The 55,496-nt window shown below is 60.2% G+C and carries 52 protein-coding genes and 3 pseudogenes; 19 read left to right on the top strand and 36 right to left on the bottom strand.

The window, feature by feature from the left end; translation table 11 throughout:
- A partial coding sequence (locus MOV76_RS17570; RefSeq protein ID WP_247264979.1) for an NAD(P)/FAD-dependent oxidoreductase occupies window positions 1-1,045 on the top strand: 1,045 nt, incomplete at its 5' end.
- 221 nt (window positions 1,046-1,266) lie between these two features.
- Window positions 1,267-2,298, top strand: a complete 1,032-nt coding sequence (locus MOV76_RS17565; protein WP_028732548.1) for an aldo/keto reductase — start codon at window positions 1,267-1,269, stop codon at window positions 2,296-2,298.
- A gap of 97 nt (window positions 2,299-2,395) precedes the next feature.
- On the opposite strand, the gene MOV76_RS17560 is transcribed toward MOV76_RS17565, so the two are convergent.
- Entirely contained in the window at window positions 2,396-3,043 is a 648-nt protein-coding gene (locus MOV76_RS17560) for a LysE family translocator (protein WP_018246127.1), read from the bottom strand.
- Between the two features lie 116 nt (window positions 3,044-3,159).
- Complete coding sequence (locus MOV76_RS17555; protein WP_247264978.1) at window positions 3,160-3,987, bottom strand: AraC family transcriptional regulator; 828 nt, start codon at window positions 3,985-3,987, stop codon at window positions 3,160-3,162.
- Window positions 3,988-4,143: 156 nt separating this feature from the next.
- Here MOV76_RS17555 and MOV76_RS17550 point away from each other — a divergent pair, with 156 nt between their 5' ends.
- Window positions 4,144-4,620: a carboxymuconolactone decarboxylase family protein gene (locus tag MOV76_RS17550; protein ID WP_247264977.1), complete on the top strand. Its 477-nt coding sequence runs from the start codon at window positions 4,144-4,146 to the stop codon at window positions 4,618-4,620.
- A gap of 72 nt (window positions 4,621-4,692) precedes the next feature.
- Here the strand turns inward: MOV76_RS17550 and MOV76_RS17545 are convergent, their stop codons facing one another.
- Window positions 4,693-6,477 carry an APC family permease gene (locus MOV76_RS17545; protein ID WP_130719252.1) on the bottom strand — a complete coding sequence of 595 codons (1,785 nt, stop codon included), beginning with the start codon at window positions 6,475-6,477 and terminating at the stop codon, window positions 4,693-4,695.
- 249 nt (window positions 6,478-6,726) lie between these two features.
- Between MOV76_RS17545 and MOV76_RS17540 the strand changes: the two genes are divergently transcribed.
- From MOV76_RS17540 to MOV76_RS17525, 4 genes are all read left to right on the top strand, one after another.
- Window positions 6,727-9,096 carry a DUF1989 domain-containing protein gene (locus tag MOV76_RS17540; protein ID WP_247264976.1) on the top strand — a complete coding sequence of 790 codons (2,370 nt, stop codon included), beginning with the start codon at window positions 6,727-6,729 and terminating at the stop codon, window positions 9,094-9,096.
- Window positions 9,097-9,398: 302 nt separating this feature from the next.
- Window positions 9,399-9,608, top strand: coding sequence for a cold-shock protein (locus tag MOV76_RS17535; protein WP_003548109.1), 210 nt, complete (start codon window positions 9,399-9,401; stop codon window positions 9,606-9,608).
- Between the two features lie 227 nt (window positions 9,609-9,835).
- Window positions 9,836-10,060: a hypothetical protein gene (locus tag MOV76_RS17530; protein ID WP_026188733.1), complete on the top strand. Its 225-nt coding sequence runs from the start codon at window positions 9,836-9,838 to the stop codon at window positions 10,058-10,060.
- 248 nt (window positions 10,061-10,308) lie between these two features.
- A complete protein-coding gene (locus MOV76_RS17525; protein WP_028732545.1) occupies window positions 10,309-10,689 on the top strand; it encodes a DUF6481 family protein in 381 nt (126 codons plus the stop codon).
- A gap of 43 nt (window positions 10,690-10,732) precedes the next feature.
- Here MOV76_RS17525 and minE read toward each other — a convergent pair whose 3' ends face one another.
- The 16 genes from minE to MOV76_RS17440 form a co-directional block, all read right to left on the bottom strand.
- A complete protein-coding gene (gene minE, locus MOV76_RS17520; protein ID WP_003574994.1) occupies window positions 10,733-10,993 on the bottom strand; it encodes a cell division topological specificity factor MinE in 261 nt (86 codons plus the stop codon).
- Window positions 10,990-11,805, bottom strand: a complete 816-nt coding sequence (minD, locus tag MOV76_RS17515; RefSeq protein WP_028732544.1) for a septum site-determining protein MinD — start codon at window positions 11,803-11,805, stop codon at window positions 10,990-10,992. Before minD ends, minE begins: the two co-directional genes overlap by 4 nt.
- Before the next feature lie 86 nt (window positions 11,806-11,891).
- Complete coding sequence (minC, locus tag MOV76_RS17510; protein ID WP_018246134.1) at window positions 11,892-12,611, bottom strand: septum site-determining protein MinC; 720 nt, start codon at window positions 12,609-12,611, stop codon at window positions 11,892-11,894.
- Between the two features lie 209 nt (window positions 12,612-12,820).
- A complete protein-coding gene (locus MOV76_RS40110) occupies window positions 12,821-13,423 on the bottom strand; it encodes a PAS domain-containing protein (protein WP_018448673.1) in 603 nt (200 codons plus the stop codon).
- A gap of 120 nt (window positions 13,424-13,543) precedes the next feature.
- On the bottom strand, window positions 13,544-14,881 hold the full coding sequence (locus tag MOV76_RS17495) for an NAD(P)-binding domain-containing protein (protein WP_247264975.1): 1,338 nt from the start codon (window positions 14,879-14,881) through the stop codon (window positions 13,544-13,546).
- Window positions 14,882-14,932: 51 nt separating this feature from the next.
- On the bottom strand, window positions 14,933-15,973 hold the full coding sequence (locus MOV76_RS17490; RefSeq protein WP_018448675.1) for a DUF3445 domain-containing protein: 1,041 nt from the start codon (window positions 15,971-15,973) through the stop codon (window positions 14,933-14,935).
- Window positions 15,974-16,004: 31 nt separating this feature from the next.
- Complete coding sequence (locus MOV76_RS17485) at window positions 16,005-16,970, bottom strand: PDR/VanB family oxidoreductase (protein ID WP_247264974.1); 966 nt, start codon at window positions 16,968-16,970, stop codon at window positions 16,005-16,007.
- Window positions 16,967-17,572: a dimethylamine monooxygenase subunit DmmA family protein gene (locus tag MOV76_RS17480; RefSeq protein WP_247264973.1), complete on the bottom strand. Its 606-nt coding sequence runs from the start codon at window positions 17,570-17,572 to the stop codon at window positions 16,967-16,969. Before MOV76_RS17480 ends, MOV76_RS17485 begins: the two co-directional genes overlap by 4 nt.
- Window positions 17,573-17,583: 11 nt before the next feature.
- Window positions 17,584-18,717 (bottom strand): aminomethyltransferase family protein, encoded by a 1,134-nt coding sequence (locus MOV76_RS17475; protein ID WP_247264972.1) that lies wholly within the window; start codon window positions 18,715-18,717, stop codon window positions 17,584-17,586.
- 169 nt (window positions 18,718-18,886) lie between these two features.
- Window positions 18,887-19,771, bottom strand: a complete 885-nt coding sequence (gene purU, locus MOV76_RS17470; RefSeq protein ID WP_018246141.1) for a formyltetrahydrofolate deformylase — start codon at window positions 19,769-19,771, stop codon at window positions 18,887-18,889.
- Window positions 19,772-19,866: 95 nt separating this feature from the next.
- Window positions 19,867-21,174 carry a type III glutamate--ammonia ligase gene (gene glnT / locus MOV76_RS17465; RefSeq protein ID WP_018246142.1) on the bottom strand — a complete coding sequence of 436 codons (1,308 nt, stop codon included), beginning with the start codon at window positions 21,172-21,174 and terminating at the stop codon, window positions 19,867-19,869.
- An 80-nt stretch (window positions 21,175-21,254) separates the two neighbouring features.
- Window positions 21,255-22,583 (bottom strand): FMN-binding glutamate synthase family protein, encoded by a 1,329-nt coding sequence (locus MOV76_RS17460; RefSeq protein ID WP_003548137.1) that lies wholly within the window; start codon window positions 22,581-22,583, stop codon window positions 21,255-21,257.
- 14 nt (window positions 22,584-22,597) lie between these two features.
- Window positions 22,598-23,284: a GXGXG domain-containing protein gene (locus tag MOV76_RS17455; protein WP_247264971.1), complete on the bottom strand. Its 687-nt coding sequence runs from the start codon at window positions 23,282-23,284 to the stop codon at window positions 22,598-22,600.
- A 38-nt stretch (window positions 23,285-23,322) separates the two neighbouring features.
- On the bottom strand, window positions 23,323-24,231 hold the full coding sequence (locus tag MOV76_RS17450; protein ID WP_247264970.1) for a glutamine amidotransferase family protein: 909 nt from the start codon (window positions 24,229-24,231) through the stop codon (window positions 23,323-23,325).
- Window positions 24,232-24,319: 88 nt separating this feature from the next.
- On the bottom strand, window positions 24,320-25,003 hold the full coding sequence (locus MOV76_RS17445; protein WP_018246144.1) for a helix-turn-helix domain-containing protein: 684 nt from the start codon (window positions 25,001-25,003) through the stop codon (window positions 24,320-24,322).
- 78 nt (window positions 25,004-25,081) lie between these two features.
- On the bottom strand, window positions 25,082-26,041 hold the full coding sequence (locus MOV76_RS17440) for a GlxA family transcriptional regulator (protein WP_028732535.1): 960 nt from the start codon (window positions 26,039-26,041) through the stop codon (window positions 25,082-25,084).
- Window positions 26,042-26,128: 87 nt separating this feature from the next.
- Here MOV76_RS17440 and MOV76_RS17435 point away from each other — a divergent pair, with 87 nt between their 5' ends.
- The 4 genes from MOV76_RS17435 to MOV76_RS17420 are packed head-to-tail and all read left to right on the top strand — an operon-like array spanning window position 26,129 to window position 31,165.
- Complete coding sequence (locus MOV76_RS17435) at window positions 26,129-27,379, top strand: sarcosine oxidase subunit beta family protein (RefSeq protein ID WP_247264969.1); 1,251 nt, start codon at window positions 26,129-26,131, stop codon at window positions 27,377-27,379.
- A 12-nt stretch (window positions 27,380-27,391) separates the two neighbouring features.
- Complete coding sequence (locus tag MOV76_RS17430; protein WP_247264968.1) at window positions 27,392-27,673, top strand: sarcosine oxidase subunit delta; 282 nt, start codon at window positions 27,392-27,394, stop codon at window positions 27,671-27,673.
- Window positions 27,670-30,627: a sarcosine oxidase subunit alpha family protein gene (locus MOV76_RS17425; RefSeq protein ID WP_247264967.1), complete on the top strand. Its 2,958-nt coding sequence runs from the start codon at window positions 27,670-27,672 to the stop codon at window positions 30,625-30,627. The genes MOV76_RS17430 and MOV76_RS17425 overlap by 4 nt, the downstream gene beginning before the upstream one ends.
- Window positions 30,620-31,165 carry a sarcosine oxidase subunit gamma gene (locus tag MOV76_RS17420; protein WP_018246149.1) on the top strand — a complete coding sequence of 182 codons (546 nt, stop codon included), beginning with the start codon at window positions 30,620-30,622 and terminating at the stop codon, window positions 31,163-31,165. The genes MOV76_RS17425 and MOV76_RS17420 overlap by 8 nt, the downstream gene beginning before the upstream one ends.
- 22 nt (window positions 31,166-31,187) lie before the next feature.
- Here MOV76_RS17420 and MOV76_RS17415 read toward each other — a convergent pair.
- A pseudogene (locus tag MOV76_RS17415) lies at window positions 31,188-31,430 on the bottom strand (CpaF family protein); the annotation flags it as partial.
- Here MOV76_RS17415 and MOV76_RS17410 point away from each other — a divergent pair.
- Window positions 31,414-32,139 (top strand): FHA domain-containing protein, encoded by a 726-nt coding sequence (locus tag MOV76_RS17410; RefSeq protein ID WP_309506199.1) that lies wholly within the window; start codon window positions 31,414-31,416, stop codon window positions 32,137-32,139. The pseudogene MOV76_RS17415 and the gene MOV76_RS17410 sit on opposite strands and share 17 nt — an antisense overlap.
- Before the next feature lie 110 nt (window positions 32,140-32,249).
- Here MOV76_RS17410 and MOV76_RS17405 read toward each other — a convergent pair whose 3' ends face one another.
- From MOV76_RS17405 to MOV76_RS17395, 3 genes are all read right to left on the bottom strand, one after another.
- Window positions 32,250-33,341 carry an acyltransferase gene (locus MOV76_RS17405; protein WP_247264966.1) on the bottom strand — a complete coding sequence of 364 codons (1,092 nt, stop codon included), beginning with the start codon at window positions 33,339-33,341 and terminating at the stop codon, window positions 32,250-32,252.
- A 154-nt stretch (window positions 33,342-33,495) separates the two neighbouring features.
- On the bottom strand, window positions 33,496-35,010 hold the full coding sequence (locus tag MOV76_RS17400) for a lipopolysaccharide biosynthesis protein (protein WP_247264965.1): 1,515 nt from the start codon (window positions 35,008-35,010) through the stop codon (window positions 33,496-33,498).
- A 19-nt stretch (window positions 35,011-35,029) separates the two neighbouring features.
- Entirely contained in the window at window positions 35,030-36,115 is a 1,086-nt protein-coding gene (locus MOV76_RS17395; RefSeq protein WP_247264964.1) for a polysaccharide pyruvyl transferase family protein, read from the bottom strand.
- A gap of 512 nt (window positions 36,116-36,627) precedes the next feature.
- On the opposite strand from MOV76_RS17395, the gene MOV76_RS17390 reads away from it, so the two are divergent.
- Complete coding sequence (locus MOV76_RS17390) at window positions 36,628-37,212, top strand: hypothetical protein (protein WP_247264963.1); 585 nt, start codon at window positions 36,628-36,630, stop codon at window positions 37,210-37,212.
- Window positions 37,213-37,344: 132 nt separating this feature from the next.
- Here MOV76_RS17390 and MOV76_RS17385 read toward each other — a convergent pair whose 3' ends face one another.
- Window positions 37,345-39,279, bottom strand: a complete 1,935-nt coding sequence (locus MOV76_RS17385) for an adenylate/guanylate cyclase domain-containing protein (protein WP_247264962.1) — start codon at window positions 39,277-39,279, stop codon at window positions 37,345-37,347.
- Between the two features lie 223 nt (window positions 39,280-39,502).
- Here MOV76_RS17385 and MOV76_RS17380 point away from each other — a divergent pair, with 223 nt between their 5' ends.
- The 3 genes from MOV76_RS17380 (at window position 39,503) to MOV76_RS17370 (ending at window position 42,710) form a co-directional block, all read left to right on the top strand.
- Window positions 39,503-40,273 (top strand): SDR family NAD(P)-dependent oxidoreductase, encoded by a 771-nt coding sequence (locus tag MOV76_RS17380; RefSeq protein ID WP_247264980.1) that lies wholly within the window; start codon window positions 39,503-39,505, stop codon window positions 40,271-40,273.
- Window positions 40,274-40,445: 172 nt separating this feature from the next.
- Window positions 40,446-41,504: an alpha/beta fold hydrolase gene (locus MOV76_RS17375; RefSeq protein ID WP_047618112.1), complete on the top strand. Its 1,059-nt coding sequence runs from the start codon at window positions 40,446-40,448 to the stop codon at window positions 41,502-41,504.
- 156 nt (window positions 41,505-41,660) lie between these two features.
- Complete coding sequence (locus MOV76_RS17370; protein WP_247264961.1) at window positions 41,661-42,710, top strand: class I SAM-dependent methyltransferase; 1,050 nt, start codon at window positions 41,661-41,663, stop codon at window positions 42,708-42,710.
- A gap of 346 nt (window positions 42,711-43,056) precedes the next feature.
- Here MOV76_RS17370 and MOV76_RS17365 read toward each other — a convergent pair whose 3' ends face one another.
- From MOV76_RS17365 to MOV76_RS17355, 3 genes are all read right to left on the bottom strand, one after another.
- A complete protein-coding gene (locus MOV76_RS17365; RefSeq protein ID WP_247264960.1) occupies window positions 43,057-43,911 on the bottom strand; it encodes a dienelactone hydrolase family protein in 855 nt (284 codons plus the stop codon).
- 430 nt (window positions 43,912-44,341) lie between these two features.
- Complete coding sequence (locus MOV76_RS17360; protein WP_247264959.1) at window positions 44,342-44,896, bottom strand: hypothetical protein; 555 nt, start codon at window positions 44,894-44,896, stop codon at window positions 44,342-44,344.
- A 232-nt stretch (window positions 44,897-45,128) separates the two neighbouring features.
- Complete coding sequence (locus MOV76_RS17355) at window positions 45,129-46,013, bottom strand: LysR family transcriptional regulator (RefSeq protein ID WP_247264958.1); 885 nt, start codon at window positions 46,011-46,013, stop codon at window positions 45,129-45,131.
- Window positions 46,014-46,138: 125 nt separating this feature from the next.
- Between MOV76_RS17355 and MOV76_RS17350 the strand changes: the two genes are divergently transcribed.
- Window positions 46,139-46,324 carry a 4-oxalocrotonate tautomerase gene (locus tag MOV76_RS17350; protein WP_112908767.1) on the top strand — a complete coding sequence of 62 codons (186 nt, stop codon included), beginning with the start codon at window positions 46,139-46,141 and terminating at the stop codon, window positions 46,322-46,324.
- A gap of 271 nt (window positions 46,325-46,595) precedes the next feature.
- Here the strand turns inward: MOV76_RS17350 and MOV76_RS17345 are convergent, their stop codons facing one another.
- From MOV76_RS17345 to MOV76_RS17335, 3 genes are all read right to left on the bottom strand, one after another.
- The gene (locus MOV76_RS17345; RefSeq protein ID WP_112908768.1) at window positions 46,596-47,564 is read right to left on the bottom strand and encodes a DMT family transporter; all 969 of its coding nucleotides are present in this window, start codon (window positions 47,562-47,564) and stop codon (window positions 46,596-46,598) included.
- Between the two features lie 526 nt (window positions 47,565-48,090).
- A complete protein-coding gene (locus MOV76_RS17340; RefSeq protein ID WP_112908769.1) occupies window positions 48,091-49,296 on the bottom strand; it encodes an MFS transporter in 1,206 nt (401 codons plus the stop codon).
- Window positions 49,297-49,353: 57 nt separating this feature from the next.
- Entirely contained in the window at window positions 49,354-49,851 is a 498-nt protein-coding gene (locus tag MOV76_RS17335) for a GNAT family N-acetyltransferase (protein ID WP_247264957.1), read from the bottom strand.
- A 187-nt stretch (window positions 49,852-50,038) separates the two neighbouring features.
- On the opposite strand from MOV76_RS17335, the gene MOV76_RS17330 reads away from it, so the two are divergent.
- Window positions 50,039-50,668 carry a GNAT family N-acetyltransferase gene (locus MOV76_RS17330; RefSeq protein WP_050565092.1) on the top strand — a complete coding sequence of 210 codons (630 nt, stop codon included), beginning with the start codon at window positions 50,039-50,041 and terminating at the stop codon, window positions 50,666-50,668.
- A gap of 33 nt (window positions 50,669-50,701) precedes the next feature.
- Here the strand turns inward: MOV76_RS17330 and MOV76_RS17325 are convergent.
- The 3 genes and pseudogenes from MOV76_RS17325 to MOV76_RS17315 form a co-directional block, all read right to left on the bottom strand.
- Window positions 50,702-50,803 (bottom strand): annotated as a pseudogene (locus MOV76_RS17325) (helix-turn-helix domain-containing protein); the annotation flags it as partial.
- A gap of 174 nt (window positions 50,804-50,977) precedes the next feature.
- Entirely contained in the window at window positions 50,978-51,712 is a 735-nt protein-coding gene (locus tag MOV76_RS17320) for a phosphotransferase enzyme family protein (protein ID WP_247264956.1), read from the bottom strand.
- A gap of 122 nt (window positions 51,713-51,834) precedes the next feature.
- Window positions 51,835-52,146 carry a DUF982 domain-containing protein gene (locus tag MOV76_RS17315; protein WP_028732734.1) on the bottom strand — a complete coding sequence of 104 codons (312 nt, stop codon included), beginning with the start codon at window positions 52,144-52,146 and terminating at the stop codon, window positions 51,835-51,837.
- A 325-nt stretch (window positions 52,147-52,471) separates the two neighbouring features.
- On the opposite strand from MOV76_RS17315, the gene MOV76_RS17310 reads away from it, so the two are divergent.
- Entirely contained in the window at window positions 52,472-52,951 is a 480-nt protein-coding gene (locus MOV76_RS17310) for a GNAT family N-acetyltransferase (RefSeq protein ID WP_018246177.1), read from the top strand.
- A 252-nt stretch (window positions 52,952-53,203) separates the two neighbouring features.
- Here the strand turns inward: MOV76_RS17310 and MOV76_RS17305 are convergent, their stop codons facing one another.
- From MOV76_RS17305 to MOV76_RS17295, 3 genes and pseudogenes are all read right to left on the bottom strand, one after another.
- Window positions 53,204-53,797 carry a hypothetical protein gene (locus MOV76_RS17305; protein WP_247264955.1) on the bottom strand — a complete coding sequence of 198 codons (594 nt, stop codon included), beginning with the start codon at window positions 53,795-53,797 and terminating at the stop codon, window positions 53,204-53,206.
- A 223-nt stretch (window positions 53,798-54,020) separates the two neighbouring features.
- Complete coding sequence (locus MOV76_RS17300; RefSeq protein ID WP_247264954.1) at window positions 54,021-55,298, bottom strand: L-fuconate dehydratase; 1,278 nt, start codon at window positions 55,296-55,298, stop codon at window positions 54,021-54,023.
- Window positions 55,299-55,394: 96 nt separating this feature from the next.
- Window positions 55,395-55,496: pseudogene (locus MOV76_RS17295) on the bottom strand (NAD(P)-dependent oxidoreductase); the annotation flags it as partial.

The raw sequence follows: 55,496 nt of genomic DNA, 5'->3' as shown, positions 1-55,496 counted from the left end.
CAATGCCTGGACTGCGATCGCCGGCGAGGTCGGACTGACGGTCGACCGTACGCCGGCACCCTGGAACGATGGCGGACGGCGGCTTCAGCGTGATGACGCGGAGGCCCGTGCCGCAAGGCAGGCGATCGGCGCCTATTTCGAGCGGCTCGAGAGCCATGAGCGGAATGACGCAGCCATGGCCGAAATGCTCGAGCCCGGCAACCCCTGGAACGGCCAGATCCGGGCGATCGGCACCTATATCACCGGTGCCGAACTGGAGCGGTCGTCGGTCGTCGATTACAACAGATACGATCCCGGCCCCGGCCCTGACTGGCGGGTACGCGAGGGCTATGGAACGCTGGTCTCGCTTTACGGCAAGCCGGTTCGGGCAAAGCTCGGCGCCGCGGTGACGCGCATCGACCATCGTCATGCCGGCCGCATCGGCATCGCGACGAACCAGGGTGTGCTGAGTGCCCGCGCGGTGCTGGTGACCGTTTCGACGAATGTGCTTGCCGCCGGCAAGATCGCCTTCGACCCGCCTTTGCCGGAGAAGATCGAGGCCGCAGCCCGTTTGCCCCTAGGGCTCGCTGACAAGCTCTTCCTGAGGCTCGCAAATCAGCAGGCGCTGCCGGCGGATACGCATATGCTCGGCTCCACCGGTCGCGGCGCAACCGGCACCTATCAGCTCCGGCCGTTCGACGCTCCCGTCGTCGAGGCCTATTTCGCCGGTGACCTCGCGCATGATCTGGAGCGGCAAGGCAAAGAGGCTGCCTTCTCTTTCGCTGCGGATGAATTGGCGGCACATTTTGGCGCGGATATCCGCAAGGAATTGTCGGTGGCGGCAATGTCGGCCTGGGCCGCAACGCCCCATATCGGTGGCTCCTATTCCTATGCCGAACCCGGCGCCTCCGATCTGCGCGGCCGTCTCGCCGCGCCGCATGACGGGCGGATCTTCTTTGCCGGCGAAGCCTGTTCGAAGTCGCGTTATTCGACGGCGCACGGCGCCTACGAGACCGGCGTCGCCGCAGCCGATCTGATCGCCGGCTCGTTTTCGCAAAATCCGTGATCCTCGCCGGCCGCGACGGCAGGAATATATTTTTCTCACTTGTCGCGCGGGCGGGATTGGTTATGCTCCCCCCGGCCCCTGTGCTCCCAGCCTGGGGCGCTATACGTCATCCGGCGGCAAGCGGCCGCCTCAAGCACAATATTGTCATTGATTGCAGGAGCCCCGGCTTCTACCCCGACCGTTTGCGTGTCGGCTGCGGGTTTCCGCATGAGGAGGAAGAAATGGACTATCGCAAGCTCGGTCCCAGCGGGACCGTCGTCACCGCCTATTGCCTCGGCACCATGACCTTCGGCGCGGAGGCCGATGAGGCCGCCTCGCACAAGCTGCTCGACGATTATTTCGCCTGGGGCGGCAATTTCATCGATACCGCCGATGTCTACAGCGCCGGCAAATCGGAAGAGATCATCGGACGCTGGCTGAAGGCGCGCCCAACCGAGGCCCGCCAGGCGATCGTCGCCACCAAGGGGCGCTTTCCGATGGGCAACGGACCCAACGATATCGGCTTGTCGCGCCGGCATCTCGGCCAGGCGCTCGACGATTCGCTCCGCCGCCTCGGCCTCGAGCAGATCGACCTCTACCAGATGCATGCCTGGGACGCGCTGACGCCGATCGAGGAAACGCTGCGTTTTCTCGACGATGCGGTTTCGTCCGGCAAGATCGGCTATTACGGCTTCTCCAATTATGTCGGCTGGCACATCGCCAAGGCCTCGGAGATCGCCAAGGCGCGGGGTTATACCCGTCCGGTGACGCTGCAGCCGCAATATAACCTGCTGGTGCGCGACATCGAGCTCGAGATTGTCGCGGCCTGCCAAGATGCCGGCATGGGTCTGCTGCCATGGTCACCGCTCGGTGGCGGCTGGTTGACCGGCAAATACAAGCGCGATGAGATGCCGACGGGCGCCACCCGCCTCGGTGAAAACCCCAATCGCGGCGGTGAATCCTATGCGCCGCGCAATGCGCTGGAACGAACCTGGGCGATCATCGGCGTCGTCGAGGAGATCGCCAAGGCGCACGGCGTCAGCATGGCGCAGGTAGCGCTCGCCTGGACGGCGGCGCAGCCGGCGATCACCTCGGTCATCCTCGGCGCCCGCACGCCGGAACAGCTCGCCGACAATCTCGGCGCCATGAAACTCAAGCTCTCCGACGACGACATGGCGAGGCTCAATGAGGTGAGCGCGCCTCAGCCACTCGACTACCCCTACGGCAAGGGCGGCATCAACCAGCGCCACCGCAAGATCGAGGGCGGCCGCTGAGCCTTCCTTCAGCTCTGATTGAACGAACCCTGTCCGCTTCTCGCCGAAGCGGACAGGGTGTCCCAGGTTAAGGATGATCGACCGGCGCCGGCTCGCGTCAAGACTGACTGCTGCCTCGGTTTCCTGCAAAAGCGGCCGTCAACCCGAGGCCGATCAGCAGGGCCCCGCTGACATAGCGTTCGGCTGTGAGATAGCGGCGATTGCGCCTCAACCAGTCGCCCGCAGTGCCGGCCGCGAATGCGTAGCTGCCGTCAGTTATGATGCCGAGACAGGTGTAGATCAGACCCAGGAACGCGATCTGCATCGCTGCGTGACCCCGGTCCACCTCGACGAACTGGGGCAGGAAGGCAAGAAAGAAGAGCGCGGTCTTGGGATTGAAGAGATTGACGACGAACCCGTCGCGGAGAAGGCGCGCGTGCCCGAACGCCTTCAAGCCGGTCTCGGTGCCGGGTATCTCGCTTCGGCCGAAAATCTTCTTGAGCCCAAGCCATATCAGATAGGCAGCGCCTGCATACTTGACCGCGCTGAACGCCAGAGCCGATGAAGCCAGGACTGCCGATAAGCCCAACGCCGCGACGATAACATGTACCAGCGTCGCGGCATGAATGCCGAGAATCGAAACAAAGCCGGCGAGGCGGCCCTGCTCGACCGAGCGGGCAAAGATGTAGAGAACCGCCGGCCCGGGAATCAGAAGCAGGGCCAAGGAAGCGCCGATAAACAACCAGATATTGCCGAGGGTTGGCATGATAATCGCCCCGCTCCTGTTTTCCCCATCGCCTTGCGGGCGCATCGCTGGAGCCAGCCGTCGTCACCCGCAAGAGTGTACAGTATTCACATAAGCAAACCCTGCTGTCTTGAACGCTATAAACCTTTCGCATAATCGGCGGGCGTCACGCCCGTCGTCTGTTTGAACAGGCGGGAGAGATGGCTCTGATCGGCGAAGCCGACCATCTCGGCTACTTCGGCCGGCGGCGTGCCCAACCGAAGCAACTGCCGCGCCCGGCTCAGTCGCAATTGCCTCTGATAGGCATGCGGCGGCAGCCCGACAGACGAGCGGAAGGATCGGACGAGATACACGGGATTGAGCCTGACCAGCCGGGCAAGATCGGCAAGGGCAATACGCCTGTCGTAGTTGGCGTCCAGAAATTCGCGAATGGTCGTGACGTGCCGCGGCTCGCTGCCTGCTTCCATCCTTGCGTGCGGCTGCCCGGAGTAAGTGGCCAGCGCCGCGAGCCCGCTCGTCAGCAGCGTCTCGGCCTCAAAAGCGTCATCGTCAGTTTCGAGATATCGATGCGCATTGCCAAGGCTTTGGAAAAGCTCGAGGTCGCCAAGGCATAACAACCGCTCGAACAGCGGCAGGCGCGTCGCCCCCGGGTCGAGCACCGCGTACTGCAAAAACGCAGGCGATACGAACAGGCAGCGGTAGTTCAACGCCTGTTCGTCGGCCGGCAGGCACATGTGAACAACGCCGGGCGCAAGGACATTGATGTTGCCTGGTTTCAGGGCTACCTGAGGCTGACCATATTGGAACGCCATTGTGCCGCGTTCGTGGAGATGGATTGCGTAAGCGTCGTGGAAGTGCTTCGGAAAGTGAAGCTGCGTTCCCGACGCGCGCAGCAATTCAACTCCGGCTAACGCGTCGTTGCGCCAGATTCGAATGCGTCCCGCATCCTGCTTCATCCGCACCATTCGATAGTCTTTCTACAGACCGTTCCCGCCTTCAAGCAATTTCCATGACAATCTTGCCTGCGCCGCTGGAGTCATAGATCGAAAAATTTCCGCATGCTGTCACATCGGGAGATTTCGGCCCGTCATGATATCGGCAACAACAGAAGGAAGCCAATCATGACGACGAAAATAGATCTCTTTGCCGCTGCCCCTTCGCTGATGAAGTTTTTGCAGCGTACATCGATCGAACTCGACGCCGCCGCCAGTTTCGACCGGACCCTTTCCGAACTGGTCAAGCTCCGCGCATCGCAGATCAACGGCTGCGCCAATTGCCTCAATCTCCATGCGACCGAAGCGCGCGAGAATGGCGAAACCGAACAACGCATCTACCTGCTGCCGGCCTGGCGGGAGGCGCCCTGCTATACCGACCGCGAACGCGCTGCGCTCGGCTGGACCGAGGCCCTGACACGCCTTTGTGAAGGACGGGAACATGCGAGCGCCTATAAGTCCTTAAAGGCCCAGTTCACAGAAGAGGAGCAGGTTAAGCTCACCGTGATGATCAACATCATCAATGGCTGGAATCGCATCGCTGTCGGCTTCGGCCTCTATGTCGACGCGGCCGCCGTCAAGGCCGCAAGAGCTTCCGCCGCCTGACGTGCCAACACAACGAAAAAAGCCGCCATGTTTCCATGGCGGCTTTTCGGCCTTTCTGCTTGGGAGGCGATTTTAGGCCGGAAGCTGGAAGATAACGTTAGCGATCAGGACGATCGCCAGGCCGCCGGCGAGTGCGACATAAGGCAGGATGCCGGCTTTCTTGACGCCGAGATCCTGGCCGACGAGGCCGAGATCCTCCATCGCGCCGGCTGGGAATTTACCGCCGTCGCGCACATAGTGGCGATAGGCGAAGACCGGCAGGATCAGGGCGGCGAAGATGAAGCCGACCCAGAGCGCATTGGAATAACCCCAGACCTTGGCACCAGCGCCGAGAAACAGCGCGTTGACGAAGGCCAGCACGGTGTTGAGGCCGATCAGCCAGGTCGGCGCCTTCCAGGGGCGCTCGATATGGCCGGAATCCATCCGGTGGATCCAGCCGGAATTGAGGTTCAGGAAGTTGAAGATGATGTAGCCGACATTCGAGACGGCGAGCACGAAGAAATAGCCGCCGACATCCGAGGCGATCGCCAGCAGGAAGAGATTGAAGGCGAAATCGGTCCACATCGCCCGCGTCGGCGCGCCGTGTTCGTTGACGTGGTCGAGGTATTTTGGCAGCCAGCCGTCCTTCGAGCCCTGGTAGAGCGTGCGCGAGGAGCCGGCCATCGCCGTCATGATGGCAAGGAAGAGTGCCATGATCATCAGTACGACGAGCAACTGGGTAACGACGCGGCCGGCGCCGATGAGGCCGCCGAGCGCTTCGGCAACACCCGTGCCATCGACGATGCCGGGGGCCAGCATGCCTGCATGGCCGAGAACGCCCTGGAAGGCGAAGGGCACCAGGAAGAAAAACAGGCAGCAGGCAAGGCCGGAATAGAAGATCGCCTTGAAGGTGTCGGTCTTCGGGTTCTTGAGTTCGCGGGTGTAGCAGACCGCCGTCTCGAAGCCGTAGGTTGACCAGGCGGCGATATAGAGGCCGCCGAGGAAGAGCGTCCAGCCGCCGTTGCTCCAGGTGCCGTCGACAGCGGCATAGGCGGCTGTCGGCGGCACGAGACCGGTGACGTTGGTGGCAAGGATCTGGCCGCTGACGATCGGATAGAGGCCGATGATGAGCAGCGGCACCAGCACGATGATTGCCAGCCACTTCTGCACGCTTGCTGTTTCCGAAATACCGCGATGCTGGATCGCGAAGATGATCAGCATCAGGATGCCGCCGATGAAGAAGGTGGCGTTGATATTGGCGGTGGCAAGGAAGGGAATGCTGAAGCTGAAGAGCGACCAGCTGCGGATCGCCGGCGTCAGGGCAGCGACGCCGTCGGTGCCGAGCAATGCCTTGACGGCGTCATCCGGGGTGGTGCCGGCATGGGCTGCGATATATTCGGCGACGCGGGGGCTATCGGCCGTGACGGAAGCGGCATGCGCGGAGATCCAGTCGAGGACCATCTGCGAATCCGCCGCCGGAATCGGGTAGAATGCGTTGAGGATGTAACCGGCGGCGATGGCGCAGCCGAGCGACAGCACCGGCGACCAGGCAAACCAGTTGCACCAGACCGACAGCGGCGCGATGAATTTCGAATATCGCAGCCAGGCGGTGGCGCCATAGACCGAAGCGCCGCCGGACTTGTTGGCGAACATGCCGGCGATTTCGGCATAGGTGAAGGATTGCAGGAAACCCATCACCATCGAGATGATCCAGACGACGAAGGCGAGCTTGCCCGTCGTGCCCGCAATGCCGCCGATGGAGAAAAGAACGAGCGGCGGCACGCCCGCAGCCACCCAGAATGCGCCCTTCCAGTCGAGCGCGCGTACAAGCTTACCTTCGGTGCCGGATGCAATCCCGGCCTCCACAATGTCTGTCATCGGTGAAATTCCCCATTCTATTTGTTCCGGACGTATCTTTGTACGTCTCCCTGAACGTGTCTCCCTGACAGTCTCAAGCCCGCCCGGATGATTTTGGCGATCCGCGTTCCCGACGGATTCCCCGAGTCTCAACTCTTTATGCATAGTGAAGATATTTTCTTTTTAGTCAACTCGACTTTACTTTCCTGGGGCATTTTGTAACCTGTATGGGTGGTGCCCGAGGGCATGCTGGATCCCCAAGAGGGCGCGATGCGAGAACTTCATCCTGCTATGACGGGCCTGCGACCGGCGGCTCCGAGCCTCGTGCACTATCCCGGCATTCCCACCCTGCCGGAGGGAACCGAGCGCTACAGGGCAAAGGGCGGCGGATCGGTCGTTATGCGCGTCGAGCCGGGCGACCGCGTCAGCGTTATCGACAGCGAGGGCGGACAGGTCTGCGAGATCTCTTTCCTCGATGAAAAAGGGCGCTTCCTGGCCGCCGGTCTCGGAGCGGCATTCAGCAATTCGGCCGAAGGTTTGAAGGCCATACTTCAGGCAGAGGATGAGAGTGCTGCCCGCACGCGTGCAGCACTTCAGCGTCGCGGCGCCGATCTGGCAGTGGCCGGCGCGCTCAGCATCTTCGGGGCCGGATCGACGCCGGGCAGCCGGGCGGAATTCACGATTTCGCTGAAGGGCCTGCTGATCGTTGCAGCACCCGCTGGCGCCATGTCACCGGAGGCGCAGGATACGGCGACGCCGATCGAGGTCAGGATCAAGCGCAGCCTGTTGATCCGCGATTATGCCTCCGCCCTGCCGGAACCGGCCGCCGATCCCGTCGAGGATATCCGCATCCGGGCGGCGACCGCCGCGGCCTATTTCGTGCGGGCCGGCGAATTCATCCAGATCATCGATGTCTATGGACGCCAGTGCACGGATTTCCAGGCTTTTGCCGCCCGCAAGGTCGATAAGGGTCTCGATCTCGCGCTCGATTCCACCGTCACCCGCACGCTGCTCGGCCGCAGCTATCCGATGCCAGGCCTCCCCTCCAAGGCCTTCGACCGCGACTTCGAGCCGCTGGTCGAGATCGTTCAGGATACGGTCGGGCGTCACGACGCTTTCGCGACCGCCTGCAATTCGCGCTATTACGACGACATGGGTTATCCCGGCCACGTCAACTGCACGGATAATTTCAACGCGGTGCTGGCGCCCTACGGCATTGCCGGCCGCAAGGGCTGGGAAGCGCTGAACTATTTCTACAACACCAGCATCGACCACAACAACCAGCTCTATCTTGACGAGCCCTGGTCGCGCCCCGGCGATTACGTGCTGATGCGGGCGCTGACCGACCTCGTCTGCGTCTCCTCGTCCTGCCCTGACGATATCGACGCGGCGAACGGCTGGGATCCGACGGATATCCACGTCCGCACCTTTTCCGGAAAAGAGAAATTCTCACGAGCGGTAGCTTATCGCATGACCCCAGATGCCGACGCCGAACTGACGCGCGAAACCGCCTTCCATCCCCACCTCTCCACGCTGACGCGGGACTACACCGAATATCGCGGCTACTGGCTGCCGAACCGCTTTTCCAGTGAGGGGCCGGTCGAGGAATATTGGGCCTGCCGCGAGCGCGCCGCCGTCATCGACCTTTCGCCCTTGCGGAAATTCGAGGTGACGGGGCCGGATGCCGAGGAGCTGCTGCAATATTGCCTGACGCGCGACGTGCGCAAGCTGTCGACCGGCCAGGTCGTCTATTCCGCCATGTGCTACGAAAACGGCGGCATGATCGATGACGGCACGCTGTTCCGGCTCGGCGACAAGAACTTCCGCTGGATCGGCGGCGATGATTTCAGCGGCATCTGGCTGCGTCAGCAGGCCGAGAAGAAGGGCTTCAAGGCCTGGGTCCGCTCATCGACCGATCAGATGCACAATATCGCCCTGCAGGGTCCGAAAAGCCGCGATATCCTGAAGGAGATCATCTGGACGGCGCCGCGCCAACCGACGATCGGCGAGCTCGAGTGGTTCCGCTTCACCGTCGGCCGCATCGGCGGCTTCGAGGGTGTTCCTATCGTCGTCTCGCGCACGGGTTATACCGGCGAGCTCGGCTACGAGATCTTCTGTCATCCGAAGGATGCGCTGACAGTGTTCGACGCCGTCTGGGAGGCAGGGCAGCCGCACGGGTTGAAGCCGATGGGGCTGGAGGCGCTCGACATGGTCCGCATCGAGGCGGGCCTGATCTTCGCCCATCACGAATTCACCGACCAGACGGACCCATTCGAGGCCGGGATCGGCTTCACGGTGCCGCTGAAATCCAAGCAGGACGATTTCATCGGCCGCGAGGCGCTGATCCGGCGCAAGGAGCATCCGCGCCATCTGCTCGTCGGCCTCGACATCAAGGCCAACGAGGCCGTCGGCCATGGCGATTGTGTCCATATCGGCCGGGCGCAGGTGGGCGTTATCACCAGCGCCACGCGCTCGCCGATCCTCGGCAAGACGATCGCGCTCGCCCGCATCGACGTGATGCATGCAAGCCCCGGCACCGAGGTCGAGATCGGCAAGCTCGACGGCCACCAGAAGCGCCTGCCGGCGACGATCGTGCCGCTTTCGCATTACGACCCGCAGAAGACGCGACCGCGCTCGTAACGCCTGCTTTTGGGGTCGAGGACGGTGATCGGTTTCTCGCACTGTTGACGAAGCCGCACGTTTTAGCGGCGGCACGCAATGCGATGGAGATGCAACCTTATATTGAGTACATGGCCCTGAAAAACTAAAAGTTGACAAATTTGGGTTGAATGACTATATCTCGGTAGTCGATATTGCTTGTTTGACTTTTGTTATCGCACGCTGGCAACGTGCCCTGGACGAACTTCCCTCTTCAAAATCGAGACCATCATCCGTCGTGCTTCCGCACGTGCGGTCGTTCAATTGCTATGAAAGGGTTTGTTATGACCACTGGCACAGTTAAATGGTTCAATTCCACCAAGGGCTTCGGCTTCATCCAGCCTGATGACGGCGGCGCTGACGCCTTCGTCCACATCTCTGCCGTCGAACGCGCTGGAATGCGTGAAATCGTCGAAGGCCAGAAGATCGGCTACGAGCTTGAGCGCGATAACAAGTCGGGCAAAATGTCCGCTTGCAATCTCCAAGCTGCCTGAACTGACGTCAGCTTTCCTTTGACCGCGGATGTACCGGCACTGTCGAAAGCATGATACTATTGAGGTCAGGCACGTTGCCTGGCCTTTTTGCTGAGTCGGCCAGCGGGCTGCTGCGTAATTCCTTAAACGCGGAATCGATTTCAGGAATTATGCAGTAATTCAAAGTGTTACAGCGTCCTTTGCGCGTCTGAAAAACGCGCGGCGCTGTAATAAAATCCGGGATGAAGATGACAGAGACACACAGCAAATCACGCAAGCAGGCGGAGATTGCCTTCGGAAACGTGCAATCGCAGTTCTTGGAGCGAAGCCGCGCGGTCGAAGAGATCGACTCGACAGTGCGAGCCCGCGAGGAAAAAACCTTGCGGTTACGCGAGGCCCGTGAGGCCAAGGAATTGCAGGATCGCTTGGCAGCGACGACTGCCCCTGCCGCGAAGCGGAAAAAGAAAATCTGACCCTGCTGCATAATTCCTTAAATCGGCTTCGATTTCAGGATAAAACATGCGGCAGTTCAAAATATTGCAGCGTCCTTAGCGCGTCTGAAGACGCGCGGCGCCCTAGAACAGGATGATTTTAGGCCGGATCGGCCTAAACTCTGAATCCTGTTCTAAATTAAAGAGTTGGAGCATGATGTCGTCCGAAAACCGCGCACACTTTTCGGCATCATGCTCTAGGGTCGAAGTCAAACAGTCAGGAAACAGATTTGAAAAACGCCAGAAACAACGAGCTTTCCGATCGCCGCAGCGCAGCTGCCGAAGCCAAGGCCGCTCTCCTCAATGCGTATCGCAACGCCAAGGATACGGCCGAACCCACAAGGCTGGCAAAGCAGGCGGAGCGTCAAGCCATTGCCGCGGCCAGGGAAGAACGGCGTGCTGCGCGAGAACGGCTGAAGCTAGAGGAACTGGAGCGGGCTAAAGCTGCGGAAGTCGAGCGTCAGGCTGCCGCCGAAGCCGCAGCACGCGCCGATGCCGACGCACGCGAAGCGGCTGACAAAGACCGGATCGCCCGCGTGATTGCGGATGAAGCCGCCCGAAAGGCCGAACGCGACCTGCGTTACGCCAATCGCAAAGCCAGAAAGTCCTGACCGTCAGCGCTGCCTGTTGTCGCAACAGGCAGCGCGCTGTCGTTCACGCGGCCTGCACGGCTGCATTCAGCGGGATTTCGACGTCGATCTCAAGGGTCGAGACGTACTCGTTGCGATCGATCGTCACCTGCACCTTGTCGTGGTCGAGCTGCACGTGCTTTGCGATCACCGCAAGGATTTCCTCGCGCAGCAGGGAGACCAGGTCCGACCCCGCCGAGGAACGTTCATGGGCGAGAAGGACCTGCAGCCGTTCGCGGGCGGCCGGTGCGGTTCTCTGCTTGTTGAAAAGACGGAAAATATTCATGCCGCCCTCCGTCCGAAGATCTTGCCGAAAATGTTCCTCTTTTCCTCTGGGATCGCGATCGGCACCGTCTCGCCGGCGAGCCGGCGAGCGGCATCGAAATAGGCCATAGCAGCCACGCTGCGACTGTCTGCCAGCGTGACCGGCGCACCGATGTTGGATGCCCGCAGAACATCCATGCTTTCGGGTATGATGCCGAGGAGCGGGATGGACAGGATCTCCAGGACGTCGTCGACCTTGAGCATGTCGCCGCGTTCGGCGCGGTTGGCGTCGTAGCGTGTCAGCAGCAGGTGCTTTTCCATCCGCTCGCCGCGTTCGGCCTTGGCGGTCTTGGCATCCAGCAGGCCGATGATGCGATCCGAATCGCGCACCGACGAGACCTCGGGATTGGTGACGACCACGGCAACATCGGCGTGGCGCATGGCAAGCGTTGCACCGCGCTCGATCCCGGCGGGGCTGTCGCAGATGATCCAGTCGAAATAGCGCTTCAGGTCGTTGATGACGCGCTCGACGCCCTCGGCCGTCAGATTGTCCTTGTCGCGCGTCTGCGAGGCCGGCAGCAGGAACAGCGTCTCCAGCCGCTTGTCGCGGATCAGCGCCTGGGTAAGCTTGGCGTCGCCCTGGATGACATTGATCAGGTCGTAGACGACCCTGCGTTCGGCGCCCATCACGAGGTCTAGATTGCGTAAGCCCACGTCGAAATCGACGACGACGACTTTTTCATTGCGTTGCGCCAGCGCCGCTCCCAATGCGGCGGTCGAGGTCGTCTTGCCAACCCCGCCCTTGCCTGACGTGACGACGATCACTTTCCCCATCATTGTCTCTCCTTTGCCGTGGCCCCAGTAATTCAAAGTGTTAAAGCGTCCTCTTGCGGCTCTCGAAGAGACGCGCGGCGCTGCCGTCAGATCAGTTTCTCTGCCATGATCGCGTCGTCCTCGAGCCAGAGCTGAACAGCCTGTCCGCGAAGATTAGGGGCCATGTCTTCCGCCATTTTGTAGATGCCGTCGATTGCAACCAGCTCGGCCTCGAGCTTGCGGCAAAAGATCCGCGCCGATGCGTTTCCGATGGACCCTGCCATGGCTCGGCCACGCAAGGTGCCATAGATATGGACGGACCCGCCGGCGATGACCTCGGCACCCGAGGCGACCGAACCGATGACGGTGACGTCGCCTTCCGGAAAGATCACCGATTGCCCCGAGCGCACAGGCTCCCGGATGACGATCGATTGCATGGCCGGGCGGGTCTCTGCCACTGCCGGTTTGCCGGGCGGATCGACAGGCTCCTTTGCCTGAACCTCGATATCGGAAACCGACCGACCGCCTTTGAGCGCCGGCGGCATGCCGGATCCGAGGATCGAGGGCCGCGCGCCCTCGATGCCCATGATGCTGACATTGCGCTTGGCAAGTTCAGCAATCAGGTCCTTCAGCTGCGGCCGGTCGATTTGCAGGTCCGTCAGGTCGAGCACGACAGGCCGTCCGAGGAAGAAGCCGGCCGAACGTGCGGCCAGATCGTCCAGGCGGGTCAACCAATCATCGATCGGAAGATCCGGGGACAGCATGACCGCGAGGAAAGAGCGGCCCTTGATGCGGATAGAGCGAGCGTCTGTTAGCACTTTGGTCATCTATGTGAAGAAATCGTTGACCATGTCTACCGCTGCTATGGTTAACAAAAAGTTAACGCGGCCTTAACATTACCGACAATCACAGCAGATTCTTCACACACTGAATTACCGCAAGTCATTGGAAAAGCGTTGCAATCGCTGGAAGCGCCGAACGGTTAATAATACGGCTTCGAAGGTGAGCCGCAAATCTGCCGCTGCTTGGGTAACGCTCAGCCTTCCGCCTTGCGTTGTGCGTTGGAAATGGCGCGTGCGGCCTCTTCCGAGGAGTTGGCAAGCGTGCGCATCTCGGCGGCAAGCACGGCAAAGCCCGATCCGGCCGTGCCGGCGCGAGCAGCCTCGATGCCGGCATTGACCGCGAGCAGCTTCAGGTAACGCAGTGATTGCAGGATCTCATTGGTCTTCGAGGCGGTGACGCGCATATCGGCGGTCTGGTCATCGATTCGCTGGTAGAGTGATTCGATATTGATGATGCTGCCTTCGAGATAGAGAAGTTCACCCTTCTCGTCCCAGATGCCGCCGCCCGTCTCGGTGACCCAGATGAGATGGCCCATGGCGTGACGGATGCGGTATTCCATCGTCCAGTCGGTGCGCCTCTCCAGCGCCCGTCCGACGATCTCGTCCATCAGAGGCACGTCTTCCTCGTACATGATCGAGGTGAAGGTCCGCGTGCGGTTGCCGATAATCTCGTCGGCGGGATAACCGAAGATGCGCTCGATGCCGTTGGTCATCTCCAGCATCGTATAGTTTTCGTCGGCACGGCAGCGATAGAGAAAACCACTCATGCGCCCGAGAATGCTCGTTTGAAAATCCATGAAGGCCACATCCGAAGAGAAGAGTTGCAGATGGATTTATGTCGTCTCATTTAAAAAGGCGCACGTCACAATGCCGGAAGAGAGCACGAACACCCTTCTCCGGCAATGCAGTCCGCCTCATCAGTTGCGCAGATATTCCTCCATGGAATCGTCGAGCGCCTCGACCCAGGGCGTGTGGTGCGTCGGCGACATGTTGCCGGTCATCAGCGACCGGTAGGCATGGTCGCGGAAGCCCATGATGTTGTGGGCCTTGTGATGTTCCCACTCCATGAAGGTCTGGTTGGTGCCCTCGATGTCGAAGTTGGGATAGTCGGTTTCGGCAAGCAGTTCCTTCACGTAATCGCCCTGATACCAGATCATCTGCTCGGCATCCTCGAGCGTTTCCTCGCGGGCGCGCCACATGTCGAAATTGGCTTTCAGCTCCTCTTCGGATGGCAGGGTGATGCGACCCATCATCACGTCGCGCGCCCACCAGGCCTGCACGTCGAACATGTTGAAGGTGTAGAACTGGTCCTGCATGCCGATATAGAAAAGCTGCGGGTTCTTGTCGAAGATCACCCCCTTGTAGAGGCTGTCGGCCCAGAGGCGGTTGGCGGTTTTCAGCCTTAGATCGTCGGGCAGGAAGGGGAAGTGGTGCTGGTATCCGGTGCAGAGGATCACCGCATCGACCTCCTTGGTGGAGCCGTCGAGGAAATGCGCCGTGCGGTTTTCGAGCTTGGTCAGCAGCGGCCGTTCCTCGAAATTCTCCGGCCATTTGAAGCCCATCGGTTTCGAGCGGTAGCTGGTCGTCACCGATCTTGCGCCGTATTTCCAGCATTGCGAGCCGATGTCTTCGGCCGAATAGCTGCGGCCGACGATCAGGATATCCTTGCCCTTGAACTCCAGCGCGTCGCGGAAATCATGGGCATGTAGCACGCGGCCGTTGAAGGTCCTCACGCCCTCGAAATAGGGCACGTTCGGCGTCGAGAAATGACCGGATGCCACGACGACATAGTCGAACTCCTCGTCATACATCCGGTCCTCGATGCGGTTATGCGCCGTCACCGTGAATTTCTTCGTCTGATCGTCGAAACGGACCATGCGCACCGGCGTGCTGAAGCGCACCCAGTGGCGGACGTTCGCCTTCTCGACGCGGCCCTTGATGTAATCCCAGAGCACGGCGCGCGGCGGATAGGAGGCGATCGGCTTGCCGAAATGCTCCTCGAAGGAATAATCGGCGAATTCGAGGCATTCCTTCGGGCCGTTCGACCAGAGGTAGCGATACATGCTGCCATGGACCGGCTCGCCATATTCGTCGAGCCCGGTGCGCCAGGTATAGTTCCAGAGCCCGCCCCAATCCGACTGCTTTTCGAAGCAGACGATCTCCGGGATCTCGGCGCCCTTCTGGGCGGCCGATTGAAAGGCGCGCAGCTGCGCCAGCCCGGAAGGACCGGCACCGATGACGGCTACTCTTGTCATGAAGCATTCCCCTCTTGATTATATCGTTTTATCTCGCACATTCGCTGCGCCTCAGTCCGGATAGATGCCGGGGCTGGTTGGCGCCCCGTCGTCATATTTGGAAAGCCAGTCGATCGTCGTCTCGCGGAAGCGGGTGAGGCCCTTGTAGTCGATGAGCTCGGGCGGCAGCGTCTTCAGCACGCGCGGAAAGCGGCGCGCCCATTTCGGCACGGTGACGAGCTCTTCCATGTTCATCAGGTAGCAGCGGATGACGAAGAGGATGGCGTTCGAGCGCGGCAGGCGCCAGAGACTCTGCAATTCGACGCGCAGATGCACCTTTTCGCCGACATTCTCCGGCGTCACCGTCGTGCGGTCAGGCCCCCACTTGTGATAATTCTCGGGGCTGGTGTCGAGCCGCGGATTGATCGTCATTGTCCAGTTGAAGCGCCGCGTCGGCTTGCCCTGCTGCAGGTTTAGCAGGAATTTCAGCGCCCGGTCGAAGACGCCGATCTGGTGGGCGAGCGGCACCGGCCCGTGCCATTCCATGAAGTTCATGCCGATATCGAAATCGAGCGACCAGTCGGCCTGCGTCGTCACCATCCCGGCGTCCATCCAGAGATTGCTGTCGCGCTGGTCGACGATGCAGAAATCGCCCTGGGCCTGGCGGGTGATATATTCGAAGGGCTCGTAGGGCAGCGTCGAAGCATCGCCGAAGGTGAAGCTGTCGTCGATGCCGAGCGGGCGGTTGATCCAGCGCCACTGGTCGCCGTTGCGGATCAGCGTGAAATGGTCGGGATACCCTGCCGCCTGCTCTTCCATCAGCAATTCGAGCGTGTCCCATTGGGCACTCATCATGTGCGGCAGCGCCTGGTAGCGCAGCGGATCTTCCTTCAGGACGAGGGCCCGGTCGTGCATCTCGGCGACATAATGCTCGTCGACGTCGATCAGGCTTTCGTAGACGGTTCCCGCCCGGCCGTGCACATGCGGCTCCATGTTGACCGAATACATGTATTCGTCGCGGTCGAAGGGAAACGGGAAACGCCGGATGTTCTCGGGGCTGTTCCGATAGCTGAAATCGTTCCGGAAGGTTTCCTGCTTGAAGACGATTGCCATGTCCGGTCTCCTTGTTCCGCTTCCGATGCCGCTAGAGATCAAGATGCAGCGTGTTTCCCTCGAAGCGGGAAACGCAGATCATCACCTTGCGGCCGGATGCTTTTTCTTCGCTCGTCAAATAGACGTCATGGTGCAGCAGCTTGCCGTCGCAGGTGACGACCCCGGTTTCGCATTGACCGCAGGCGCCGCCGCGACAGAGGAAGGGCGCGTCGACGCCCGCCGCCTCGATCGCCTCCAGCATGCTTTCGTGATGGCCGACCTTCACGGTCTTGCCGGACCGCAGGAGCTCGATCGCGAAGGGCTTGCCGGGCAGCGACGACAGGAACCGTTCCGAATGCAGGTTCTGTTCCGGCCAGCCGGCGTTGAGGCCGGTTTTCAGCACGCCGTCGATCATCCCGGACGGGCCGCAGACATAAAGATGCGTGCCGAGCGGCTGGCTGTCGAGCAGGCGTGTCAACGGGATAGCGCCGCCTTCGGCGTCGCAATAGATCTTGATGCGATGTCCGCCGTAGCGCTCGACGAGTTGCTGCCAATAGGCGCCGCGGTCGCGCGTGCGGATGGCATAATGCAGCTCGAAATTGGCGCCCTCGCGGGAAAACTGCTCCATCATCGCGATGAAGGGGGTAATGCCGATACCGCCGGCGATCAGAAGGTGCTTGCGTCCGCGCCAGTCCGGCTGGAACAGGTTGACGGGATAGCTGACCTTCAGCTCATCGCCTTCGCTGAGCTTCTCATGCATGAAGGTGGAGCCGCCGCGTGAACCCTCGACATGCAGCACGCTGATCTCATAGGCTGCGCAATCATGCGGCGGCGACATCAGCGAATAGGCGTTGCGGCGCATATGGCCGCCATCGTTCATCGAGACGATGACATGCGCGCCGCCGGAGAAATAGGGCATCGGCTTGCCGTCCAGGCGCTCGAAACGGAAACGCTTGACGCGCTCGGCGATCGGCGTGATCCGCGTCACGCGGACAGGAATTTCAGTGCCACCGCTCAAAGGAACAACTCCTCCGGATCAGGCGCGCTGCCCGGTTCTTCCGCATCGATATTGACGCCCTGGAAGGCGGCGAGCCGCCGCGAATAATGGTCGCGCACCAGAAGCAGCAGCCCGCAATGGCTGCAGGCAAAGGGGCTGGTGGTGACGTCATCGGTGATGCCCTTGCAATGGACGCATTGCACACGCCGGGCCAGCGAGCCGCGATGCTCGGTGATGACGGAGGCATGGTCCATGCCGTAATCGAGCGCCACCAGCATTGCCTGGCCGATGAAGCCTTCCGTGCCCGATAGATAGAGCCGCGTGCCCATATGGGCGGTGGCAAGCGAACCCTTCAGTCGGAAGAGCAGCGTTGCGATGGTCGGCGCCGTGAAGAACATGTCGGCGCCGAGGCGGCGCAGCGCCTCGTCCAGGCCGGACCCTTGAGAGCCGCGGGCGACATAGAGGATTTCACTACGGGAAAGCGCCGTTTCGTCAAGCGCCGGCTGCTGATCGAGGAGAGCCTTGGCGCCCTCCCCTTCGAGCGCGAAAATGTGCCGCCGGGCGCGCGGCTGGATGGTCAGGCCCGTGTAGACTGGTCGGCTCTTGATGCCTGCAACGAGCATTCGCGTGCTCCTTAACCTACGGCGGTCCTCTTCTTCTTCTCCGGATCGTCGAAAGGAAGCGTGTGGGCAGTGGCGCCTGCCATCACGGTCTTGCCGCGGACTTCAAGTTTCGTCCCATGCACCGCCTTGTCAACGTCCAGACGAGCAATCGCCATGGATTTCTGCGTCAGCGACGAATAGCTCGGGCAGGTAATGACGCCGACCTTTTTTCCGTCGGCAAAGACTTCGTCGCCGAGATCGGCCGGTCCGTCGGCATCGATCAGCATGCCAAAGATCTTGAAGCGTTCCTTGCCCTTCAGGCGAGCATGTTCCTCGGCGCCACGGAAGCCCGTCTTGCCGGGGCTGACGGTAAAGTCGAGGCCGAGTTCCCAGAGGCTGTCGCCGGGCGGCTGATTGGCGAAGGGATACATCTGCGAATTGTCATAGGGATAGAAGAGCAGGTAGCTTTCGACCCGCAGCATGTCGAGAACGGAGAAGCAGCAGGGGATGATGCCCATTTCCTTGCCTTCCTCGACGATCCGATCCCAGACCATGACGGCGTCCTGGCCGCGCACGAAGATCTCGTAGCCGCGTTCGCCGGTATAGCCGGTGCGCGAGATCATCACCGGTGCACCGAACAGCGTCGTCTGCATGTGGTGGAAATATTTGAGGTCGCGGATGCCGGGCACATATTTGGCGAGATAGTCGACCGCGATCGGACCCTGCAGCGACAGGTCGTGCAGGTCGTCGTCGAAGAGGACGGCGCAATTGCGGCCCGCAGCCTGCTTGACGACCTCTTCGTGCCCAGAGCCGGAGCCATGCACCAACATCCAGGAATTCGGGCCGGTGCGATAGACGATGCAGTCGTCGGTGAAGTGGCCGCGGTCGTTCAGCATGGTCGCATAGACTGACCGGCCGGGGTAGATCTTCGTCAGGTCGCGGGTGGTGATGGAGTCGAGCACGGCGATGGCGTGCGGGCCGACCAGGTGCACCTTCTTCAGGCCCGAGACATCCATGATGCCGGCCTTGGTGCGGACGGCGACATGCTCTTCCGACATGTCCTTGTCGTAGGTCCAGGCGGTGCCCATGCCGCTCCAGTCCTCGAGCTTCGATCCCAGAGCGCGATGCCGATCCGCCAAGACGGAGAAACGCCATGATAAAGCCATTGTCCGTTCCCTTTTGTTTCCTCTACGGAATATTTATTTCCTGACTATATAAGTCTTTCGCGCCGTGGCAAGCCCGCCCGGCATGCATTTCCCAAACTTTGATGGCACCTCCGCAACCTTAACGCTCTGAATGATGGATGCGGCGAGGCTACTACTGTCGATGCACGTCTCAACCCATGCGTTCGGAGGCGTAGCTGCCGGGGCTTGCCGGAAAGACCACGGTGCGGTTGCCGTTGATGAAGGTGCGGTGATGGATATGGGCGTGGATGGCACGCGCCAGCACCTGGCTTTCGACGTCGCGGCCGATCGAGACGTAATCGTCGGGCGACTGTGCATGGGTGATGCGGGCCGTGTCCTGCTCGATGATCGGGCCTTCGTCGAGATCGGCGGTGACGTAATGCGCTGTCGCCCCGATCAGCTTCACGCCGCGGCCGTAGGCCTGCTTGTAAGGATTGGCGCCCTTGAAACTCGGCAGGAAGGAATGGTGGATATTGATGATCCGGCCGGACATCTTCTGGCACATCTCGTCCGACAGGATCTGCATGTAGCGGGCGAGTACGATCAACTCCGTGCCGGTCTGCTCGGCCACCTCCATGATACGGGCCTCGGCCTGCACCTTGTTGGCCTTGGTGACGGGAATATGGTGGAAGGGAATGTCGTGGTTGACCACGACCTTCTGGTAATCGAAATGGTTGGAGACGACGCCGACGATATCGATCGGCAGCGCGCCGATCTTCCAGCGGTAGAGCAGGTCGTTGAGGCAATGGCCGAAGCGCGACACCATCAACAGCACCTTCATGCGCTTCTCGCTGTCGTGAAAATCATAATCCATTTCGAAAGGAGCGGCGACGGCAGCAAAGCCGGCGTCGATATCCGCACCCGAAAGCCCCTCTTCCGAAATGAAGCTGACGCGCATGAAGAACTTGCCGGTATCGAGATCGTCGAACTGCGAGCTGTCGATGATGTTGCAGCCCTTGTCGGCCAGATAGCTCGAAATCGCCGCGACGATGCCGCGTGTCGATTTGCAGGATACGGTGAGTACGAAGTTCTTCATGCTGTCACTTTCTTCGCCATATCAAGTGCAGAAGGTCCGATCACGCCGGAGCTTGTTCGCCCTGGCGCGTCAGGTCATTGGGGGCATCCAACCACTCAGATGTCGAGCGTGCTGTCGCGTTCCCACTGGGTGAAATGCGAGCAATAGGCATTCCATTCCTGATGCTTGAGCTTGAGATAGGCGGCGGAAAACTCGGCCCCGATCGCCTCCTTCAAGCCTTCGTCGGCATCATAGGCACGCAGCGCGTCAAGCAGGTTGAGCGGCAGGCGCGGCGCGTCCTTCACCAGATGCCCCTCGGCATACATGTCGATATCGTAGTGCCGGCCGGGATCGGCCTGGCTGCGGATGCCGTCGAGGCCGGCCGCGATGATGATCGCCTGCAGCAGGTACGGGTTGACCGCACCGTCCGGCAGGCGCAATTCGAAACGTCCCGGCCCCGGCACACGCACCATGTGAGTGCGGTTGTTGCCCGTCCAGGTCACGGTGTTCGGCGACCAGGTCGCGCCCGATGTCGTGCGCGGCGCGTTGATGCGCTTGTAGGAATTGACCGTCGGATTGGTGATCGCGGCAAGCGCGGAGGCGTGTTTCATGATGCCGCCGAGGAAGGTTTTCCCCTGAGCGGAAAGCCCAAAGGCCATTTCCTTGTCCGCGAAGGCGTTTACCTTGCCATCGATGTCCCAGACCGAGATGTGGGCATGGCACCCGTTTCCGGTCAGGCCTTTGAAGGGCTTCGGCATGAAGGTGGCGCGAAGGCCGTGCTTTTCGGCGACCGACTTGACCATGAACTTGAAGAAAGAGTGCTTGTCTGCCGTCTGAAGAGCGTCGTCATATTCCCAGTTCATCTCGAACTGGCCATTCGCGTCCTCGTGGTCGTTCTGATAGGGCTTCCAGCCGAGCTCGAGCATGTAGTCGCAAATCTCGGCGATGACATCATACCGACGCATCACGGCCTGCTGGTCGTAGCAAGGCTTCTCGGCTGTATCGAACTGGTCTGAAATCACCGAGCCGTCAGAAGAGATGAGAAAGAACTCGGGCTCCACGCCGGTTTTCACCCGGAGCCCTTCTTTCGCAGCTTCAGCGACCAGTCTTTTCAGCAGCACACGTGGCGCCTGTTCGACAGGCTTATCGTCCATGACGCAGTCGGCGGCAACCCATGCGACGTCTTTCTTCCAGGGTAGTTGGATCACCGAGGAAGCATCGGGAACCGCGAACAGGTCGGGATGGGCAGGCGTCAAATCGAGCCAGGTCGCGAAGCCCGCGAAGCCGGCGCCATCTTTCTGCATATCGGCGATGGCTTCCGCGGGGACCAGCTTGGCGCGTTGGCCACCGAACAGGTCGGTATAGCTGATCATGAAATATTTGATGCCTTTGTCTCTGGCAAAAGCAGCAAGGTCCAGTGTCATTCTCGTTCCCCTTTGGATTTCTTGGAGACACTTTGGTTATGGATGCGAGACGGCCGGGACGTTTGCCCGGCCGGTAGAAATCAGTAGCCTCCCTTGCCGGGATACCAGTTTGTGCCGGCGAGCGGGATCTGGGCCATGGCGGCCGCCTCCATCGTCAGGGCGCAAAGATCTTCCGGTTCCAGGTTGTGCAGGTGGTTCTTGCCGCAGGCGCGCGCAATGGTCTGGGCTTCCAGCGTCATAACCTTCAGATAGTTGGCGAGACGGCGGCCGGCGGCGATTGGATCAAGCCGCTTCATCAGTTCCGGGTCCTGCGTCGTGATGCCGGCCGGATCTTTGCCTTCGTGCCAGTCGTCATAGGCGCCGGCCGTCGTGCCGAGCTTTTGGTATTCTTCTTCCCAGTGCGGATCGTTGTCGCCGATCGCAACGAGCGCCGCCGTGCCGATGGCAACGGCATCGGCACCGAGCGCCAGTGCCTTGGCCACGTCGGCGCCCGAACGAATGCCGCCCGAGATGATCAATTGCACCTTGCGATGCATGCCGAGATCCTGCAGTGCCTGGACCGCGGGGCGGATGCAGGCGAGCGTCGGCATGCCGACATTCTCGATGAACACATCCTGCGTCGCGGCGGTTCCGCCCTGCATGCCATCGAGCACCACCACGTCGGCCCCGGCCTTTACGGCCAGCGCTGTGTCGTAATAGGGACGCGCGCCGCCGACCTTCACATAGATCGGCTTTTCCCAGTCGGTGATCTCGCGCAGTTCCAGGATCTTGATTTCGAGGTCGTCCGGGCCAGTCCAATCCGGATGGCGGCACGCCGAGCGCTGGTCGATGCCCTTCGGCAGGTTGCGCATGTTGGCGACGCGATCGGAGATCTTCTGGCCGAGCAGCATGCCGCCGCCGCCGGGCTTTGCGCCTTGACCGACTACCACTTCGATCGCATCGGCGCGACGCAGGTCCTTGGGATTCATGCCGTATCGCGACGGCAGATACTGGTAGACCAACGTCTGTGAATGGCCGCGCTCTTCATCGGTCATCCCGCCGTCGCCTGTGGTGGTGGAGGTTCCGGCGATCGTCGCGCCGCGTCCAAGCGCTTCCTTGGCATTGCCTGACAGGGCGCCGAAGCTCATGCCGGCAATGGTGATCGGCGTCTTCAGGTGAATGGGCTTTTTGGCAAAGCGCGCGCCGAGGACGACCGACGTGTCGCACTTCTCGCGGTAGCCTTCGAGCGGATAGCGCGAGATCGATGCGCCGAGAAACAGCAAGTCATCGAAATGCGGAACCTTCCGTTTGGTGCCGGCGCCACGGATGTCGTAAATTCCAGTCGCCGCAGCACGGCGGATTTCCGCCAGCGTGTAATCGTCGAAGGTCGCGGACTTGCGCGGCGGGGTATAGGGGTTGTGATAGCTCATGATGGTCCCTCGCCTTAATATGCGTCAGCGTTGTCGATATTGAAATTGTAAAGCTTGCGGGCGGAGCCGTAACGCTTGAATTCCTCGGGCCTCACTTCGGTCACGCCCGCCTTTTCGAGAAGTTCGGCCAGCTTCGTCAGATGCTCCGGACGCAGCTCCTTTTCGATGCAATCCGCACCCAGGCTCTTGACCGAACCGCGCACGAAGAGCTTCGCCTCGTAGAGCGAATCCCCAAGCGCATCGCCGGCATCGCCGAGCACCACGAGGTGGCCGGACTGGCCCATGAAGGCGGACATGTGGCCGATATTGCCATGAACGACAATGTCGATGCCCTTCATCGAGATGCCGCAGCGTGACGCCGCATTGCCCTTGATGACAAGGAGGCCGCCGCGGCCGGTTGCGCCGGCATACTGGCTGGCATCGCCCTCGATGACGACTGTTCCAGACATCATGTTTTCCGCAACACCCGGACCTGCCGAACCGTGAACGGTGATGGTCCCGCCGTCGTTCATGCCGGCGCAATAATAGCCGACGGACCCCTTCACGTCGACCGTGACCGGCGCATCGATCCCGACGGCAACCGAATGGCTGCCACGCGGATTGACGACTTCGAAGGAAAGATCGTTCGAACCGTTCTGGATGTTGTGCAGGGCGCTGTTGAGTTCGCGTAACGGCGTAGTGGCAAGATCAATGACAGGCATGTTTCAATAACCCTTGGAGAATGCGCATGAGGTGCCGGTCAAGCGACCTTCTGGTGATCCCAGAAATAGACGGTTGCAGGCTCCGGCTCCCAGACCCGGGCATTCTCGATGCCGGGCAGATTGACGAGCGCCCGGTATTCCGAACCGAATGCGACATACTGGTCCGTTTCGGCCATGACAGCGGGCTTGCAGGCAATTGCGTCGCGCACGACGCCGAAGCCGGACTTCGTACCGACGACGAAGGTGAAGAAGCCGTCGAGGTCATCGACCGCGCCTTCCAGCGCCTGGCCGAGATTCTTGCCCTTGGCCATCTCTGCGGTCAGATAGGCAGCGGCGACCTCGGTGTCGTTTTCTGTTTCGAAGGTCATGCCTTCGCGCTTCAGCTCGCGGCGCAGATTGTTGTGGTTCGAGAGCGAGCCATTATGCACCAGGCATTGGTCGGAGCCGGTGGAGAAAGGATGGGCGCCGAGCGTCGTGACGGCCGATTCCGTCGCCATGCGGGTATGGCCGATGCCGTGGGTGCCGGCCATTGAATTGACCGCGAAGCGGGAGACGACATCCTTTGGCAGGCCGGTTTCCTTATAGATCTCGATGGCGTCGCCGCTGCTCATGATGCGAACGTTCGGACGCAGTTCCGCAACGGCTGCCTTGCCCGCGTCGAGCAGGTCCTTCGCAAGCGTGATGACGGCATGCGTACTCTTCACCTGGATGGCGACCGCTGCGCTAACCGCCTGGCCGAGTTCGGCCTCGAGGCCGGCGAAATCCTTCTTCGGATCGGCCGACTGGATGGTGATCTTGGCATTGTTGCCGCTGGCGTCGCCATAGATCGCGATACCGGCGCTGTCCGGCCCCCGATCCGTCATCGTCACCAGCATGGACGACAGGAGCGCGCCGAGCTCCGGTTCGAGACTTTTATCCTTGAGGAAGAGACCCACAATTCCGCACATGACCAGACCTCCATTCGTGTTGAGAAAGGACTAGCAGGTCTGTTTTGGGATTTCAACTCGGAAGAAAGATTTTTTCTTTTAAGGCAAGTCAGCCTTTCGAGCTCCGCTGAGGATAGGTGATGATCGAAAGGTACTTGCTAGGCAGTTTCACCAGCTGCTCCGGCCCATGCGGTGCATCGGCATCGAAGAACAGGCTGTCGCCCGGCTCCATCTGGAAAAGCTGGTCGCCATGGCGGTAAACGACCACGCCTTCCAGCATGTAGAGAAATTCCATGCCCTCGTGCTGAAAGGTCGGGAAGGTGTCGGAATCGGCCGTCAGTGTGATGAGATAGGGCTCGACAATGACGCCGCTGGTATTGTTGTCGATATGGCCGAGCAGATTATATTGATGGCCGGCGCGCGTGCCGCGCCGTTCGAGCTCGATGCCCTGCCCCGCCTTGACGAAGACGGCATTGCGCGGTTCCTCATAGCGGCGAAAAAAGGCAGTCAGCGGTACGCCGAGCGCCCGCGACAGTGATTGCAGCGTCGTCAACGACGGCGAGATGTTGCCGTTCTCGATCTTCGACAGCATGCCGAGCGAAATGCCGGTGGCGGCGGCCAGATCGGTGACCGTGATGCCGAGTTTCTTGCGGTAGGCGCGCACCTCATGGCCGATCGCCATTTCGAGGTTGTTTTCCTTCGGCTCGCGAACGGCGTGCGGGTCCTGGGAAAAGGGAGCGCGTCCGCTAGGCGCCTGTTCCGGTTGCTCTGCCGCTTTACGGTTGGATTTCATGGGTTTTCCACTGCCGCCTTTTCTTTTGTCCAAGACAACCTATCGTCATAGTGAAAATTTCTCAACCGTGAAGAAAACCTATTCCCGCCGCGCTTCGCGCGGAGCGATGCCGTAGAGGGCACGGAACATCCGGGAAAAATGGCTCAGACTGGAAAAACCGGTAGCCACCGCGATTTCCGAGACGGAAAGCGGGCTCTGTTTCAGCAGACGATGGGCATGCTGCAGCCTGATCCTGCGGTATTGATCGAGGAAGGTGGTATTGAGCTGCGCCGCAAAGAGCCGGTCGAGATGGCGGGTGGTGACGCCGGCGATGCGCGCCATGGCGGCACGCTCGAGCGGCATCTCGATCGTCTCCTCCATCCGCTCGAGAACGCTGAGCAGACCGGGATGATAGACGCCATAACGCTCCGCCAGCGAGGCGCGCTGGGGTGCGGCGGGTTCGTTGACCTCTGTATGAAGATACCAGTCGCTGACGCGGCGGGCGAAATCCGGCCCCATGCGCTCGGCGATCAGCACATGCATCATGTCGAGCGGTGCGATGCCGCCGCCGCAGGTAATCCGGTTGCCGTCGATCATGAAGCGCGCCTGGCGCGGCGTGAGGTCCGGGAAGGCTTCAAGAAGGGCTGCGGCATGCTCCCAGTGGATAGTGAAATCGCGGCCGCCAAGCAGACCGGCAGCGGCCATCAGATAGGGGCCGCCCGAGATGCCGCCGATCCTCACACCTTCGCGCGACAGCTGCCGCAAGCAGGCAAGTACGCCGGGATACCGCCAGTCGCGGGGCAACCCGCCGGCGCAGACGAAGGCCGTTCCGAGCCCCCCGCCCCTGACGGGCAGAGGTTCGGCGGGGACGCTGACGCCCGAGGAGGAAAGCGCCGGCGCGCCATCGGGCGAGAAGATCTGCAGCCGATAGATCTCACGTCCGGCCAAGAGATTTGCCGCCCTGAGCGGCTCGGTCGCCGAGGCATAGGACATCAGCGCAAATCCCGGGATAAGGATGAAGCCGATCGTCTGGGCATTTCTGCTATCAAGTGAGGACATGTCTCTTTCTTAGCGATTGATGTCCCTATTGTGCAAGTCAGCGCCCCTCTTTCTGGCATCATGAACGTGTTCTTTCCGGGGTGACCCATGCGCTATTCCGCTCTTTCGATTTTCCTGAACGGCCTTCGCGGCAACAAAAGCTGGGCTCCTGCCTGGCGCGACCCGGCGCCAAGGCCGCATTACGACGTCATCATCGTCGGCGGCGGCGGCCATGGTCTTGCCACCGCCTATTATCTTGCCAAGGAATTCGGCGTCACCAATGTCGCCGTCCTCGAAAAGGGCTATCTCGGCTCGGGCAATATCGGCAGGAACACGACGATCATCCGCTCGAACTATCTGCTGCCGGGCAATAATCCCTTCTACGAGCTGTCGATGAAGCTTTGGGAAGGACTGGAGCAGGACTTCAACTTCAACGCCATGGTCTCGCAGCGCGGCGTGCTCAACCTTTTTCATTCCGACGCCCAGCGCGACGCCTATACGCGCCGCGGCAACGCCATGCGGCTGCACGGCGTCGACGCCGAGTTGCTCGACAGGCAGGCGGTGCGCCGGAAATTACCCTTCCTCGATTTCGACAATGCCCGTTTCCCCATTATGGGCGGCCTGTTCCACCCGCGCGGCGGCACGGTGCGCCACGATGCGGTCGCCTGGGGTTATGCGCGCGGCGCCGATCAACGCGGCGTCGACATCATCACCCAGTGCGAGGTGACCGGCATCCGCAGCGAAAACGGCCAGGTGACCGGCGTCGAGACCAGCAAGGGCTTCATCGGCTGCGGCAAGCTGGCGCTTGCGGCAGCCGGCAACTCCACCGTCGTCGCCGACATGGCCGGCCTGCGGCTGCCGATCGAAAGCCATGTGCTGCAGGCCTTCGTTTCCGAAGGGCTGAAGCCGTTCATCGACACGGTCGTCACCTTCGGCGCCGGGCATTTCTACGTGTCCCAGTCGGACAAGGGCGGCCTCGTCTTCGGCGGCGATATCGACGGCTACAATTCCTATGCCCAGCGCGGCAATCTCGCTTCGGTCGAACATGTCGCCGAAGCCGGGCTGGCGATGATCCCTTCCTTGTCGCGCGTGCGGTATCTGCGCTCCTGGGGTGGCGTCATGGATATGAGCATGGACGGCTCGCCGATCATCGACCGCACCCATATCGACAATCTCTATCTCAACACCGGCTGGTGTTATGGCGGCTTCAAGGCCACGCCCGCCTCCGGCTTCTGCTACGCCCATCTGATTGCCCGCAATGCGCCGCATCAGACCGCCCGCGCCTTCCGGCTCGACCGTTTCGCGCGCGGCTACCCGATCGACGAAAAGGGCGTCGGCGCCCAGCCCAATCTGCACTGAGGACTTTCGACGATGGCAAGCCTGATTTCCTGTCCCCATTGCGGCGCCCGACCCAAGGAGGAATTTTCGATCCGCGGCGATGCCGGCCTTATCAGGCCGGCTCCGGATGCCGGTGCGGAGGCCTGGTTCGATTATGTCTATCTGCGTGACAATCCGAGGGGCCGGCACAGCGAATACTGGCACCACTCCTCCGGATGCCGCCGCTGGCTGATCGTCGAACGTGATACCGTCACGCATGCGGTCCACGACGTCAGGGACGCCGCCCTTTCCAAGCTCGGCGGAGGACCGGCATGACGAGCTTCCGTCTTTCCTCCGGCGGCCGGATCGAGCGCGCCACAACGCTCGGCTTCACCTTCGACGGCAGGCCGCTCGAAGGCCATCCGGGCGATACGCTCGCCTCGGCGCTGCTTGCCAACGGCGTCCAGCTGGTCGGCCGCAGCTTCAAATATCACCGCCCGCGCGGCATCCTGACGGCGGGGGCCGCCGAACCGAACGCGCTGGTGACGACAGGCAGCGGCGGGCGCACCGAACCGAATACGCGCGCGACGATGATCGAGCTTTACCAGGGGCTGACGGCAAAGAGCCAGAACCGCTGGCCCTCGCTCGGCTTCGATGTCGGCGCCGTCAACGGGCTGCTCTCGCCCTTTCTCAGCGCCGGCTTCTACTACAAGACCTTCATGTGGCCGGCGGCGCTTTGGGAAAAGCTCTACGAGCCGGTGATCCGCAAGGCGGCAGGCCTCGGCAGGGCCTCCTACGAGGCCGATCCCGACACCTACGAGAAATGCTGGGCGCATTGCGATCTGCTCGTGATCGGCGCCGGCCCTGCTGGTCTTGCCGCAGCGCTGACCGCCGGCCGCGCCGGTGCGCGCGTCATCCTCGCCGATGAGGGAGCCGAACTCGGCGGCAGCCTGCTTTCCGACCGCGGCACTGTTGACGGCAAGCCGGCGGACGCGCTTCTGGGAGAGCTGCTTGCCGAGCTGGCGAGCCTGGAGAACGTGCGCCGCCTGCCGCGCATGACGGTGTTCGGCTGGTACGACGACAATGTCTTCGGCGCCGTCGAACGGGTGCAGAAGCATGTGGCGATGCCCGATCCTGATCGTCCGGTCGAAAGATTGTGGCGCATCGTCGCCCGCCAGGCGATCCTTGCGACGGGCGCCGAAGAGCGGCCGCTCGTCTTCGGCGGCAACGATATTCCCGGTGTGATGATGGCAGGCGCCATGCGCAGCTATCTCAACCGGCAGGCGGTCGCGCCCGGCAGAAGCACTGTCATCTTCACTACCAACGATGCCGGATATCGCACCGCTGCGGATCTTGAAGCCGCCGGTCTTGAGGTTGCGGCGATCATCGACAGCCGAGGGGATGCGGCCAAGAGCTGGCAGGGTCGCGCCGAAGTGCTGAAGGGCGCAAGGGTCATCGATGCGTTTGGCGGCAAGCACCTGCGCGGCGTCAGCGTTGAGGCAGCAGGCGGCACCCGTCGGATTGAAGCGGATGCGCTTGCCATGTCGGGCGGCTGGAGCCCGATCATTCATCTTGCCTGCCATCGCGGTGCAAAACCGCAATGGTCGAACGAGGCCTCGGCGTTTCTTGCGCCTGTCCAGCAGGAAGGTCTGACCGTTGCCGGCTCGGCCGCCGGCCTGGTGCAAACCGCGACCTGCCTCGGGGATGGCGCCGCAAAGGCAGCTGCCGCGTTGAAGGCGATCGGTTTCGCATCGGCGGGGCCGGCCTTTGCCCCGGCGTCCGAGACGGCTGCACAGGCAAAGCCGCTCTGGTCGATCAAGGGCTCGAAGGGCAAGGCTTTCGTCGATTATCAGAACGACGTGCATCTCAAGGATTTGGGTCTCGCCGTCCGCGAAGGCTACGGCCATGTCGAGCTCGCCAAGCGTTACACCACAAGCGGCATGGCGACCGACCAGGGCAAGCTTTCCAACATCAACGCCATCGGCATTCTCGCCGAGGCGCGCGGCGTGTCTCCCGCCGAGGTGGGAACGACGACCTTCCGGCCCTTCTATACGCCGGTTTCCTTCGGCGCCTTGACCGGGGCGTCGCGCGGCAAACATTTCCAGCCGGCGCGCAAATCGCCGCTGCATGGCTGGGCTGAGAAGAACGGTGCGGTCTTCGTCGAAACCGGCCTGTGGTACCGTTCCTCCTGGTTCCCGCGCCCCGGCGAGACGACATGGCGCGAAAGCGTCGACCGCGAGGTGCTGAATATCCGGAAGAATGCCGGCCTCTGCGACGTCTCGACCCTCGGCAAGATCGAAATCTTCGGTAGGGATGCCGCGACCTTCCTCGATCGCATCTATTGCAACGGCTTCGCCAAGCTCGCCGTCGGCAAGGCGCGTTACGGCATCATGCTGCGTGAGGACGGCTTCATCTACGATGACGGCACCACCAGCCGGTTCAGTGACGACCATTTCTTCATGACCACGACGACCGCACTTGCCGCTGGTGTGCTGACCCATCTCGAATTCTGTGCCCAGACGCTCTGGCCGGAACTCGACGTCTGCTTCGCCTCCTCGACGGATCAATGGGCGCAGATGGCCGTCGCCGGGCCGAAGTCGCGCGCCGTCCTCTCCGAGATCGTCGACGGGGACATATCGGATGCGGCCTTTCCCTTCATGACTGCCCGCAAGGTCTCGCTCTTCGGCTGCGGGCTCGAGGGCCGGCTCTTCCGGATCTCCTTCTCCGGCGAACTCGCCTACGAGCTGGCCGTACCGGCCGGCTATGGCGAAGGCGTTGCCGACGCGATCATGGCGGCGGGCCAGAGACATGGCATCTGCGCCTATGGCGCCGAAGCGCTCGGCGTCATGCGCATCGAAAAGGGTCATGTCACTCATGCCGAAATCAACGGCACGGTGACGCCAGGCGATCTCGGTTTCGGCCGCATGGTTTCATCAACCAAGCCGGATTTCATCGGCAGGGCAATGCTGGCCCGCGAAGGGCTGCAGGACCCCGAGCGGCCACGCCTCGTCGGTGTCAAGCCGATTAATCCGGCGACCGGCTTCCGCACCGGCTCGCATATTCTTGCCGACGGCGTTGCGGCGACGCTCGAAAACGACCAGGGCTACGTGACATCAAGCGCCTTTTCGCCGGGGCTCGGCCATACGATCGGCCTGGCGCTCGTCAGGCGCGGGCCGGAACGCATCGGTGAAAAGGTGACGGTCTGGAACGGCCTGCGCAATGAATTCACCGATGCGGTGCTCTGCCATCCCGTCTTCATCGATCCTGAAAACGAGAAGCTCCATGCGTGATCTTCCGCAACATAAACCGGTTCTGGCCGGAACGGTCTATAACGGCATCTCGGAGGCAGGCATCCGGCTGGCAGCCCTGCCGGAGGGCCATCTCCTGCATGTGCTGGGCGCCATCGAGCCATCCGCGCTCGCCGCGGAATTGGTGAAGGCGGGCTTTGCTGAGAGTTCGATCCGCAAGGCGGGCTTCCGGCAATGGTTCGTCGCCGGCGACGAGCCGCTTGTCCCGGCCAGCCTCGATACTCTCGCCGCAGCGCTTGCGGGAAAGGCCTACGTCATGGACCAGAGCCACGGGCGCGTGCGTATCGGCGTTTCCGGCCGCTCTTCGCGGGCGCTTCTTTCAAAGGGAACTGCCGTCGATCTCGATCCTTCCGTCTTTCCGGAAGGCCATTCTGTAATGACGATGGTCGGTCATCTCTCGGTTCAGATCGTCCGCACCGGCGATGACAGCTTCGAGCTTACGGCGCTGCGCAGCTTTGCCGAAAGCCTGTGGGACGATCTCACCCATATGGCGGCGAGCGCTGAAAAGGATAGCGTCTGATAGAGCCGGGTTTCGATCGTTTTTAAGCTGTATGCGGCGCGGCGGCACCGACCCATTCGGGGCGCTCCGCGCCTTGAAGCTCTTCCATCGCATCGGCGGCAAAGCTTGGCACGACACCGGTCCACAGCAGTGCGCCATCGGGATTGGAATGTCCGTCGCCTTCGAGCTTGTAGATGCTTTCGACGATATACTGGCCGTCATTGTTCAAACCCTTGATCTCGGAAATCTCGATCACCCGGCGCCGGCCGGTGCGCTTGAAACGGGCGGAGCGGCAGAGCGACGGCGGCTTCATCATTCGCCGCATGGGGCTGAACCCGATCATGCTGCGCGGCGAAGCATTGTTGCAGACGGCGTCGCTGAAGGCCGGCGACAGCTTCCGTCTCGGCAAGGATGTAGAATTCCAGTTCGTCGTCAAAGCCGCCGCCAAGGAGGCGCCGAAGAAGGAGGCTTCCAAGGCAAGTGACGACAAGCCGAAAAAGTCGCTCCTCAAGCAGCCGGTCTTCCTGGCCGGCATGGGGGTCGCCTATCTCGCCATCGTCGGCATCATCGGCTACGTGATCCTGTCCGACAGCGGCAGCGCGGAAAGTGGCCCGACGGCAGAGCGCATCAATGCGGAAGCCGGCCGCATTCCGACATGCATCAAGAATGCCCGACGCATGCGCCAGGTTTCCGAGCAAAGCTTTAACGGCGCTGTCGGCGGCCGCGTCGGCAGGGATGGCGATGCAACCTATGCCGCCCTTTCGCTTGCAGCCGAACCGTCTGACGACGCGGCGCTGGCAAAGGCCGCCGAGCCGATCGTCGAGGCCTACAAGCGTACGGCACTCGCAGCCCTCGCCTCGGAAAATCGCGGCAACAATACGCTGGCGCAGAGCCTCTACCAGCAGACCTACGATCTCGTCCCCGACATCAACTGCTCGGCCGCGCGTTTCGCGCTGCAGCGCCGCGCCGCCACGAAGCCGCCCGCCCGCCGTTGATCGATGACATAAACTCGTCGAAGCGGTTTGCCGCAAGACGAGCGGTTGACCGACTATTCCCAGCGCACCCCATGTATTTAATGCGTACACCTGGGAAAGCCGACGCAAAGTTATCGAGCTCGACGGGTCCGCGTAGCCATCGTTTTGTCAACGAGACGAGCGGTCACATAAGCGAAACAAACGACCGCGCTGAGAAACACTGAGAATGCGATAGGGCTATTCAATCCAATCGACGCCGCAACCGGCTTGAAAACGCCGATCGCGCCTCGATGTAGGATGTAGATTGGGTAGGAGATATACCCAATCCATGTTGCCAACGCCTCTGCTTTTGCAGGCATCTCCAAAAAGAGGCCAAGCATTACGATGAGCGGCGCCAAGGCCATCGCGAACATCAGGTCGTAGTAAGGCCGCAGCACGACAGGAACCGGCGCCGCAATGCAAATCATCAGAAGAAGGCATGGCACAATGGCAGCCCAGCCCTTCCTCCAAGCGGGCATGCCGCCGAATAGACGGCTTACCACGACCCCTGCGGTAAATGAAAACATCACCCTTGGCAGGCCACCTACCGCTGAGGGCCACTCCCAGCCAATATTCAACATACCGTATTTAAAACCGACAAAAACCAAAAATGCAGCCGAGACCAATGCAACTCCGCAGAGGGCGCGGATAGAGAGCCGAAAAAGCCACAGGGCGAAGACTATATTCACCAACAGTTCCCAGAACATCGACCATGCTGGACCGTTGATTGGAAACATTCCTTGCATCGGGTTCGCTTGAAGGAAGTACATTGGGCTGGGCAGAAAGAACGTGTTCGCAGTCGTCGACACCAGCAGGTCGATGACACTTTGATTTCTCAGCCCCCAGCTTGTTAACAGAATGATCTGGATGAGGCCGACCAAAATTCCGATCAAATAGAGCGGATAAAGGCGCTTGATGCGGGCCGCCATAAACGACTGGAACAGCAGACCGCGCGAGAGTCGTTTTCCATAAATTTCGGCGATTATAAATCCGCTGAGAACGAAGAAAAAGTCGACTGCTAGATAGGCTGATGGCGCATAGCTCTCCCGGAAATGTGTAGCGACAACACAAATAGCGGCAAATCCGCGCATTGCATCGAGCGTATAGTAACGGTTGCGGTCGGCAACCGAGACTCCTACATCGTCCATCGCCTGTGGCGAATAACCGCGGTCGAGGCTAGTCATCTTATGGATTATCCTATTACGCGTTGTGTCTGAAGGGCGTTCGGATGCGGTGGATGAGAACGTCACCGAAGCGACGTTCTCATAATTTCAGATGACTGCTTGAGCGCCAGATCCTTCAAATCGCAACACAGGTCTCTGCGGTAGGGCCAGGAAATCATGCGGGGTTGGCAACCGCACCCCTGTTACTTTTGCGCTGCCGTGCCTGCTTTATGCTGCCGATCAAGACATTTAAACGAGCTCTGCATAGAACGAATATCAGGCCGCAGTAAGCCATGCCGCCTGCAAGGGTTTCCGCGGTCAAGCGCGGATACGGGGACCAACGAATGAGCAATTCGTGGAGGAGGAAAACGACTGCAACCATTCCTGCACAGGCTATGGTAGGTCGCAGGAATTGCGCCAAATATGCCGGGACACTCAGCTCTATATGCTGCGAAACCTTCCAGCTGGTGATCGGCCAAAACAACAGAACTTCGATCATTATGGCTAAAACAATTGTCGTGACGCCATAAGGATAAAGAATTGCGATCGTCAGGAGTGTGAGGAGGTTTCGTGCCAGCTGGTAGTAAAACCACCAATCCATCTCTCCCTGGCTCTTTATCAAGGATGCCTGCACGTAGCCGATCCCAGCCATCAATCCGATGACGCAGTAGAACCGAACTGGCCAAACGGCCGCGATCCAGTGTGCACCGAAAATTGTCGTGATCGCATCACCGGCAACGGCGGCAAGGCCAATGAATACGGGGTAGGACACCAGAGCGCAGCCAAACGTTGCCATTAGAAATGCTTCTCGAACTTTCTTCGGATCAGCCCGCAATGAAGAAAGCAAGACGTGCGTGACAGATGTTAAGCCCCCGGCGATGACGTTGTTGATCATATCAAACAAGCGCTTCGAAAAGTTATAGATCCCGAGCGCTGACGGGCTCAAGAGCACCCCAATGAGCAAGTTGTCCAAGCTCATCGTCTGTAAAAACCGAGTGCCAGATGCAAAGAACCCATAGTGAAGCAGCTCATTGAGGCTTGCTCTCTTCAGGTGAAGCCCGGGCAGCCACCCAGCGCCCCAGAAAGCGGCGCCGCATGATGCCGCTGTGGCCGCGATCTGTGCAATCGCAAGCCCCCACAAGCCGAAACCCGCGAGAACCAAAACAAGGCAAATGCAGGCAGAAGTGATCGTCGCAATCACAGTGCGGACGGCTACCAGATGAAACGACATCTTCCGATTGACAATTGCATTCGGAACGACGGCCGTGAAGTCGAAGAAAACCTTCAATCCCATGATGTAAATCAGGGGTGTGATTTGCTCATGCCCGACATAGACCGCAATTGGCGAAGCGGCGACGCACAAAGCACCATAGATCAAAAATGAAAAAGCGAGCGAAAGCAGGAATATCGTATCCAGATGGCTGCGCCTGATCTCGGCTTTTTGTATGATCGCTTCGCCAAATGCCGTCGGTCCAAAGCTGCCCGCAAATGACACGATGCTGAAGGCCAGCGCGACAAGGCCGAAATCCTGAGGCTGGAGAACGCGAGACGTCACCACAAAGACAGCGAAGGTCAGGACTGTCGGAATAAGCGTGCTCAGCGCCGACCAGAAAGCACCCGTAACGGCTGCGGCGGATCGGTTCTCACTGACATGGCTGAATAGAATATCGTCGTCTCGTAAAACCGACAAAGTGAGCTCCTACCGGGAATCAGACTATGGAGGGTTGAGGCATTAGATCGGGGGCGGGAATAGCGGGACTTGGATTCATGGGTTTACTCGACTTGTACCAATTTCCTCCCATCTCATACGGCAGGCGAGACATTGCTGCTAAGATCTCACTGGCATTTGTCGCTTTCTCCACCAGAGGGCTATCGCCAGTCTGGCTACCGATGACGTCGTGCAGATTGCTTCCGTCCCTCGCAACCGCGATATGCGGCTTATTCAGCAAAAGACAGAGAATATGACCGTGTAGATGGTTGGTGATGATCCGTTGCGCGCCGGACAGGATCTTCACGCCGTAATCGACATATCGAGCCGCGACATCCTCACGATGTTGGGCGATCATCGCTGTGCGGCTAAAGCCATGCCGCAACGCCGACTTGACGACGCTCGACTTGCGCATGCGCGACAGACTGTTCGGACCATTGATCCAATTGGTAAGAGGTCCGTCTACGATCGCTCGCGCTTTCGCTATATCGACCTCGCCCTCTCCGAGAGGCTGCATGACATATAATACCCTGAGAGGATCGGCTTCGAACGGTTTCAGCGCTTCCATGCCGAATGCCGTGTCCGGGCCGGCCTCGACATCACAATCGAAGTTGGCTTTCGCTAACTCGAAACTCTGACCATCGCGCGTCATGCAAAAAAAATTGCGATGCCTCCCGATCGTACGTTTCGCATATTCCTTGAGGGACTCGTTTGCGAAATGAATCGTTTGCGGCATCTGGATGATCGTTCGATCCGGATATTTCCACATCAAACGGTAGCGAACATCATCCCTGCCCGTCTGCGCGTCTCCAAAGTCGGTCCATCCGCAAATGAATATTGGAGCGTCGCCTGGTGTTGTTTTTATCTCATCTATACTTTGCGTGGCGCTGCTCGTCAGCACCGGGAGGCGCCCCGTTACTTCACGCAATACTATCGACAACCCAAGCCAACTCGCATGATGGCCAGGATCTTTATTTGATGGAAAGTTTATTAAAACGTAAGGCTGTCCCCGGCTTACAAATTTCCTTACAATTTCAATCAACTTTTCTTTTTGTCGTCGTATTACAACTTCGCCGAGGTGATGCATATACTCAACTTGTATTTTCAAAACTCAAACAGCAATTACAACCGCAATTTTGAAGAGTCGATTGGAGGATGAATTACTTTTAGGTCATAGTTAAGTGGGCAAATTGTCTCACTTCTTGGCCACCTGCGATCACGAGGTTCGAGCGTGGTCGACGCCTTTTAAGCCTTGGCGACAGGTCCACTTTTGGAGCGTTTGTTGTCTGCTTGAGGCCAAAGTCGACCTTCCCGATTGAGACTCCGACGTGGCGGATTGCTCAGTAATTTGAGACCCGAATTGCGCCTGTGACAGCGGAGTTCGTTCGCCATGGACGCTTGCAATCTTGGCTACGATCAAAGTGGTGACCGGAAGTAAGACGCGGCAACCGGTTGCCGAATTCAGTCCCGTGCAAGCTACTTAAGGTTTCTCTCTTCCATTGTTAAACGCCTGACGCGGTGAATGATGAGCAAGCTGGATGGAGTAATGTCGCTCCTGGCGGCTCGGAAACGCCATGCCAAAAATAAGTGAACGTCACTATGCGCGTCGGCATCGTTGCTTTAATTCTCCCAGTGATTTTGTCGGTCGTATCGCAGTCCGCCGCACAAGAAGATCGTAGGTCTTTCGGCTTGCTCGACCGTCTCCCAGACGAAGACCCTTCATGTGATTTCGTCAACCGTTCTTATGACCGCACCTTTGGAGGCAATTTCGCGTACCGGCTTCACGGCGTTCAGCCGACGGGCGCTTTTGACCTGCTCGAAATTCGAGTCTTCATTGGTGATTTCGCTTATGATCGACAGGGGCTCGGTAGATGGCATTTGCGACACCGTGGGCTACGCAAGACTGTAGATGGTATCGGAGCAGTTTTCCGGCATTGCTCGAACGCTTCCGACAGCCTCTATGGCGCTGTGCCGGTGAAGGTTTTTCAGGTGGACTGGGCAAGAAATGGCTATAACGCCAAATCAGAAGTCGTGATTTCTACAGCAACTTCAAAAATCATCAAAACCACCCGCCAGTTCGTTGGAGCCACCCCAACCGGCTTCCCCGTGATGACGGAAATCTTCGAGACGAAGCGAGATCGGATCAAAGCTCCCTCTGACGCAGTCGATCTTCGCAACGAGTAGGTTTTGCGCGTTCCATGGCTACTGATCCCAGATGAATGGTTGGTCCAGTTGAAGGCTCGTTCGGGGGAAGTCGCTGAGAAAGCGTGCCGAGAGAAGGCCTCTAATATGGCGCGCGCGTTGCACAGGGCTGTTCTATGGCTGCCCGAGGGGTTTGGCCTTCTCCGCCTCGCATTCCGGCAGTCGCACAGGTTTGGCGAGGTTCGCCAGCGCCTCGGGCTTGGCGCATGCCGGGAAGCCAGCGAGCGGCATTGTCTCTATGAACCGATTGCGCTCGATTGTGCTTAGGCCGGGTTCACTGATCATGCTCTCGACACTCACCTCGGGGTGCTGCTTGAGAGTTTCCATAGCTGAAGCATGCGCCTCATCGGTTCGACCCAGTGCCGCAAGCGAGCTGCTGCGCACCACCCAAGTCCACCTTTGGTAGTTGTCAGGCGTCATGCGCTCCAGCATCGTCACCGCGTCCTCATACCGCCCCGCCATAAAATAGGCAGGTGCGAAGAAGTTGGACGCCCACATCGGATAGTTCGGGTCGAGCCGCATGACCTTGTCGACCATTTGAGCACCGCGTTCTGGTTCACCGAAGCGTGCTGCATAGCCGCTGTAAAAGGTCAGGATTTCGGACGAACCCGGAGCCAGGCGAAGGGCCGTGTCGAATTCGGACTTGCCGCGGCCCATATCGCCCTTATTGGCAAGGCTCATACCAAACACCGCATGGGCTTCAGCGTCGCTCGGATCAAGCCGCACCGCGCGTTCGGCCACATCGGCGGCCACCTTGCGGTTGCTCTCGGGATCGACGCCAAACACGCCCATCAGATCATGAGCATGGTAAAGTTCGACCCAGGCCCGGGCCAGCCCCGGGTCGAGCTCGACGGCGCGGTTGAGCAAGGTGATGGCCTCCTCGTCATCAGCCTTGGTGAGCTTTTCAATCTTTTCGGACCCGAGCAGATAGTAATCATAAGCATTCAGGTTTTCAGGCCGTTTACGTTTGGCGGCAGCCCGCCCGGCCTCTTGAATCAGTCCCACTCCGCCGCCGAGGCGGTTGGCGACCTGCTCTGCGATTTCGGTCTGAACGGCGAACACGTCCTCAGCGGGCCGGTCCCAATTCTCCGACCAAAGATGGTGGCCGGCTTTTGCATCGATCAACTGTGCTGTGATCCGTACCCGATCACTCTGCCGCTGGATCGAGCCTTCCAGTACAAAGCCGACATGGAGCGCGCTTGCGACCTGGCGGGCATCCACGGGCTTGCCTTTATAAACGTCCGTCGAATTCCGCGCCACCACCTCGAATTCGGGAAACCGCGCGAGGTCGGTGATGATGTCCTCGGTCAGGCCATCGGCCAGACGCCCGCTAGCCTCGTCGCCGCCATAATTGTTGAAGGGCAGCACCGCCACCGACGGCTTGCCGCTCAAAGGTTCGGGCTGCGAGAACCACCAGACCCCGCCGCCCGCCAGCGCCAGCGCCAGCGCCACGATCGCCGCGGCAGCCGCCTTGGCCCAGCGCGGTATCATGTTGAGAAGGGGCCGACGCGCCCGTTTGCCGTCGAGCCTCAGCCGATACATCCGCACCGGGCGGCTGATGTTCTTGACCTGCTGCTCGCCGGCGAAATCGAGCGGCCAGTCGAGTTTGCCCTGGAGGTGATCGTATGCCGTGCCCGACACCACGACGCCGCCCGGCTCGGCCAAATGCTCCAGCCGCGCGGCGACATTCACCCCATCCCCATAGACATCGCCATCCACCAAGGCCACATCGCCCAGATTGATCCCGACGCGAAATACGATGCGCTCAGGCTCCGGTAGGTCGGCGTTGCGCGCCGCCACGACATTCTGAAACTCCGCGGCGCAGGCAACCGCATCAACCACGCTGTCGAAGGAGACGAGCGCGCCGTCGCCCATCAGCTTGATAATTGTGCCATGGCGCTCGGAGATGGCGGGATTGATCAGTTCGGCGCGGATGGCCTTCAGTCGCTTGATGGTGCCGGCCTCATCGGCCTCCATCGCCTTCGAGTAGCCGACCATATCCGCCGCGAGGATCGCGAGCAGCTTTCGGTCGAGCGTGGGGGTGCCCATCATCGTTGCCTTGCATGAACATGCAATAGTATCGGCAGTCTACACCCATCGAAGCGCCGCAACTAGCACACCGCCAGAACGGCAGGTCTGCTTGTGGTGCTATCCGGCCCAGCCGAAGCAGACCTCACGCGTCCCAAAGGGACGCTCCTCAGCACGCTGAGAATATCTGGCATCCGCACGCCGACACTGCCATAAATGAGCTTCATCGAGGGGAGGCATCATGATGCAGAAGAATGCGCCGGACTTCAGCCTTGAGGGCAAGGTGACTTTGGTGACGGGAGCGAGCCGTGGCATCGGTCGAGCTTGCGCGCTTGCCTGTGCCAGAGCAGGCTCCGATATTGTCTTAGGGGTCCGCGATGTCGCGGCGTCGGCGAGCCTGGTTGCCGAACTCGAGGGGGCGGGACGAAAAGTCCTCCCTGTTGAACTGGATATTCCCAACAAGGCCCATATCGCACACGCCGTCGACGCGGCGCTTACGACGTTCGGTCGGATCGACGTCCTCGTCAACAACGTCGGCGTGGCTCCAGGCAACCTCGCGGAACTCGTTGAGGAGAAGGACCTTGACGAGATACTCGATGTCAACATCAAGGGCACCTTTCTGATGACGCAGGCCGTGGGGCGTCACATGATCAAGCGCAATGGCGGCCGGATCATCAACATCAGCTCACAGGCCGGCACCGTGGCACTGCGCGGCGAGGCAATCTATTGCATGAGCAAGGCGGCAATCAATCACCTCACGCGCTGCCTTGCAGCCGAATGGGCACCCTACAATGTCACTGTAAATACCGTATCGCCGACGTTCATTCACACCGATGGCACAGCACCTTTTCTATCCGATGCCGACAATCACAAAGCGACGCTCGGTCACATTCCACTCGGCCGGATCGGTGAAACCGATGATGTGGTGGGTGCCGTGGTCTTCCTAGCATCGCCGGCTGCGAGCCTCATCACCGGCGCGAACCTGCTGGTGGACGGTGGATGGTCCGTCGCCTGAGGCCTAGGCTGGCTGCGCAGCAGCGCAAGATCATCCGCCGAATAGCTTCCCGCCGGCACGGTCTCGAACGCAAGGGTCGCCTCGTCGGCAACATTGACCACACGTCCGTCATGGCGCGAAGTTCGTCGGGACGGACCTGTTGCGCAACCTCTTGATGCGCTAATCTTGACCGATGAAACTCAGCCAGACCATACGGTTCTGCGCCTCCGCCGACGGCACCCGGATAGCCGTCGCATCGTGCGGGACGGGACAAGTGATCCTGCGGGCGGCTCACTGGCTTAGTCATGTCGACTATGATGTCGAGAGCCCGGTCTGGCGGCCATGGCTGCAGGCGCTCTCGGCCGGCAACCGGTTTGTGCGCTACGATCCGCGCGGCTGCGGTCTCTCGGACCGGCATGTCGCCGATCTTTCCGTTGAAGCATGGCATGCGGACCTGGATGCCGTGGCAGCCTCCATCGAGGAACCGCGTTTCGTCCTCCTCGGTCTTTCGCAAGGCGGCGCCCTCAGTATCGCATTCGCCCTGAGGCATCCCGAGCGGGTGTCACACCTGGTGCTCCTGAATGCCTATAGTCAGGGTGCGCGGGCTCGCGCGCAGACCGAGGCCGAGCGCTTGGAGGCCGAGACGCTCGTCAACCTCATCCGTATCGGCTGGGGCCGCGACAATCCGGCGTTCTGTCGGTTTTTTACCAACCTTTTCATTCCGGACGGGACACCCGAACAGCATCGATGGTGGGGCGATCTGGAGCGTGTGACGGCAGCACCCGACGTTGCCGCGCAACTGCTCTGGCAGATGCAGGGGCTCGATGTGCTTGATCTGGCGACGACACTTCGCGTCCCGACTTTGGTTGCGCATAGCCGCGGCGATATGCGCGTGCCGTTCGACCAAGGGTGCAAGCTTGCGGCGGCGATACCCGGAGCACGCTTCATCCCGCTCGAGAGCAAGAACCATGTGCTCTTGCCAGACGAACCGGCCTGGGCCGTCTTCCATGCCGAACTCGCAACCTTCCTCGGGCAGGATCGACCCGTGCGACCGCGCGCCGTTCGCGACGCCGGTCTGACACCCGCCGAGGCGGCGCTTTTCGACCTCGTCGCGGAGGGGCTCGACAATCGCGCGATCGCAGCTCGCCTTGGCAAGAGCGTCAAGACCGTGCGCAACCAATTGTCGGTCATTTTCAGCAAGCTCGGCGTGCATAACCGTTCGCAGGCGATCGTCATGGCGCTTTCCAGGTAGCGCGCTGCGTCGCAGACTCCTTTGGGACAAACGCCCCTTTGCCGGGCCTGAATCCGCAGCTGCGCGGGACAACCGTCTCATGCCGTCAGGCGCGAGGCGTCTCATCCTTGAACCGCGATCGGCAAGAGGCCGCCCGTCAATCAGGAGGAACCCCGCATGACCCAACTCAACGAAACAACGCTCAATGAGCTCGTGGGCCGCATCCTTGGCGACCTTGGCGGTGCAGTCAGCGTGCCGCTGGTGCGGATCGGAGACGCGCTCGACCTCTACAAGACCCTCAGGGGCATCGGCCCCGCGACGGCCGACGAGTTTGCCGAGGCCGCGGGATGCGCGCCGCGCTATGTGCGCGAGTGGCTGGCAGCGCAGGCGGCTTCGGGCTATGTGCATTACGAGAATGGCCGGTTCTCGCTCACGCCCGAGCAGGCCTACGTGTTTGCTGAACCCGACAGCCCGGTCAACCTGATCGGCGCATTCGATACGGCTGCCGCGATGGTCGAAAACCAGCCGAAGGTCCAGTCTGCCTTCAAGACCGGCAGAGGCGTGGCTTGGGGGGATCAGGCCGGCTGCATGTTCTGCGCCGTGGCGAGGCTGTTCCGGCCCGGCTATGTGAACGCCCTCGTGCAGGACTGGCTGCCTGCGCTCGATGGCGTCGTCGACAGGTTAAAGGCGGGCGCGACTGTGGCCGACGTGGGGTGCGGACATGGGCTGTCGACGATCCTCATGGCGCAGGCTTTCCCCAATTCCCGGTTCATCGGCTACGACTTTCATGCGGATTCGATCGCGGCCGCGACTGCCCACGCCCGGGCAGATGGCCTGACGAACGTGCATTTCAAGGTGGGCCGAGCGCAGGACTTCGACGGAAGCGACTTCGATCTGATCACCTGCTTCGACTGCCTGCACGACATGGGCGACCCCAAGACCGCGGCGGCGCATATCAGAAAGGCGCTGAAGCAGGGTGGCACGTGGATGGTGGTCGAGCCCACCGCCGGGGATACACTCGAAGACAACATCAACCCGGTCGGGCGGCTCTACTACTCGGCCTCGACGATGATCTGCGTTCCCACCTCCCTGGCGCAGGAGACAGGACTCGCGCTCGGCGCCCAGGCGGGAGAGAAGCGATTGACGGAGGTGATCCGGTCAGGCGGGTTCACACATGTCCGGCGCGCAGCCCAGACCCCGCTCAACATGGTGCTCGAAGCAACCTGATGAGAAGTCGTGGCGCGTCCGTGTCCGGCCAGATGGGGGGGCGCTCCTCATCTGGGACCGCTCTTGGCGAGCCTGACGCTGGCGGGCTTCATCTAGAGCCTTTCCGGGTTAGATTGAAGCATTCTGTTGGCTCAAACGGAGTCGGATGATCGACCGGTCGGCGCGCGTCGTAGCCAAGCTCTACGGCCAAGCCGGCCGGTCGATCAGCCGGCCCGTTTCAGCCAACCCGAAGGGCCGGGCATCTTTTCGCCAGGGCAAAGGCGATCGGCTCGGACGTACCAGGAGGTATGCCCTTCGCCAATCGCCTTTGCCCTGACGAAAACCTGCTCCGGCAGAATGCTGCAATCTAACCCGGAAAGGCTCTAGAGAGGTACTTGCTCAGGAATGCTCGAACGCTGCTAAAGGACTGCTCGGCCGCCGTCGCATTATATTCTTCCCGATGACCGAATGCCGTCTTTGCCACCGCGACGTACGGGGAATCGAAATCATGGTATGCGCCCGGATAGACGTTGAGTTCGATTGGCGGACCTTTGCCACTCAGGTGAGACACCCTCTGCCGACACCTTTCGGCGGGGCTCCAATCGTCCAGTTCGCCATTTAGGATCAAAGTTGGCACCGTCGCATCGCCTTCATGGGGAGCGCAAACCGGATAGTACCCGACCGCAGCCTTGAACTTTCGATCCATGAACTGCTCGTTGCCTTCGGATTTCGTGGCTTCGAGTGTTGCGATTCCACCAGCCGAGAAGCCCATCAGCCCTACCCGTCGGGCATCAACGAAGGTGAATGTCGATAGGAAATCGAGAGCCCCGTAGGCATCGAAGACCCGATCGGGAAGATAGCTCTCGCAGGTGTTGTCGATGTTGCGGGTCGTGAAGCTGTCAACCACCAGCACGACATATCCCCATGAGGTCAACCGCTGTGGCCAGTAAGTCTTGGTGTTCGGCCGAATACCTCCGCACCCGTGCATGACAACGACGGCCGGAAAGGGACCATCTCCCTCTGGTCGGCTCAGATATCCCAGCAAGTGCGTGGTTTGGGCCTGCGGGAGAGTGACGCCTTGTTCCCTGGCCTTACGTTCCAGGAATGGACTTGGCTTTACGACTGCGCTGTCAAATCGCACCAACTCGTCAGCGTGAGCCGCAGGGTTAAGCTGTACGATGGCGATGAGCAAAAGTCCGAAAGCAAGCTTTGTGATTTGCATTGAGTTGTTCCGCTGGGAGACAGGCAATTGATCAAACGCTATCCACAACCGATCATCATCTAGATGCGGAAACCTCGACGTCCATGGGCAAAAAAGGGGCGCGGCAAATAGCCGCCCTCACTGAGTATCTGACAGCATCTTATGCCGATGTCGGATTTCTTTTTAACTGCTAGTGTGACTGACACGCCGGCTACGAATGATGTCTACCGGAGTCTACACATTTTGGGGCCGAAGCGGCCGCAGGGTTTTCCCAGCTGCATTGCCATAGTGGATCAAGCTTGCTTGAATGCATGTAAATCGATGGCCGCTCACGGCCCATAGTTACCATTAGCCTGTAAGGCTGGCTCGATACTTTGGCCCGGCCCGACGGAGCCATCGGTTTGCGGACTGATTTGCTCTCCCGCGCGACTACCGAATGTTGTCGCCCCGATCATCTATCAGTCAAGTTGGGCTTATGTTCTTGTTCAACCTTATAATAGGTCGTTGAGTCTCTGCGTTCGTTTTCGTAAGTCCACTTCAAACCCCATCTGCATTCGTCCGTGGTGCATTCGCTTTTCTTCGGCTCTATCAGATTGAGTTGAAACGCCTCGCCGTTGATCTCACCGGTGATCGAACCCGTCCTTCCCTTATCCGCCGATATAAGGTCAAATTCCCCTGCTCGACCATCCAGACAGTAGATCCGCCCTCGATAAGTTCGTTCACCGGTTTCCAGCCGCCATCGATTTGTTTTCACCTGCGATACGCTGTACCGGCCTTTGCATTGTTGCTTCTCGGCCGAGCCGATTTCAAGTGTGCCCCCTGTCTGTTCGTCTCTTGAGGTAACCTCCCCGAGAAGCGGAGTCCCTTTGGCGGTATAGCTTCCCTCGACGCCGCTGATAAAAAGATAGTAGCATCCCGCGAGCGGGAAACACATAACCATCACTAAACCGGTGATCGTGAAACCGCGAAGCGCCCTCAAGCACCTTAAGATAGGCAGCAAGTTCATCCCTCCATGTTTCATCTTGACGTTCGCGGATGCCGAAAAGGACGAGCCGGAGTGACGGTCGAACAGTAGCCAGGCGAATTAGATGCCACAACTAATCGGCAAATAAAATGCGCATCGCCCTCAGGGAGATGCGCATGAATGACTGCATTCGGGCCCAAAGTAGTGTTAAGACCACAGCCCCCGGACAGAGCTCAAGGCTAAACCTTGCGACATCGGCCTTGGCCGAGCGTTGTCAGCCAAACCGGTCCACCAGGAAATCTATCACCGTCCGCAACATCGCTGTCGGCCGACGGTTCGGCGCATAGACGAGGTGCATCGGTACAGGCTTGTAGGACCATTCCGGCAGCACCTGCTCAAGCCGTCCTTCGGCGATATCGGCGGCGAGCAGCAGCTCCGGCTGAAGCGCAATTCCAGCGCCGCTGAGCGCTGCCATGCGCAGCGCCGCTCCCTGGTTGGTGGAGAATTTTCCGGAAATCAATACATCGCGCATTTCGCCGCCCGGTCCGACCAGGTGCCAGCGATCCTGCATGCGCCAATAGGAGTGGCCGAGGCAGAGATGGTTCGCCAGAGCCTCCGGCGAGGCCGGCCGACCATGGCGGGCAAGATAGTCCGGCGAGGCAGCGAGAATCCGCCGGTAGGGCGTGAGCGGGCGGGCGACGAGGCTGCTGTCCGAGAGCGGACCGATGTGGATACCGAGCTCGAACCCCTCGCCGACGAGATCATGGACGTTGTTGTCGAGCGATAGCTCGATGCTGACGTCGGGATAGGCGTTCTGGTAATCGACCAGCGCCGGCACCAGGACTTGCGTCCCGAAGCTGACCGGCGCAACCACGCGAAGCCGGCCGCGCGGCGCCGATTGCAGCTCGCTCGCCGAAGACTCGGCCAGCGCCACTTCGGAAAGGGCGCGCTTGCAGCGCTCGTAATAGAGCTGGCCAACCTCTGTGAGCTGATGGCGTCGCGTGGTGCGATGGATCAGCTTCGCCCCGAGCCGGGTCTCAATCGTCTTGATGTGCTTGGCAACCATGGCAGGGGACACTTGCGCGATCTCCGCCGCGGCCGCGAAACTGCCATTGTCGATGACCCTGACGAACATCGCCATGCCGGCCAGCTTGTCCACGATTGCCTACCTCTTGGTTTCGAATGACGATACCGGGAGCTTATTTATCAACCAAGGAATTTACAACATGGTCGTCATGCCCGCGCCAAGACGACGGACATCACCAACCTGACCAAGGAGAAACCATGCCCATTCTTCACCTGCAGATGCATCCCGGCCGCACCGACGATCAGAAGCGCGCTTTCGCGCGCGAAGCGACCAAGGCCGCCGTCGAAACCCTGTCGTGCCCGCCGGAATCGCTGGAAATCCTGATAACGGAGATCGCCAAAGATTCCTGGGCGGTCGGTGGCAAGCTGAAATCCGAGGCCTGAGAGACGACCCGCAGCGTCGAACGCTCGAGCTGCGGGACGCCGCCGCCATGGTATTGGACAGGGAGCCGGCAGGCGGCTCCCGTGCTGAATGTGAAGGGGGTCGGTTGACCTAAGCGAACTTTTTCGTCGTCGAAGGATAAGGCTGCTTTGCGCCCTCATGTCAGTCGTAGAGCCCAGCCAAGCGGCGGCTTGAAAGCGGACAACGCATTGGACTGGCGAGGCGGCATGTTTGCGTAAAAGCGGATCTTATTTTGGCCGTGTGTCCAGCGGGTCACTCGTTCGCAAGCACCGTCTTTCCAGATGCAAATTGGCGATCATAGAAAACCCGAACCGACAGAACGACGCCGGCGATCAGGACAACAACCCCGGCGACTGCGATCGGAGTTGGCCAGCGCGCATGCACGACAAGTCCGCCGATCACGCCGAAGGCAGTCTCTGAGACGATCAATTGCGCGGCCAAGGCAACCGGCAGGCTGCGTGAGGCTATATTCCAGGCCCAGACGCCGCCCACGGTGGCCAGCAGCGCGAGAGTTGTGCCCCAGACATAGAGGTTGCCGGCAGCGCTCCAGCCGAATCCCAATGTAGGAAGCCGGAAGAGGCCCATCGCGGCACCGATGGGATAGAAGGCCAGCATCAAGACGCCGCCGCCAACCAGTATCAGCGCCGACCACACGCCGGAGGGCATGTCCGGCCGTGCGGCGAGTGCTGCCTGATTGGAAAGCGCGAACCAGACCCAAAGGCCCACGGCAGCAAGCGCCAGTGGCACGCCAATCCACAATGATTGCACAGTGTCCAGTCCTTCGGCCGTGAATGCCGTGCCATTGACGAGACCAAGGCCGACCAGCACCAGTGCCAGAGGCACCATGAGGAATCGCCATGGCAATGATGCCTGACGCTGATTGCCAATGACCATCAATACGATTGGTACCAGCCCGAGAAAGGCCGGAGCGATGACTGGGCCGGCAAAGAGGGCCGCTCCCGTCACTGTCAGGAAGTAGCCGACATAGCCGACGAAGGCGAGCCAGATGGCTTGCAGGCAGTTTCGAAGCGTGAGGTGGCGCATGACACCCTTCTCGGAAAACAGAATGTAAAGCCCGACGAGTGCCGAGACGACATGACGGATGAGGGCAAAATCAAAGGTGGAATAGTCACCGATGATGAAGGGCACGACGAAGTTGAGCGAAAAGGCAAAGGCCGCAAAGAGCGCGGCCGACACGCCAACATAGAAACGTCTGTCCATAATGTTCACCCTTTTGAAGTTGCGTCACCGAGCCCTGGTCTCCGCGACACCGAGTGTGCCGTTTGGCAATCAAGCGAAATGCTTGATCGAATGGGGAAAATTTACCGGCCACGCGCTCTGGCCGGTAGCCGGCGAAAATGAGAACCAGCCTCTCGATATGCATCATCCGGATCGTGAAACGGTGCTGTATCGCGGGGCCGCGATACGTGTGCAACGCTTCGAAGCAGTCATCGCTGCATCATCGGGATTGGGTTCACGCAGACGGCCGTGCCGCCTGCTCAGCGGAGCCGATTTCCCATCTCCTCGAAATCGAGGTGCCAGAACAAGAGTAGTTTAGAATCCTGCGCTAAGATGGAACGAACGATAAACATCGGACGGCCGCGGAGCACAACAATGGGTGTCGGCAGTCGGAGTCCCAAGTTTGCGGACCAATCGAGCCTGAGCTTTTGCAGACAGTGATTTCATCAATCGCAAGCCGGCAAGCTTCAGTCCGGTCGACTCCGTTCATTCACGGCTTTTTCTATTTCTATCGCAATCGTAGTGTCAGGAAACTGGCAGCAAGAGCGGCAACCATGCTGAACAGTATGGGGCCAAGATAGCTACCAGTTTTATCGAAAACGAGCCCCGCCATAGTTGGCCCCAGCAATGCAGCAATGCCCACAGCCGTATAGAGATAACCCAGTATCGTTCCGATATGACGAGTGCCGAAGAGATCGGCGACAACGGCCGGATACAATCCAACGCAACCGCCATAACTCATGCCGAACAACAAGGCGAAAAGCACCAGCATAACCATGCCGTTGGCAACGGACCATAAGAGGAAGGTGCAAGCCACGGCAAAGGTAAGGATTGCCAAAAGGCGCAAGGAACCAATACGGTCACCCAAGCCCGCCAGCACGAAGCGCCCAAAGATGTTTCCGATGCCGATGAGTGCAATAAGGATTGTACCGCTTTCGAGCGACAGACCGATGTCGTGCGCTGCCGGGACGATGTGGACGTAGGGAATGAATGTACAGAATGATGCTAGGACCAACATAGAGAAGAACAGGCGGAACCGGCTATCGCGCCAGACAGTGAAAGGACCGGGCGGGGAGTCGGAACGCGGTTCTGAAGGACTGTTGGCATCCGGGCGTTTGCGCACCAGCATCGCGGCCGGCAAACCGATCACGGCAATGACAACCGCCAAACTGATGAAACATCCACGCCAACCAAGCCCGGGGACAAGGCGGCCAATTGTAAATGGCAGCAGCAACGTGCCAAGGCCGAGGCCGGCCGTAGCAATACCGGACGCGCGGCTTCGCTTCAGGACAAACCAGGATTGCACGGCCCCGAGCGCGGGAACATAAGAAAGGCCGATCCCAAGTCCAACGCCGGCACCATACCAAACGTAGAGCGAGCCCAGTGACTTTGCCTGGCTGGCTCCGACATAGCCGGCGATCATCGCCACCAGACCGGCCGCTATGACCGCACGAGACGACCAGCGATCAGCAAGCGGGCCGGCGATTGCACCCAGCGAATAGAACACAAAGGCCGAGATCGAGAAGACAAGCGCGATCTCGCCCCGCGATGCTGCGAATTCCTCGGAAAGACCGGGAAACACAGCCGAGAAAGCATAGGCCGATCCGAAGGTTACAGCTGTCAGCGCATGCGCTCCACCGACGACCCGCCATCCGGTTGGAGAGTCTGCTTCCTCGGAGAATGAAACAGGCGAAGATGTGGATGACAAAATCAATCGGCCTTTCGCCGTATCCGTGGCTCTGAGAAAACAGGGTGGCAGAAGTGGAAATAGTTATTCAATAGGTCGAGGTCTGCAGAATAGAAGTCGATTTCTATCGGGAAGATGGCGACAGAACTGAAAACCGGCCTTCTCCAAAACTCTCTTTGAACCGCCATTCTCCGGATGAGCCATGGCCCATACTTCCGGAAGTCTCAACTTTAGATCTGCTACGTCCAAGGCCGCGTGCACAAGCTCGGATGCGTATCCGTGTCCCCATACGTCAGGCCGAAAATAGTATCCAATCTCGAAATCCCACCCCGGATCGAATGGGTCTTCGTACAAACCACCCCATCCAATGATCTGGCCGTCTTCGCGACGGATCACCACCCAGGGGGCACAGCCATCACGGCGTCTTCGCCACTCATGCACCATCACCCTTCTTTGGCATTCGCGAAGCGTTTTGTCAGTATGGGTATGCTGCATCGCCGTTGGATCTCCCAGAAACTTGAAAAGCTCGGGGATGTCCGCACGGCGCGAGCGACGTAGGATCAATCGTTCAGTTTCAGGCACTCTCTTTTCTTCCAGAAATTACTTAAGATCCAAATCGGCGATTAATCTCGTTGGTACTTCACCTATTCGTCAAGAGAGTTGCGGTGCCATTTCGCCCCTCCCGGAATCGCCCCCTCGCCGAAGTCGACGGTTTATGCGATGTAGCAAATAAACGGCGAGCGCATTGGCTCCTAATCGGTTGATGGCTATGGAAACTGTTGAAAAATCGGATAATTCCAATCCACCTTTGCCCATGGGATATTCCTTGGTTCCCAAGGGCAAGCTTGCAAATGCCGTCACCTGTCTGGAAATGACAGAGAGGCCGGCTCCCACGGAAGCCAATCTAATCCCTGGACTCTCGTTGGAGCGGATGAACGCTGCTGATCCGGTGACATATCGGCAGCTTTTCCGATTGGTCGGAGAGGATTGGATGTGGGTTTCGCGTCTGAACATGACCGATGACAGGCTGACTGCCATCATCAACGACCCGCTGGTAGAAATATACGTGCTGCTGGCGGATGGGCAACCGGCCGGAATGCTGGAACTTGATTTCCGGCAGCATGACCAGTGTGAACTGGTTTTCTTTGGGGTTGCCAAAAGTTCAATCGGAACCGGGGCGGGCCGCTATCTCATGGACAAAGCGTTATCAATCGCCTGGACACATCCCATCGAACGACTTTGGGTCCATACCTGTCATTTTGATCATCCGAACGCATTGCCGTTCTATCAGCGATCCGGCTTCAAGCCATATGCTTTCATGATCGAGGTAACAGACGATCCCAGGCTGATGGGTGTTCTGCCAAGGACGGCAGCACCTCATATCCCAATCCTTGACTAGCAGCATTTTTCGCAAAAACCTCAACCAGACGCATTACGAAACTTCATTCCTGACGCGCATGATGGTCTGTCGGCTGGTGGCGAACTTCCTGGCGATGGCGGAAACGCTCATCCCTGCGGCGAGGTCGTCGCGTAACGTTCACAGTGCGTTCGATCTTAGCGCAGGATTTTGAACTGTTCTTGTCCTGACCCCATCGAGGCTTTCAATCGGCTTGAAGCAATGCGGGTTCTGCTTGCGGAAGTTGACGCCGGCAGCTGAACGCGCCGCTGCCGAGCGTCAGCCGCAAGGTCGTCGATCCGCCGGAACCGTTCAGACCGGGCGAACTTCGGCAAGCCGCTTGACTGCATACTCGTCCCGCCAGCAGACGGCGGCTTCCCATGCGGCTGATGCTTGCGCGGCGATGTCATGCGTGCCGTCGTCGAGGTCGGCAGCGTTGCCGGGCAGCACCAGGTCAAGGTCGGGGACGTCGACATGTGCCTCGTCCCAATCGATCAACGCGACCCGATCCGCGGTCATGCGGACGTTGCCGGGGTTGCTGGGGTTGCCGTGGACAACGCATGTCTGGCGTCCGATTAGCCGCGCCCATGCTGCTCGACATCGAACAACGCCCTCCGGCGGCATCGCGGCAAGGTTGATCCTCGTTCCGGTATCGGCATGCAGGAGGTCGCTCGACGATCGCCAGCCTGGGCGCTGCGGCCAGTCCTGCGTCAACCGATGCAGTTCGCGGAGCGTTTCGGCCACGCGACGCCAGTCGGACTCCGTCTCGGGCGGTCCGCCCTCCATGTATTTCATGACGACCAGACCGTTCGCGAACAGCCGGCCGTCAGTCGTGGGGATCGGCACTGGAACGTTCATCCCTTCACGGTCGAGATGTTGGAGCAGCTCGGTTTCCCAGGCGAGATCAGCGTCGGTCCTGGAGCCGAAACGACCGACCGCGATCTGCCCATTGATGCGAACGCTCCACACGTCGTTGGCGACTCCACCGGCAAGTGGTTCGATGCGGACCGCACCTTCACCCCATTGCTCCAGTGCTTCCCATCCCATTGACAATATCCCTGGCGGTCGTGATCAAATCGACGGAGAAATAGAAAAAGTTTGCGACGCCACGATGTCCGCTGCTGGCGCAAACGTGACGTCGAAAAGCGGGTAGCCCCTTGATATAAGGCCTATGTTCGCATCATCGGGGGAAGGTCCGGTCGTCGCTCTCGAACTCCCTGCGGGACGAGCGACAGAGTAGCGATACCCGCCTCATCGGCCGCACGCAGAAGCGCTTCCCGGAATTGTTCCGGGGCAATCTTCCCGCTCAATGCGTCGACGCAGGCTTTGACGGCAGCCACATATTCCTCGCCGTCATCGCAAGGCCAGTCGTTGATCAGGAGACGCGCCGCGTCTCCCAGCGTCCATACTATCTTGCGAGATGCCGGGCCTCGCAAAGCAAATCCAACCGGCGTGAATGCTGATGATGTATTCCAGCACATTGTCCTCGACCCCTCAAGGCACGGATACTGCAGTCCCCACGTTCAATATACGCCGTATTCTGAAATTTGGAATTGAAAAGTGTAGAGGTATGCGGCTTGAGCGCGAGCTGTCGAATGAAGAAGAAAGGGCGCTCTGGAACCTTATGTGGGAGTGCCCTGCGCTCCGTCGAAGTGGTGCACTGATGGACGCATTCCGGGTTCGCAACCGATTGCCCGCCCCGGTGTCAGCGGCGCACGCTTCCCTTTTCGGTCTCCACATCACTTCATGCAGTTGACAGGCCGGGACGGTTCTTTCATCTGGAGCGCAAGATCAGGAGCCTCTCGCATGACCCTTACCGTACGCCCCGCGACGCCTTTAGACGCGGCAACGATCCTGCGATTCGTCCGCGAATTGGCCGACTATGAAAAGGCGATCCACGAGGTCGAGGCGACCGAGGAGAGCACGCGTGCGGCGATCTTCGGCGACGGTTCGGTCACGCATGCGCTGATCTGCGAACGCGAAGGCCAAGCGATCGGCATGGCGGTCTATTTCTTCAGCTATTCGACTTGGCAGGCGAAGAACGGCCTTTATCTGGAAGATCTCTACGTAACACCGGACGCGCGCGGCTCGGGGGCCGGCAAGGCGCTGCTGCGGCGCCTAGCACAGATCGCGCTAGAGAAGAGCTGCGGCCGCTTTGAATGGAGTGTGCTCGACTGGAACGAACCTTCGATCCGCGTCTATGAGGCGATCGGCGCGGAGCCGCAGAAGGAATGGATCCGCTATCGGATGGCGGGAGAGAAGCTGGCGGCGTTTGCCCGCGGCTAGAACTCTCTCATTTTCCTGGCGACGGCCTCGATTTTCGGAGCCTTTTTCAGCTCTGGCCGCGTCAGCAGTGCGTCCGCCTCTTCCAATATATCCGCAATCAGGCATTGGACAGACCGCTCAGGAATGCCGTCCGGCGATACTCGGCCTGTTCGAGACGGCCCCGGCTCTGGTCGTACTTGGCCTACACCGCATTGAGATTGGCTAGTAATCGGCACACAGCTCCCGCTTTCCGATCTCCACCCTTCTGATCCCTCACCGCAATTCGGCAGTAACCCGGAAGATGCCGCCGGCCGAAGCGTCGGAGCAGACGACGAAGGTCGAGCCCTCCTGCGCCATGAAGGCGACATTGCCGCCGGCTTCGCAGGGGGTGGCGCTCCATTGCAGGATGATATCGCCGTTATCGGGCAGCTTTTCCGTGGTGATCTTTGTTGCACTTGCCATCCATTCCGTCGCCGACGGCAGGTGGACCGGGGCGTTCAGCTGTTTCGACAGCCAGGCCGTATAGTTCTGCGCCACGGCAAGAGGCACGTCGTCGGCCGGCTGCTGCGGATTGTCGGCATAGGCCTGTGCTGCGGCGGGATCGGAGTTGGCGGTGTAATATTCGGCCATCTCGGCGCGGGTGACGGCCTTCGTCTGCATGCAGAAGGACTTGTCGATCTTCACGGCGCCATTGGCAGGATTGGGAAGCGAGGGCAGCGTCTTGTAGACCGAGTTGCCGATGACGAGAGCGACGCGGCGTCCGCTCTCTTCAGTAATGGCGGCAGATGCGGTGCCGACCGACAGCAGCATTGCCGCGACGATCAGCAGATAAGCGTACAGTCTCTTGACGTGGTGAAACTTGGGCATGGCTCGATCGCAAACATTCTATTGTTTAAGTTCAATAAAATTTGCTGGCCTGCTGGTGCTGGGCCCCCTCCGCATTCACACTACGAAAATATTCCTCGGCGCTTTAAAAATCAAGCTTCGCCGCCTCCAAGTCAATTGGAGCAGTCCCGTCAGATTGGAAGCCCATCGTCGACAAGAAAGACTGTCGAAATCAAGAATTCAACATGCGGCCGGCGAAGTTTACTTAGCCTCGAAACGTATAGTTGCTGATCGAGGCCGATTTCATCTCGATCGAGAAGCCCGGCAGGGTGGGCGGCATGTAGGCGGCGTTCTCGATCAGGCAGGGGTCGAGGAAGTGTTCGTGCAGATGATCGACATATTCAATGACGCGGCCGTCCTTGGTGCCCGACACCGCGACGTAATCGATCATCGACAGATGCTGCACATATTCGCAGAGGCCGACGCCGCCGGCATGTGGCCAGACCGGCAGGTCGAACTTGGCGGCGATCAGCAGCACGGCCAGAACCTCGTTCAGCCCACCCATGCGGCAGGAATCGATCTGCACGACGTCGATCGCGCCCTCGGCAATGAACTGCTTGAACATGATGCGGTTCTGGCACATCTCGCCGGTCGCAACCTTCACCGGTGCGATCGCCTGGCGGATCTTGCGGTGGCCGGCGACATCATCCGGGCTTGTCGGTTCCTCGATGAAGAAGGGCTTGGCGAAGGAGAGCGCCTTGACCCAGTCGATCGCCTGACCGACATCCCAGACCTGGTTGGCGTCGATCATCAGGTAACGATCGGGACCGATCACCTCGCGGGCAATCCTCAGACGGCGGATATCGTCTTCCAGGTCACGGCCGACCTTCATCTTGATATGGTTGAAGCCGGCATCGATCGCCTCCTGGCAGAGGCGGCGCAGCTTTTCGTCGCCGTAGCCGAGCCAGCCGGCCGAGGTCGTGTAGCAGGCGTAGCCCTCCTTTTCGAGGATGGCGATGCGTTCCGCCTTGCCCGCCTCGGCGCGCTTCAGGATCTCGACCGCCTCGGCACGCGTCAGCACATCGGTGAGGTAGCGGTAATCGACGATATCGGCGATCTCCTCCGCCGACATCTCGGCGACGAGCCGCCAGACAGGCTTGCCGGCCTGTTTGGCCAGCAGATCCCAGACGGCATTGACGACCGCACCGGTCGCCAGATGAATGGCGCCCTTTTCCGGGCCGATCCAGCGCAACTGGCTGTCGCTGGTCAGGTGCCGCCAGAAGGTGCCGGGATGGGCGAGAACCTCGGCGAGGTCGGCGCCGACGACGAGGTGGCGCATCGCTTCGATCGCCATGCAGCAAATGTCGTTACCGCGGCCGATGGTGAAGGTCAGGCCGTGGCCGGCAAGATCAGGCGCATCCGTATCGAGAATGACGTAGGCCGCCGAATAATCCGGATCGGGATTCATCGCATCGGATCCATCAAGGCTTTGCGACGTGGGGAAGCGGAGATCGAAGACACGAAGGTCGGTGATGCGGGTCATGGTTGTTCCTCCCGTTTATATGCGCCGATTATATAGAGCCGATTGCAGTGGCCGGGCCGGCCGGCAAGACTGCCGGGCCGGCCGCATCAGCTGAAATCAGATCGTCCAGCCGCCGTCGATGGCGATCGCCTGGCCCGACGTGTAGGTCGCGCCGGCGAGATAGACGGCGAGATCGGCGATCTCTTCCGGCGAGCCGAG

Source organism: Rhizobium sp. PRIMUS64 (assembly GCF_023006465.1).
In the GTDB taxonomy this organism is placed as follows: Bacteria; Pseudomonadota; Alphaproteobacteria; order Rhizobiales; family Rhizobiaceae; genus Rhizobium; species Rhizobium leguminosarum.
This window is presented reverse-complemented; position numbering and strand designations above follow the sequence as displayed.

Coding starts and splice junctions, on each gene's coding strand:
- MOV76_RS17565 (WP_028732548.1), top strand. CDS start 1,267: ATGGACTATCGCAAGCTCGGTCCCAGCGGGACCGTCGTCACCGCCTAT.
- MOV76_RS17560 (WP_018246127.1), bottom strand. CDS start 3,043: ATGCCAACCCTCGGCAATATCTGGTTGTTTATCGGCGCTTCCTTGGCC.
- MOV76_RS17555 (WP_247264978.1), bottom strand. CDS start 3,987: ATGGTGCGGATGAAGCAGGATGCGGGACGCATTCGAATCTGGCGCAAC.
- MOV76_RS17550 (WP_247264977.1), top strand. CDS start 4,144: ATGACGACGAAAATAGATCTCTTTGCCGCTGCCCCTTCGCTGATGAAG.
- MOV76_RS17545 (WP_130719252.1), bottom strand. CDS start 6,477: ATGACAGACATTGTGGAGGCCGGGATTGCATCCGGCACCGAAGGTAAG.
- MOV76_RS17540 (WP_247264976.1), top strand. CDS start 6,727: ATGCGAGAACTTCATCCTGCTATGACGGGCCTGCGACCGGCGGCTCCG.
- MOV76_RS17535 (WP_003548109.1), top strand. CDS start 9,399: ATGACCACTGGCACAGTTAAATGGTTCAATTCCACCAAGGGCTTCGGC.
- MOV76_RS17530 (WP_026188733.1), top strand. CDS start 9,836: ATGACAGAGACACACAGCAAATCACGCAAGCAGGCGGAGATTGCCTTC.
- minE (WP_003574994.1), bottom strand. CDS start 10,993: ATGAATATTTTCCGTCTTTTCAACAAGCAGAGAACCGCACCGGCCGCC.
- minD (WP_028732544.1), bottom strand. CDS start 11,805: ATGGGGAAAGTGATCGTCGTCACGTCAGGCAAGGGCGGGGTTGGCAAG.
- minC (WP_018246134.1), bottom strand. CDS start 12,611: ATGACCAAAGTGCTAACAGACGCTCGCTCTATCCGCATCAAGGGCCGC.
- MOV76_RS40110 (WP_018448673.1), bottom strand. CDS start 13,423: ATGGATTTTCAAACGAGCATTCTCGGGCGCATGAGTGGTTTTCTCTAT.
- MOV76_RS17495 (WP_247264975.1), bottom strand. CDS start 14,881: ATGACAAGAGTAGCCGTCATCGGTGCCGGTCCTTCCGGGCTGGCGCAG.
- MOV76_RS17490 (WP_018448675.1), bottom strand. CDS start 15,973: ATGGCAATCGTCTTCAAGCAGGAAACCTTCCGGAACGATTTCAGCTAT.
- MOV76_RS17480 (WP_247264973.1), bottom strand. CDS start 17,572: ATGCTCGTTGCAGGCATCAAGAGCCGACCAGTCTACACGGGCCTGACC.
- MOV76_RS17475 (WP_247264972.1), bottom strand. CDS start 18,717: ATGGCTTTATCATGGCGTTTCTCCGTCTTGGCGGATCGGCATCGCGCT.
- purU (WP_018246141.1), bottom strand. CDS start 19,771: ATGAAGAACTTCGTACTCACCGTATCCTGCAAATCGACACGCGGCATC.
- glnT (WP_018246142.1), bottom strand. CDS start 21,174: ATGACACTGGACCTTGCTGCTTTTGCCAGAGACAAAGGCATCAAATAT.
- MOV76_RS17460 (WP_003548137.1), bottom strand. CDS start 22,583: ATGAGCTATCACAACCCCTATACCCCGCCGCGCAAGTCCGCGACCTTC.
- MOV76_RS17455 (WP_247264971.1), bottom strand. CDS start 23,284: ATGCCTGTCATTGATCTTGCCACTACGCCGTTACGCGAACTCAACAGC.
- MOV76_RS17450 (WP_247264970.1), bottom strand. CDS start 24,231: ATGTGCGGAATTGTGGGTCTCTTCCTCAAGGATAAAAGTCTCGAACCG.
- MOV76_RS17445 (WP_018246144.1), bottom strand. CDS start 25,003: ATGAAATCCAACCGTAAAGCGGCAGAGCAACCGGAACAGGCGCCTAGC.
- MOV76_RS17440 (WP_028732535.1), bottom strand. CDS start 26,041: ATGTCCTCACTTGATAGCAGAAATGCCCAGACGATCGGCTTCATCCTT.
- MOV76_RS17435 (WP_247264969.1), top strand. CDS start 26,129: ATGCGCTATTCCGCTCTTTCGATTTTCCTGAACGGCCTTCGCGGCAAC.
- MOV76_RS17430 (WP_247264968.1), top strand. CDS start 27,392: ATGGCAAGCCTGATTTCCTGTCCCCATTGCGGCGCCCGACCCAAGGAG.
- MOV76_RS17425 (WP_247264967.1), top strand. CDS start 27,670: ATGACGAGCTTCCGTCTTTCCTCCGGCGGCCGGATCGAGCGCGCCACA.
- MOV76_RS17420 (WP_018246149.1), top strand. CDS start 30,620: ATGCGTGATCTTCCGCAACATAAACCGGTTCTGGCCGGAACGGTCTAT.
- MOV76_RS17405 (WP_247264966.1), bottom strand. CDS start 33,341: ATGACTAGCCTCGACCGCGGTTATTCGCCACAGGCGATGGACGATGTA.
- MOV76_RS17395 (WP_247264964.1), bottom strand. CDS start 36,115: ATGCATCACCTCGGCGAAGTTGTAATACGACGACAAAAAGAAAAGTTG.
- MOV76_RS17390 (WP_247264963.1), top strand. CDS start 36,628: ATGCGCGTCGGCATCGTTGCTTTAATTCTCCCAGTGATTTTGTCGGTC.
- MOV76_RS17385 (WP_247264962.1), bottom strand. CDS start 39,279: ATGGGCACCCCCACGCTCGACCGAAAGCTGCTCGCGATCCTCGCGGCG.
- MOV76_RS17380 (WP_247264980.1), top strand. CDS start 39,503: ATGCAGAAGAATGCGCCGGACTTCAGCCTTGAGGGCAAGGTGACTTTG.
- MOV76_RS17375 (WP_047618112.1), top strand. CDS start 40,446: ATGAAACTCAGCCAGACCATACGGTTCTGCGCCTCCGCCGACGGCACC.
- MOV76_RS17370 (WP_247264961.1), top strand. CDS start 41,661: ATGACCCAACTCAACGAAACAACGCTCAATGAGCTCGTGGGCCGCATC.
- MOV76_RS17365 (WP_247264960.1), bottom strand. CDS start 43,911: ATGCAAATCACAAAGCTTGCTTTCGGACTTTTGCTCATCGCCATCGTA.
- MOV76_RS17360 (WP_247264959.1), bottom strand. CDS start 44,896: ATGAACTTGCTGCCTATCTTAAGGTGCTTGAGGGCGCTTCGCGGTTTC.
- MOV76_RS17350 (WP_112908767.1), top strand. CDS start 46,139: ATGCCCATTCTTCACCTGCAGATGCATCCCGGCCGCACCGACGATCAG.
- MOV76_RS17345 (WP_112908768.1), bottom strand. CDS start 47,564: ATGGACAGACGTTTCTATGTTGGCGTGTCGGCCGCGCTCTTTGCGGCC.
- MOV76_RS17330 (WP_050565092.1), top strand. CDS start 50,039: ATGGAAACTGTTGAAAAATCGGATAATTCCAATCCACCTTTGCCCATG.
- MOV76_RS17320 (WP_247264956.1), bottom strand. CDS start 51,712: ATGGGATGGGAAGCACTGGAGCAATGGGGTGAAGGTGCGGTCCGCATC.
- MOV76_RS17315 (WP_028732734.1), bottom strand. CDS start 52,146: ATGTGCTGGAATACATCATCAGCATTCACGCCGGTTGGATTTGCTTTG.
- MOV76_RS17310 (WP_018246177.1), top strand. CDS start 52,472: ATGACCCTTACCGTACGCCCCGCGACGCCTTTAGACGCGGCAACGATC.
- MOV76_RS17305 (WP_247264955.1), bottom strand. CDS start 53,797: ATGCCCAAGTTTCACCACGTCAAGAGACTGTACGCTTATCTGCTGATC.
- MOV76_RS17300 (WP_247264954.1), bottom strand. CDS start 55,298: ATGACCCGCATCACCGACCTTCGTGTCTTCGATCTCCGCTTCCCCACG.